Source organism: Streptomyces sp. NPDC004126, from assembly GCF_050275515.1.
Classification (GTDB): domain Bacteria; phylum Actinomycetota; class Actinomycetes; order Streptomycetales; family Streptomycetaceae; genus Streptomyces.
This window is the reverse complement of the sequence record NZ_JBNNPF010000009.1, coordinates 168155-213450: the sequence shown is the minus strand read 5'-3', so window position 1 is coordinate 213450 and position 45296 is coordinate 168155. Positions and strand designations below refer to the sequence as shown.

49 protein-coding genes (1 of these 49 cut by a window edge) are annotated in these 45296 nt (G+C 72.3%); 27 read left to right on the top strand and 22 right to left on the bottom strand.

Features of this window, described 5'->3' with window-relative positions; all coding sequences use genetic code 11:
- Positions 1-116 precede the first annotated feature (116 nt).
- From ACQKM2_RS11870 to ACQKM2_RS11855, 4 genes are all read left to right on the top strand, one after another.
- Positions 117-1976 carry an N-acyl-D-amino-acid deacylase family protein gene (locus tag ACQKM2_RS11870; protein WP_427708669.1) on the top strand — a complete coding sequence of 620 codons (1860 nt, stop codon included), beginning with the start codon at positions 117-119 and terminating at the stop codon, positions 1974-1976.
- Positions 1973-3430 carry an aldehyde dehydrogenase family protein gene (locus tag ACQKM2_RS11865; protein WP_427708654.1) on the top strand — a complete coding sequence of 486 codons (1458 nt, stop codon included), beginning with the start codon at positions 1973-1975 and terminating at the stop codon, positions 3428-3430. The genes ACQKM2_RS11870 and ACQKM2_RS11865 overlap by 4 nt, the downstream gene beginning before the upstream one ends.
- A gap of 346 nt (positions 3431-3776) precedes the next feature.
- Entirely contained in the window at positions 3777-5372 is a 1596-nt protein-coding gene (locus tag ACQKM2_RS11860) for an APC family permease (protein ID WP_427708652.1), read from the top strand.
- 163 nt (positions 5373-5535) lie between these two features.
- A complete protein-coding gene (locus ACQKM2_RS11855; RefSeq protein WP_427708651.1) occupies positions 5536-5841 on the top strand; it encodes a hypothetical protein in 306 nt (101 codons plus the stop codon).
- A gap of 21 nt (positions 5842-5862) precedes the next feature.
- On the opposite strand, the gene ACQKM2_RS11850 is transcribed toward ACQKM2_RS11855, so the two are convergent.
- Complete coding sequence (locus tag ACQKM2_RS11850) at positions 5863-6528, bottom strand: NAD(P)-dependent oxidoreductase (protein WP_427708649.1); 666 nt, start codon at positions 6526-6528, stop codon at positions 5863-5865.
- A 59-nt stretch (positions 6529-6587) separates the two neighbouring features.
- Between ACQKM2_RS11850 and ACQKM2_RS11845 the strand changes: the two genes are divergently transcribed.
- On the top strand, positions 6588-6986 hold the full coding sequence (locus ACQKM2_RS11845; protein WP_427708647.1) for a winged helix-turn-helix transcriptional regulator: 399 nt from the start codon (positions 6588-6590) through the stop codon (positions 6984-6986).
- Here ACQKM2_RS11845 and ACQKM2_RS11840 read toward each other — a convergent pair.
- Complete coding sequence (locus tag ACQKM2_RS11840) at positions 6950-7348, bottom strand: VOC family protein (protein WP_427708646.1); 399 nt, start codon at positions 7346-7348, stop codon at positions 6950-6952. The genes ACQKM2_RS11845 and ACQKM2_RS11840 overlap by 37 nt on opposite strands.
- 32 nt (positions 7349-7380) lie before the next feature.
- Here ACQKM2_RS11840 and ACQKM2_RS11835 point away from each other — a divergent pair, with 32 nt between their 5' ends.
- A complete protein-coding gene (locus ACQKM2_RS11835; protein ID WP_427708645.1) occupies positions 7381-7869 on the top strand; it encodes a GNAT family N-acetyltransferase in 489 nt (162 codons plus the stop codon).
- On the opposite strand, the gene ACQKM2_RS11830 is transcribed toward ACQKM2_RS11835, so the two are convergent.
- The gene (locus tag ACQKM2_RS11830; protein WP_427708643.1) at positions 7866-8612 is read right to left on the bottom strand and encodes a VOC family protein; all 747 of its coding nucleotides are present in this window, start codon (positions 8610-8612) and stop codon (positions 7866-7868) included. The genes ACQKM2_RS11835 and ACQKM2_RS11830 overlap by 4 nt on opposite strands.
- 171 nt (positions 8613-8783) lie before the next feature.
- Between ACQKM2_RS11830 and ACQKM2_RS11825 the strand changes: the two genes are divergently transcribed.
- Positions 8784-9338 carry a hypothetical protein gene (locus tag ACQKM2_RS11825; RefSeq protein ID WP_427708641.1) on the top strand — a complete coding sequence of 185 codons (555 nt, stop codon included), beginning with the start codon at positions 8784-8786 and terminating at the stop codon, positions 9336-9338.
- Between the two features lie 6 nt (positions 9339-9344).
- On the opposite strand, the gene ACQKM2_RS11820 is transcribed toward ACQKM2_RS11825, so the two are convergent.
- The 3 genes from ACQKM2_RS11820 to ACQKM2_RS11810 form a co-directional block, all read right to left on the bottom strand.
- Positions 9345-9722 carry a VOC family protein gene (locus ACQKM2_RS11820; protein ID WP_427708639.1) on the bottom strand — a complete coding sequence of 126 codons (378 nt, stop codon included), beginning with the start codon at positions 9720-9722 and terminating at the stop codon, positions 9345-9347.
- A 54-nt stretch (positions 9723-9776) separates the two neighbouring features.
- Positions 9777-10433, bottom strand: a complete 657-nt coding sequence (locus ACQKM2_RS11815) for a dihydrofolate reductase family protein (protein ID WP_427708637.1) — start codon at positions 10431-10433, stop codon at positions 9777-9779.
- A gap of 84 nt (positions 10434-10517) precedes the next feature.
- Complete coding sequence (locus tag ACQKM2_RS11810; RefSeq protein WP_427708635.1) at positions 10518-11240, bottom strand: helix-turn-helix domain-containing protein; 723 nt, start codon at positions 11238-11240, stop codon at positions 10518-10520.
- A 239-nt stretch (positions 11241-11479) separates the two neighbouring features.
- On the opposite strand from ACQKM2_RS11810, the gene ACQKM2_RS11805 reads away from it, so the two are divergent.
- The 3 genes from ACQKM2_RS11805 to ACQKM2_RS11795 all read left to right on the top strand — a co-directional run bounded on the left by ACQKM2_RS11805 (position 11480) and on the right by ACQKM2_RS11795 (position 13695).
- The gene (locus ACQKM2_RS11805) at positions 11480-12145 is read left to right on the top strand and encodes a DUF4097 family beta strand repeat-containing protein (RefSeq protein WP_427708634.1); all 666 of its coding nucleotides are present in this window, start codon (positions 11480-11482) and stop codon (positions 12143-12145) included.
- A gap of 69 nt (positions 12146-12214) precedes the next feature.
- On the top strand, positions 12215-13303 hold the full coding sequence (locus tag ACQKM2_RS11800) for a serine hydrolase domain-containing protein (protein ID WP_427708632.1): 1089 nt from the start codon (positions 12215-12217) through the stop codon (positions 13301-13303).
- A gap of 53 nt (positions 13304-13356) precedes the next feature.
- Positions 13357-13695: a hypothetical protein gene (locus tag ACQKM2_RS11795; protein WP_427708631.1), complete on the top strand. Its 339-nt coding sequence runs from the start codon at positions 13357-13359 to the stop codon at positions 13693-13695.
- On the opposite strand, the gene ACQKM2_RS11790 is transcribed toward ACQKM2_RS11795, so the two are convergent.
- Entirely contained in the window at positions 13692-13934 is a 243-nt protein-coding gene (locus ACQKM2_RS11790) for a DUF397 domain-containing protein (protein ID WP_427708630.1), read from the bottom strand. The two genes, ACQKM2_RS11795 and ACQKM2_RS11790, sit on opposite strands and share 4 nt — an antisense overlap.
- Positions 13931-14770: a helix-turn-helix domain-containing protein gene (locus ACQKM2_RS11785; protein WP_427708667.1), complete on the bottom strand. Its 840-nt coding sequence runs from the start codon at positions 14768-14770 to the stop codon at positions 13931-13933. The genes ACQKM2_RS11790 and ACQKM2_RS11785 overlap by 4 nt, the downstream gene beginning before the upstream one ends.
- A 128-nt stretch (positions 14771-14898) precedes the next feature.
- Between ACQKM2_RS11785 and ACQKM2_RS11780 the strand changes: the two genes are divergently transcribed.
- The 3 genes from ACQKM2_RS11780 (at position 14899) to ACQKM2_RS11770 (ending at position 17825) form a co-directional block, all read left to right on the top strand.
- Positions 14899-15321 carry an ATP-binding protein gene (locus tag ACQKM2_RS11780; RefSeq protein WP_427708628.1) on the top strand — a complete coding sequence of 141 codons (423 nt, stop codon included), beginning with the start codon at positions 14899-14901 and terminating at the stop codon, positions 15319-15321.
- Positions 15322-15382: 61 nt separating this feature from the next.
- Positions 15383-16654 carry a DUF4241 domain-containing protein gene (locus tag ACQKM2_RS11775; RefSeq protein WP_427708627.1) on the top strand — a complete coding sequence of 424 codons (1272 nt, stop codon included), beginning with the start codon at positions 15383-15385 and terminating at the stop codon, positions 16652-16654.
- Complete coding sequence (locus ACQKM2_RS11770) at positions 16647-17825, top strand: DUF4241 domain-containing protein (RefSeq protein WP_427708625.1); 1179 nt, start codon at positions 16647-16649, stop codon at positions 17823-17825. Before ACQKM2_RS11775 ends, ACQKM2_RS11770 begins: the two co-directional genes overlap by 8 nt.
- On the opposite strand, the gene ACQKM2_RS11765 is transcribed toward ACQKM2_RS11770, so the two are convergent.
- Entirely contained in the window at positions 17756-18613 is an 858-nt protein-coding gene (locus ACQKM2_RS11765) for an AraC family transcriptional regulator (RefSeq protein ID WP_427708623.1), read from the bottom strand. The two genes, ACQKM2_RS11770 and ACQKM2_RS11765, sit on opposite strands and share 70 nt — an antisense overlap.
- A 110-nt stretch (positions 18614-18723) precedes the next feature.
- Here ACQKM2_RS11765 and ACQKM2_RS11760 point away from each other — a divergent pair, with 110 nt between their 5' ends.
- Positions 18724-19095, top strand: coding sequence for a cupin domain-containing protein (locus tag ACQKM2_RS11760; RefSeq protein WP_427708621.1), 372 nt, complete (start codon positions 18724-18726; stop codon positions 19093-19095).
- Between the two features lie 100 nt (positions 19096-19195).
- Here ACQKM2_RS11760 and ACQKM2_RS11755 read toward each other — a convergent pair whose 3' ends face one another.
- The 4 genes from ACQKM2_RS11755 to ACQKM2_RS11740 form a co-directional block, all read right to left on the bottom strand.
- On the bottom strand, positions 19196-19675 hold the full coding sequence (locus ACQKM2_RS11755; protein ID WP_427708619.1) for a hypothetical protein: 480 nt from the start codon (positions 19673-19675) through the stop codon (positions 19196-19198).
- 106 nt (positions 19676-19781) lie between these two features.
- A complete protein-coding gene (locus ACQKM2_RS11750) occupies positions 19782-20642 on the bottom strand; it encodes a TIGR03619 family F420-dependent LLM class oxidoreductase (RefSeq protein WP_427708618.1) in 861 nt (286 codons plus the stop codon).
- A 140-nt stretch (positions 20643-20782) separates the two neighbouring features.
- On the bottom strand, positions 20783-21112 hold the full coding sequence (locus ACQKM2_RS11745) for a DHCW motif cupin fold protein (protein WP_427708616.1): 330 nt from the start codon (positions 21110-21112) through the stop codon (positions 20783-20785).
- Between the two features lie 14 nt (positions 21113-21126).
- The gene (locus tag ACQKM2_RS11740; protein ID WP_427708665.1) at positions 21127-22158 is read right to left on the bottom strand and encodes an ADP-ribosylglycohydrolase family protein; all 1032 of its coding nucleotides are present in this window, start codon (positions 22156-22158) and stop codon (positions 21127-21129) included.
- A 679-nt stretch (positions 22159-22837) separates the two neighbouring features.
- Between ACQKM2_RS11740 and ACQKM2_RS11735 the strand changes: the two genes are divergently transcribed.
- Entirely contained in the window at positions 22838-23914 is a 1077-nt protein-coding gene (locus ACQKM2_RS11735) for a tyrosine-protein phosphatase (RefSeq protein WP_427708614.1), read from the top strand.
- 63 nt (positions 23915-23977) lie between these two features.
- Here the strand turns inward: ACQKM2_RS11735 and ACQKM2_RS11730 are convergent, their stop codons facing one another.
- The 4 genes from ACQKM2_RS11730 to ACQKM2_RS11715 form a co-directional block, all read right to left on the bottom strand.
- Positions 23978-26557 (bottom strand): bifunctional FO biosynthesis protein CofGH, encoded by a 2580-nt coding sequence (locus tag ACQKM2_RS11730; protein ID WP_427708612.1) that lies wholly within the window; start codon positions 26555-26557, stop codon positions 23978-23980.
- A gap of 40 nt (positions 26558-26597) precedes the next feature.
- Positions 26598-27380 carry an SDR family oxidoreductase gene (locus ACQKM2_RS11725; RefSeq protein WP_427708610.1) on the bottom strand — a complete coding sequence of 261 codons (783 nt, stop codon included), beginning with the start codon at positions 27378-27380 and terminating at the stop codon, positions 26598-26600.
- Between the two features lie 126 nt (positions 27381-27506).
- Entirely contained in the window at positions 27507-28202 is a 696-nt protein-coding gene (locus tag ACQKM2_RS11720) for a hypothetical protein (RefSeq protein WP_427708608.1), read from the bottom strand.
- A 207-nt stretch (positions 28203-28409) separates the two neighbouring features.
- Positions 28410-29213, bottom strand: coding sequence for a thioredoxin domain-containing protein (locus tag ACQKM2_RS11715; protein ID WP_427708606.1), 804 nt, complete (start codon positions 29211-29213; stop codon positions 28410-28412).
- 266 nt (positions 29214-29479) lie between these two features.
- Here ACQKM2_RS11715 and ACQKM2_RS11710 point away from each other — a divergent pair, with 266 nt between their 5' ends.
- A complete protein-coding gene (locus tag ACQKM2_RS11710; protein WP_427708604.1) occupies positions 29480-31207 on the top strand; it encodes a lytic transglycosylase domain-containing protein in 1728 nt (575 codons plus the stop codon).
- Positions 31208-31285: 78 nt separating this feature from the next.
- Here the strand turns inward: ACQKM2_RS11710 and ACQKM2_RS11705 are convergent, their stop codons facing one another.
- On the bottom strand, positions 31286-31765 hold the full coding sequence (locus tag ACQKM2_RS11705; protein ID WP_427708602.1) for a hypothetical protein: 480 nt from the start codon (positions 31763-31765) through the stop codon (positions 31286-31288).
- A 217-nt stretch (positions 31766-31982) separates the two neighbouring features.
- Positions 31983-32186 (bottom strand): cold-shock protein, encoded by a 204-nt coding sequence (locus tag ACQKM2_RS11700; RefSeq protein ID WP_007265804.1) that lies wholly within the window; start codon positions 32184-32186, stop codon positions 31983-31985.
- Positions 32187-32422: 236 nt separating this feature from the next.
- Here ACQKM2_RS11700 and ACQKM2_RS11695 point away from each other — a divergent pair, with 236 nt between their 5' ends.
- The 4 genes from ACQKM2_RS11695 (at position 32423) to ACQKM2_RS11680 (ending at position 37301) form a co-directional block, all read left to right on the top strand.
- Positions 32423-33286, top strand: a complete 864-nt coding sequence (locus ACQKM2_RS11695) for a menaquinone biosynthetic enzyme MqnA/MqnD family protein (protein WP_427708599.1) — start codon at positions 32423-32425, stop codon at positions 33284-33286.
- A 222-nt stretch (positions 33287-33508) separates the two neighbouring features.
- The gene (locus ACQKM2_RS11690; protein ID WP_427708597.1) at positions 33509-35365 is read left to right on the top strand and encodes a serine/threonine-protein kinase; all 1857 of its coding nucleotides are present in this window, start codon (positions 33509-33511) and stop codon (positions 35363-35365) included.
- Between the two features lie 85 nt (positions 35366-35450).
- Positions 35451-36650 carry a cyclic dehypoxanthinyl futalosine synthase gene (mqnC, locus tag ACQKM2_RS11685; RefSeq protein ID WP_427708595.1) on the top strand — a complete coding sequence of 400 codons (1200 nt, stop codon included), beginning with the start codon at positions 35451-35453 and terminating at the stop codon, positions 36648-36650.
- 6 nt (positions 36651-36656) lie between these two features.
- On the top strand, positions 36657-37301 hold the full coding sequence (locus ACQKM2_RS11680) for an imidazolonepropionase-like domain-containing protein (RefSeq protein ID WP_427708594.1): 645 nt from the start codon (positions 36657-36659) through the stop codon (positions 37299-37301).
- 46 nt (positions 37302-37347) lie between these two features.
- Here the strand turns inward: ACQKM2_RS11680 and ACQKM2_RS11675 are convergent, their stop codons facing one another.
- The gene (locus ACQKM2_RS11675) at positions 37348-38181 is read right to left on the bottom strand and encodes a DUF3152 domain-containing protein (RefSeq protein WP_427708592.1); all 834 of its coding nucleotides are present in this window, start codon (positions 38179-38181) and stop codon (positions 37348-37350) included.
- Positions 38182-38364: 183 nt separating this feature from the next.
- On the opposite strand from ACQKM2_RS11675, the gene ACQKM2_RS11670 reads away from it, so the two are divergent.
- From ACQKM2_RS11670 to ACQKM2_RS11660, 3 genes are all read left to right on the top strand, one after another.
- Positions 38365-39057, top strand: coding sequence for a demethylmenaquinone methyltransferase (locus ACQKM2_RS11670; RefSeq protein ID WP_427708590.1), 693 nt, complete (start codon positions 38365-38367; stop codon positions 39055-39057).
- A gap of 12 nt (positions 39058-39069) precedes the next feature.
- Positions 39070-39981, top strand: coding sequence for a glutaminase (locus ACQKM2_RS11665; RefSeq protein ID WP_427708663.1), 912 nt, complete (start codon positions 39070-39072; stop codon positions 39979-39981).
- A 169-nt stretch (positions 39982-40150) separates the two neighbouring features.
- Positions 40151-41434 carry a geranylgeranyl reductase family protein gene (locus tag ACQKM2_RS11660; RefSeq protein WP_427708588.1) on the top strand — a complete coding sequence of 428 codons (1284 nt, stop codon included), beginning with the start codon at positions 40151-40153 and terminating at the stop codon, positions 41432-41434.
- A 61-nt stretch (positions 41435-41495) separates the two neighbouring features.
- Here the strand turns inward: ACQKM2_RS11660 and ACQKM2_RS11655 are convergent, their stop codons facing one another.
- Together ACQKM2_RS11655 and ACQKM2_RS11650 are read right to left on the bottom strand one after the other, a co-directional pair.
- Positions 41496-41765, bottom strand: a complete 270-nt coding sequence (locus tag ACQKM2_RS11655) for a hypothetical protein (protein WP_427708586.1) — start codon at positions 41763-41765, stop codon at positions 41496-41498.
- A gap of 135 nt (positions 41766-41900) precedes the next feature.
- On the bottom strand, positions 41901-42767 hold the full coding sequence (locus ACQKM2_RS11650; protein WP_427708584.1) for a C40 family peptidase: 867 nt from the start codon (positions 42765-42767) through the stop codon (positions 41901-41903).
- Positions 42768-43560: 793 nt separating this feature from the next.
- Between ACQKM2_RS11650 and ACQKM2_RS11645 the strand changes: the two genes are divergently transcribed.
- The 4 genes in view from ACQKM2_RS11645 to ACQKM2_RS11630 are tightly spaced (at most 15 nt apart) and all read left to right on the top strand, a layout consistent with a single transcriptional unit that may run on beyond the window.
- Entirely contained in the window at positions 43561-43920 is a 360-nt protein-coding gene (locus ACQKM2_RS11645; RefSeq protein WP_045946775.1) for an NADH-quinone oxidoreductase subunit A, read from the top strand.
- A gap of 15 nt (positions 43921-43935) precedes the next feature.
- Positions 43936-44490 carry a NuoB/complex I 20 kDa subunit family protein gene (locus ACQKM2_RS11640; RefSeq protein WP_007265818.1) on the top strand — a complete coding sequence of 185 codons (555 nt, stop codon included), beginning with the start codon at positions 43936-43938 and terminating at the stop codon, positions 44488-44490.
- Positions 44487-45209, top strand: coding sequence for an NADH-quinone oxidoreductase subunit C (locus ACQKM2_RS11635; protein WP_427708581.1), 723 nt, complete (start codon positions 44487-44489; stop codon positions 45207-45209). The genes ACQKM2_RS11640 and ACQKM2_RS11635 overlap by 4 nt, the downstream gene beginning before the upstream one ends.
- A protein-coding gene (locus tag ACQKM2_RS11630) for an NADH-quinone oxidoreductase subunit D (RefSeq protein ID WP_427708580.1) crosses the window boundary here: on the top strand, positions 45209-45296 show its 5' end (the start). The gene runs 1253 nt beyond the window's last position; 88 of the gene's 1341 nt are visible here — the first part of the coding sequence; the start codon lies at positions 45209-45211; its stop codon lies off the right edge, out of view. Before ACQKM2_RS11635 ends, ACQKM2_RS11630 begins: the two co-directional genes overlap by 1 nt.

The window sequence follows — 45296 nt, the reverse complement described above, 5'->3', positions numbered from 1 at the left end:
GGGCTGTTTATAGCCTCGCCGGCGTTTGAGGCGCGGGGGTCTGGGGGCGGAGCCCCCAGGGGGTCCGGGGCGCAGCCCCGGGGAACGGGCGAAGTGGGGGTCCCCCCGGACGGAGTCTGGGGGAGGGTAGGGGAACAGCCCCGCAGGGCCGGCGCCCCGCCGCGCGGCCACGGCACGGCCCCGCCAGGCAACGGCAGGGGACACGCGACACGGAACCACCCAGGAGGGGAACCGTCATGCTCGACCACCTCATCCGCGGAGCGACCGTCGTCGACGGCACCGGCGCCCCCGGATACGTCGCCGACGTCGGGATCAAGGACGGCCGCATAGCCGTCATCGCCCAGCCGGGCGGCCCGGCGCAGCCGGCCCGTACCACCGAGGACGCCACCGGCCTCGTCCTCACCCCCGGCTTCATCGACCCGCACACCCACTACGACGCCCAGCTCTTCTGGGACCCCTACGCCACCCCCTCCATGAACCACGGCGTCACCACCGTCGCCGGCGGCAACTGCGGGTTCACCCTCGCGCCCCTCAACCCCGACCGCCCCGAGGACGCCGACTACACCCGCCGCATGATGAGCAAGGTCGAGGGCATGGCCCTCGCCGCGCTCGAAGAGGGCGTCGACTGGTCCTGGTCCACCTTCGGCGAGTACCTCGCCGCCCTCGAAGGCCGCATCGCCGTCAACGCCGGCTTCATGGTCGGCCACTGCGCCCTGCGCCGGCACGTCATGGGCGAGGACGCCGTCGGCGGGCAGCCCACCCCCGCCCAGATGGAGCAGATGCTGGCGCTCCTCCACGAGGCCATGGACGCCGGCGCCTGGGGGCTGTCCACCACCCAGTCCTCCACCCACTCCGACGGCGCCGGCGCCCCCGTCGCCTCCCGGCACGCGAAACCGGCCGAGCTCCTCGCGCTGTCCCGCGCCGTCGGCGAACACGAGGGGACCCAGCTCGAAGCCATCGTCGCCGGCTGCCTCGACCAGTTCTCCGACGACGAGATCGACCTCTTCGTCGAGATGAGCGCCGCCGCCGGCCGGCCCCTCAACTGGAACGTCCTCACCATCGACGCCGCCGTCCCCGAACGCGTCCCGCGCCAGCTCGTCGCCAGCGAGCGCGCCCGCAAGTCCGGCGGCCGGATCGTCGCGCTGACCATGCCGATCCTCACCCCCATGAACATGTCCCTCGGCACCTTCTGCGCGCTCAACCTCATCCCCGGCTGGGGCGAGGTCCTCGCCCTCCCCGTCCCCGAGCGGATCGCCAGGCTCCGCGACGCGGACGTCCGCGCCGAGATGCTGCGCCGCGCCGACAGCAAGGAGGCCGGGGTCTTCCGGCGCCTCGCGAACTTCGGGCGGTACGTCATCGGCGACACGTACAGCAAGGAGAACGAGGGGCTCAGCGGGCGCGTCGTCGGCGACATCGCCGCCGAACGCGGCCAGGACGCCTTCCACTGCCTCGTCGAGATCTGCGCGGGCGACGACCTGCGCACGGTCCTGTGGCCGATGCCCACCGACAACGACCCCGCCACCTGGGCCCTGCGCGCCGAGACCTGGCAGCACGAGGACGTCATGCTCGGCGGCTCCGACGCGGGCGCCCACCTGGACCGGATGTGCGGGGCCCCGTACACGACCCGGTTCCTCGGCGACTGCCTGCGCGGCCGCCGGCTCGTCCCGCTGGAGCAGGCGGTACGGATGCTCACCGAGGACCCGGCCCGGCTGTTCGGGCTGCGCGAGCGCGGCCGGATCGCCGAGGGCTTCCACGCCGACCTGGTCCTCTTCGACCCCGAGCGCATCGACGCGGGCCCGGCGACCCTGGTCCACGACCTGCCCGGCGACAGCCCCCGGCTGGACGCGCGGGCGATCGGAGTGGTCTCCGTACGCGTCAACGGCGTCGAGACCATCCGCGACGACGAGGTGACCGGCGCCGTCCCGGGGATCGTGCTCCGGTCCGGCCGCGACACGAGGACGGTGAGCACCCGATGACGCGCCTGTACATCGGCGGCGAGTGGGTCGAGCCCGACGGCGGCCACTACGAGGTCGTCAACCCGGCCGACGAGTCCGTCGTCGGCCTGGCCCCCGAGGCCTCCCGCACCCAGGTCGAGGAGGCGTGCCGGGCCGCCGCCGAGGCCTTCGGGACGTGGTCCCGTACGGCCCCCGAGGAACGCGCGGCCATCCTCGACCGGGCCGCGGACGTCATCCAGCGGGAGTTCGAACCGTGGGCGGCCCTGGCGCAGGCCGAGACCGGCGCGCCGACGGGCATCGCCCGCGGCATGCAGGTCGGCGTCGGCGTGTCCCGCTTCCGGCGGTACGCGAAGGGCGCCCTGGAGCCGGTGGAGAAAGGGCTCCCGCCGCAGGTCACCGAGGCCGGCCCGATGGGGAAGGCGTCCGTCCTGGGCGCGCTGGAGGTCCGCCAGCCGGTCGGCGTGGTCACCTGCGTCACCTCGTACAACAACCCGTGGGCGAATCCGGCCGGCAAGGTCGCCCCGGCGCTCGCCATGGGCAACACGGTGGTGGTGAAGCCCGCCCCGCAGGACCCGCTGTCGGTGTTCAGGATGGCCGAGGCGCTGCACGAGGCGGGCGTCCCGGCCGGGGTGGTGAACGTGGTCTCCGGGGCCTCGGTGGAGGTCGGCGAGGCGGCGGTGGACTCCCCGTACGTGGACATGGTCTCCTTCACCGGCTCCACGGGCGTCGGGCAGCGCATCGCCGAGGTGTGCGGGCGGTCCATGAAGCGGCAGCTGATGGAGCTGGGCGGCAAGGGCGCGGCGGTCGTCTTCGGGGACGCCGACCTGGACGCGGCGGTGATGGGGATCGGCACCACCTTCTCCTTCTACAGCGGCCAGATCTGCACCGCGCCCACCCGGGTGATCGTCCACCGGTCGGTGTACGAGCCGCTGGTGGAGAAGCTGCGCGGCTACCTGGCCTTCATGAAGGTCGGCGATCCGGGCGAGCGGGGCACGGTGGTCGGCCCGGTGATCTCGGCGGCGCACCGCGACCGGGTGGAGTCGTACGTGGAGCTGGGCCGCAAGGAGGGCGCGCGGATCGCCTTCGGCGGCGAGCGCCCGGTGGTCGGGGACGGCCGGGGCTTCTACGTGGCGCCGACGCTGCTGGTGGACTGCACGAACGACATGCGGGTGGTGCGGGAGGAGATCTTCGGCCCGGTGGTGGTCGTGGTCCCGTTCGACGGGGACGAGGAGGAGGCCGTCCGGCTGGCGAACGACAGCGACTTCGGGCTGATCAGCTACGTGTGGTCGGGGGACTCCGCCCGCGCCTTCCGGGTGGCGCGCAGGCTGCGGTCGGGCGGGGTCGGGGTCAACACCGTCGGCCGGAACATGGAGGCCCCGTTCGGCGGGTTCAAGCGGTCGGGGGTCGGGCGGGACGTGGGCTCGTACGCGTTGCACGCGTACAGCGAGGTGCAGTCGGTGGTCTGGACGACGTGATGACGACGTGATTCCGTAGGTCGCGCCGGGAGCCTGCCGGGGCCGGTCACGGGCCGTCCGGCAGGGTTCACGGGGTGCAGTCGTTCGGGGGTCTGGGGTGGGTTCCGGGGGCCCCGAAAATTGGCACGGGAAAGTTTTGAAACGGACAAATGGGGTACTCCTGCGGTTTCCGCATTCCGGAACACCCGTCTCGATGCCTCTCGAACCGTGGATGGGTGCCTGAGTGAACCTTGTATTGCCAGTTCATGAACGGATCTGATCTTCGTAATCCAAGGAATTTAGCCCTGTGAATTACTGGACTTAAGTCTTCCGGATCAGGAAACCGCAGCATCTACCGTCCTGTCCCATGACACAGCTGGACACGCGGCCTCGGGTCGGAGACACGGTAAGCGGCGTCGCCGAGGGCGGCGCCGAGAACGCGGCCGGGACCGGGAACGCGGGCGACGTCCGCGGCAAGGGCCTCGGCAAGGGCTCCGTGGGCCTCATGGGCAGCGCCGTCATCGGCATCTCCACCGTCGCCCCCGTCTACTGCCTGACCTCCACCCTCGGCTCCACCGCCGGCGAGGTCGGGGTCCAGATGCCCGCCGTCTTCCTGGCCGGCTTCCTCCCGATGCTCCTGGTGGCCTTCGCCTACCGCGAGCTCAACAAGGCCGTGCCGGACTGCGGCACCTCCTTCACCTGGACCGTCAAGGCCTTCGGCCCGCGGATCGGCTGGATGTGCGGCTGGGGCCTGGTCATCGCCACGATCATCGTGCTGTCCAACCTGGCGGGCGTGGCCACCTCGTACTTCTGGCTGCTGGCCGGCGAGATCACCGGCAACCCGTCGATCGCCGCCCTCGACGACAACAAGTTCGCCCACATCGCCACCTGCCTGACGCTGATCGCCGTCGCGACCGCCATCAGCTACCGCGGCATGACCGCCACCAAGGGCGTCCAGTACACCCTCGTCGGCCTCCAGCTCGTCGTCCTCGCGGTCTTCGTCGCCATGGCCCTCCAGAAGGCCTCCGCCGGCACCTTCGACACCGGCATGGACTTCTCCTGGGAGTGGATGAACCCCTTCGCGGTCGAGTCCATGGGCGCCTTCACCGCCGGACTCTCCCTCTCGATCTTCATGTACTGGGGCTGGGACGCCTGCCTGGCCACCAACGAGGAGACCACCGGCTCCGCCAAGACCCCCGGCCGCGCCTCCCTCATCGCCATGATCGTCCTCGTCGGCTCCTACCTGGCCACCGGCATCGCCGCCCAGATGGCCGTCGGCTCCGGCGCCGAAGGCCTCGGCCTCGGCAACGCCGAGACCTCCGGCAACGTCTTCGCCGCCCTCGCCGGCCCCGTCATGGGCCCCGTCCTCGGCATCCTGCTCTTCGTCGCGGTCCTGGCCTCCGCCGCCGCCTCCCTGCAGACCACCTTCATCCCGGTGGCGCGCACCGTGCTGGCCATGTCCACCTACGAGGCCCTGCCGCCCTCGTACGCCAAGGTCCACCCCAAGTTCAAGACCCCCGGACGCGCCACCGTCATGGCGGGCATCGCGACCGGCGCCTTCTACACGGTGATGACCCTGGTCAGCGAGAACGTCCTCACCGACACGATCTTCGCGCTCGGCCTGATGATCTGCTTCTACTACTCGCTGACGGCCTTCGCCTGCGCCTGGTACTTCCGCGGCGACCTGCGCCGCTCCGCCCGCGACCTGTTCTTCAAGGGCGTCTTCCCGGTCCTGGGCGGCCTGCTGCTCGCCGCGGTCTTCTTCAAGACCCTGACGGACGCCTGGGACCCCTCCTACGGCTCCGGGTCCGACGTCCTCGGCGTCGGCAGCGTCTTCGTCATCGGCGTCGGTCTGCTCGCCCTCGGCCTGGTCGTCATGTTCGTCACCGAACGCCGCAGCCCCGCCTTCTTCCGCGGCCAGGTCCTGACGAAGTCCACCCCGGCCCTGGTGGTGGAGGACTGACCGCCTGACCGCCTGACCGCCTGTGCCCGTCGTGTCATGGCCCGCGGCCCCGGATCGATCCCCCGATCCGGGGCCGCCGGCGTACGCGGGCCCGGGTCATCCGATGCGCGGAACGGGCGGGCCCGGCGGTGACCCGGGACGCGGGGAGGTCGTTGGGCGGGGCATGAAGGCAATGAAGCGCACCCTCACCGCCCTCGCCCTCACCGGCGGAGCCGCACTCGCACTCACCCCCCTCACCGCCCACGCCGCCGGCGGGGGCGAGGGCGCCACCCTCGGCGGGCAGCCCCCGGTCAAGCGCGTCGTCGGCATCGTCGACCACCCCGGCCAGGCCGTCCAGGACACCCGCACCGCCGTGGCCATCACCGGCGCGGCCGTCGGCAGCGCGACCAACTCCACCAACAGCTCCCTCGCGGGCGCCGGCAGCGCCCTGGACGCCGGCGTCCCCGACGCCCCCAAGGTGAAGGGCTAGGGGGCGCCTCCCGGCGGTCCCTCAGGCGGCCGCCGCCCCTACGACGCCCGCGTGGACCGCGTGCAGGGCCGGGGCCGGGGCCGTGGCCTCGTCGAGCACGGCCTCGGCGAAGGCGGCCGGGCTGATCCGGCCGTCCGCGTCGGCGGGCGCGTACGCGTAGCCGCCGGCGGGGGCGTCATCGTGGGTGCCGTCGTGGGTGCCGTCGTGGTCGAAGTCCCCGGCCGGGGACAGCACCGCCCAGTCCAGGGCCTCCGGGGCGGCGGCCCGCAGCGCCTCGGTGCCGGCGCCGTGGCCGACGTAGAACTCCCGCCACTCCTGCGGGTACCCGGGGGTGTCCATCAGCGGGGTCCCGTCCGCCGTCGGCAGTACGGAGGCCAGCCCGACCGACACCAGCCGCCGCACCCCCGCCCCCGGCAGCCCCGCCGCCATCGCCCGCGCCACGGCCGGGAAGAACTCCCCGGGCACTGCCTGCGCGTCGTACACCGACACCACCGCCGCGTCGTGCCCGGCCGCCAGCCGCGCCACGTCCGCCGCCGAGGTCACCTCCCCGTCGGCCCGCCCCACCGCCGTCACCTCGACCCCGCGCGCCCGCGCCGCCGCGACCACCGCCCGGCCGACGCGGCCGGTGGCGCCGAAGACGATGAGGCGGGTGCTGTCGGTCTTGCCGTTGCTGTTGCTGTTCGTCATGCCGGCGAGCGTAGGGAAGGGGGTGGTTACCGATCGGATACCGGCCTACGGTGGCGATCATGACGCAGCCGCCCCTGGACCCCGACATGTTCGACCCCGTCTGCCCCTCGACGCTGGTGCCGTTCCGCGTCGGGGACAAGTGGGCCCCCCTGCTCCTGCGCTGCCTCGAAGACGGCCCGCGCCGCTTCTCGGAGCTCAAGGTCCCCCTGCGGGGGATCACCGCCAAGTCCCTGACGCAGTCCCTGCGCGGGCTGGAGCGCGACGGCTTCGTGGTGCGCGAGGAGCCGGGCGGCTACGCCCTCACCGTGCTCGGCCGAGGCCTGCTCGGGCCGCTGGACGCGGCGTGCGAGTGGACGCGGGAGCACTGGGACGAGCTCATCGACGCCCGGGAGGCGGGACTCGCCGCCCGGGCGTCGGACGCTCAGCCCCAGGTACGGGAGCAGAGCACGAGCCGGTAGCCGTCGGGGTCCTCGACCGTGACGCCGTACTCGTCCCAGTACGGGTTGTGCGAGGGCACCCGGGTCCCGCCGCACTCGACGAGACGGGCCACGAGCTTCTCGTCGGGGGCCTCGCCGAGGTAGACGACGAACAGGTCGTCCACGGTGGGGGAGGGCTCGACCGGGTTGTCGGGGTCGAGCGTCAGCTCGAAGTGCCACCCGCCCCCGGCGGGCCCGACCATCAGCAGGTCGTGCTCCCCGGGCACGCGCTCGGTGCTCCGCCACACGACGTCGAGCCCGAGCCCGTCGACGTAGAACCGGTGGGCGGCCTCCAGGTCCTTGGAGGGCCGGGCGACACGGATGTGGGTTTGTGTGTTGATCATGCGAGGAGCGTAATCGCCCGCATAATCGGCGGGTGATCAAGGCTGAGAGCGTACGTACCGACCGGCTGGACCTCGTGCCCCTGCGCGTCGGGCACGCCGAGGAGATGGCCGTCGTGCTGGGCGATCCCGCCCTGCACGTGTTCATCGGCGGTGAGCCCGAGGGCGTCGACGAGCTGCGTGCCCGTTACGTGCGGTGGGACGCCGGGTCGCCGGATCCGGCCGTCTCCTGGTGCAACTGGGTGGTGCGGCTGCGGGCGGAGGGGTGCCTGGTCGGCACCGTTCAGGCGACCGTCGGGGGCGGCGGCGCCGAGGTGTCCTGGGTGGTGGGAACGCCCTGGCAGGGCCGGGGCATTGCCGCCGAGGCGGCTCGGGGGCTGGTCGCCTGGCTGCGGGAGCAGGGGCTCGCCAAGGTCGTCGCGCACGTCCACCCCGACCACGCGGCGTCGGCCGCCGTCGCCGCCGCGGCCGGCCTCGCCCCCACCGACCGGCGGCAGGACGGCGAGGTCCGGTGGGAGGGCTAGCGGGGGCCGAGGAGGCAGAACTCGTTGCCCTCGGGGTCGGCCATGACCGTCCAGTGGATCGCTGACGGGTCGAAGCCGGCGCCGGTGGGGTCCTGGGCGCCCAGTTCGCGCAGCCGCGCCGCCTCCGCCTCCAGGTCGTCGCCCTTGTAGGGGGCGACGTCGAGGTGGACGCGGTTCCAGCCGCTCTTGGGGTCGGGGGTGCGGACGAACTCCAGGTAGGGGCCGACTCCCTTGGCGGACCGCAGGGTCGCCTGGGTGTCGGTGACCTCGTGCACCGTCCAGTCCGTGACCCGGCCCCAGAAGTCGGCCATCGCCCGGGGGGCGGCGCAGTCGACGACCACGGCGGCGATCGGGCCGGTGTCCCGGTAGACCTCGCGGGGTTCCAGGACGCAGAACTCGTTGCCCTCCGGGTCGGCCATGACCGTCCAGGGGACGTCGCCCTGGCCGACGTCGGCGAGGGTGGCGCCGAGGCCCTTCAGACGGGCGACCAGCTCCGCCTGGTGGGCGGCCGAGGTGGTGGCCAGGTCGAGGTGCACCCGGTTCTTGACCGTCTTGGGTTCGGGGCGGGCGATGATGTCGACGTAGACGAACGCGGGGTCGGGGTAGGTGTAACCGGCGGGTTCGAGGTTGGTGACCCCGGGCCCCTCGCTGTCGATGCCCCAGCCGAGGGCTTCCGCCCAGAACCGGCCGAGCGCGGCGTCGTCGTGGGCCTTCATGTTGATCTGTACGAGTCTCGTCGTCATGCGGCAGATCCTAAGATCCGCCGCCTTCGCCGAGAGCCTTGGCCCAGCCGGGTGCGCGGCGGCACCCGTAGGTGTCGTCCGGCGCGACACCGGTCGCGGGCGGTGCGCAGGATGGGATTCCCGGCGGGACGGGGGAGGCGAGGCGGTCCGGCCACAGTTGAGGGAGCCTCCATGCCCGGTCGCCCCGCGCGCGCCACCGTACCGATCGGCCTCGTCGCCGCCGCGCTGTGCCTGACCGCACCGGCGACGGCCGCCGCGCCGGCCGCCGCGCCGACGGCCCGGCAGGCCGCCGTCGTCGTCCACAGCCGCACCGTCCAGCTCCCGCTGGACGGGACGTTCGAGGAGAGCGGTGCCGAGCCGATCCACCTCACCGGCAGCATCCGCGTCCGGGTCGTCACCCGGACGACCGCAGGGGCAGGGGGCACCGCGCAGATCACCAGCACCCTCTTCGGCACCACCGGAACCGGCGAGGACACCGGCGCCCGTTACCGCTTCGCCGGTACCGACATCGCCCTGCGCGCCCTTCCTCCCAATCCGGTCACCCCGGTCGAAGTCACGCCGCGCTTCCTCAAGTTCTATCCCCCGGACCCCGTCCTGCCTCCGCACCCGGTCTTGCCTCCGCACCCGGTCCGGCCCGTGCTCGTGCGGGCCGCCATCGCCGCCGACGGCTCGGTCGGGGCGGTCACCGCGGAGGTCGCCGGGGACGGGCCGGATCCCAACCCCTGACCGGCGTCAGGCCCCGGACCGCTCCGCGGCGCTGCGTTCCACGCAGAACTCGTTGCCCTCCGGGTCGGTCATGGTCGCCCAGCCGGTGCCGTCCGGGTTGCGGTGGTCGCCGGAGAGGGTGGCGCCGAGGGCGGTCAGGCGTTCCACCTCCTCGTCGCGGGTGCGGTCCTGCGGCTGGACGTCGAGGTGGACCCGGTTCTTCGCCGCCTTGCCCTCGGGGACCCGGATGAACAGCAGGTCGCCGCCGGTGGTTTCGACCAGTACCTCGGGGTCGCCGGGCTGGTCGCCTTCGCCGAGCTTGCCGTCGAGGGCGGCGATCCAGAACTGCGCCAGGGCGTAGGGGTCGGAGCAGTCGAAGGTCACGTGTCGCACGAGAGATGCCATGGCGGCACTATCGATCAAGCTCCGGCCCCTGTCCATCACTTATGTACGAGGATGTCACTTCCGCCAGAACAGGTGATGGATCACGCTGCCGCCCGGGCTGGGGACGACGTCCAGGTGGAAGCGGTCGAGCAGTTCGTCCGGCGACTTCCACAGCCGCGTCCCGGAGCCGATCTCGATGCCGGGGGAGACCGCCACGTGGAGGCTGTCGACGAGGTCGGCGTCGAGGAACTCGCGGATGGTGGAGGCCCCGCCGCCGAGGCGTACGTCCTTGCCCTGCGCGGCCTCCTTCGCCCGCGCGAGGACGGTGGCCGGGTCGGCGCCGGTGAAGTGGAAGGTGGTGTCGGAGAGGCTGAACGAGGGCCGCTCGTGGTGGGTCATCACGAACACCGGGGTGTGGAAGGGCGGCTCGTCGCCCCACCAGCCCTGCCACTCGTGGTCCTGCCAGGGTCCGCGCTGGGGTCCGAACTTGTTGCGGCCCATGATCTCGGCGCCGATGTTGTTGGCGAAGTCCCGGGTGAGGTAGTCGTCGAGGCCGCGGCTGCCGCCGGGATCGGTGCGGTTCGGCCAGCTCGCGGTGGCCCCGGCCCACGCGAACATGGCCCCGGGGTCGGCGTCGCCGAAGGGCCGTTCCAGGCTCTGGTTCTCGCCCGCGCCGAACCCGTCCCGCGAGACGTTGAAGTTCTGCACTCTCAGCAGCTGCTGCCGCGCCATGGTCTGTCTCCTCCTCCGTGTACGGACGAGGACTGAGACTGCACGGGCCGGCGGAACTCATCGCCCGCCGACACGCGGATTCTCCTACGGGGTCTGCTCGGGCTTGGTGTGCAGGATCTCGCGGGCCTGGTCGGCGGCGCGGACGATGCTCTCGGAGACGAAGTCGACGAAGCGGCCGATGTTCTCCAGACGGGTGGCGGCGGGGGTGTTGCGGCCGAGGACGCCCACGCCCTTGCGCGCGGTCTCTGCGAGCAGGGCGGTGGAGCGGGCGCTGGCCATCATCGACTCGTACCAGACGTCGTCGTCGACGATGTAGCGCTCGCGGCGGCGTTCGTCGCGTTCCCGGCGGATGAGGCCCTGGCCTTCGAGCAGCGCGACCGCCTTGGAGATGGAGCCGGGGCTGACCTGGAGCCGCTGGACGAGTTCGGACGCGGTGAGGGTGCCGGAATCGGCTATGTAGAGGGCGACGAGGACCTTGGCCGTCATCTTGGGCAGGCCCGACTGGATCAGGACGGTCGCGAACATCTCCTCGTACTCGGCCACCGCCTCCGGGTCGCGGCCGTGGGCCTGTGCGGGGGCCTGGGGCCCCCGGGGCGCGGCCTGCTTGCGGCGGTGGGTGCGGTGTTCGGTGGCGCGCTGGGCGAGGTCGGCGCGGTAGCCGGCGGGGCCCCCGTTGCGCATGACCTCGCGGGTGACCGTCGAGGTGGGGCGGTCGAGGCGCCTGGCGATCTCCGCGTAGGCGAGGCCGTCGGCCACTCCCAGTGCGATCTGCTGGCGTTCCTGCGGGGTGAGCCTGCCTCCCGGCATGTGCGGTCTCCTTCGCGCTGCTGTTGCTGCCGGGCCCAGCGTAGCGTTCAAATCCAATCTGTTGCAACGGAAACGGAGCTGTCGTTGCATTAGATTTAGGCACGGTGCAACGATATTGCGGGTCTGACCTGCGCTGATATGGATTCTTCGCAACGAAGTCGTTGCTCGACTGGTGAACGCGACGTAGCGTTCAGGTCATCGGAAACAGCGAGCGACACAAACCCGAAGGAAGAGAAACCATGCAGAACTTCGCCACCACCACCGCCATCGCCACCATCCTCGACGTCCCCGCCGGCGCCGTCCGCTTCATCGCCACCGACCGCGCCGACACCACCGTCGAGATCCTCCCGGCCAACGCCGGCAAGAGCCGCGACGTGAAGGCCGCCGAGGAGACCACCGTCGACCTCCGGGACGGCGTCCTGCGGATCAACACCCCGCAGAAGAACGAGGCGTTCGGTGCCTCCGGCTCCGTCAGCGTCACCGTCCAGCTGCCCGCCGGGTCCAGCGTCCAGGCCAAGACGGCCTCGGCCGAGTTCACCACCACCGGCCGCCTCGGCGACGTCTCCCTGGAGAGCGCCCACGGCACCGTCAAGCTCGACGAGGCCGCCGGTACCCGCATCGCCCTCGCCGCCGGCGACATCACCGTCGGCCGCCTCACCGGCTCCGCCGACATCCACACCCAGAAGGGCGACCTGACGATCGGTGAGGCCACCACCGGCACCGTCACCCTGCGCACCGAGCACGGCGACATCACCGTCGGCGCCGCCCGCGGCGTCTCCGCCACCCTCGACGCCGGCACCTCCTACGGCCGGATCAGCAACGCCCTCCAGAACGCGGGCGGCGGCGACACCCTCACCATCCACGCCACCACCGCCGCCGGCGACATCACCGCCCGCACCGTCTGACCCGCCACCCGCCCCGCACCGCCCCGAACCGCACGCCCCCACGCCCGACACCCCGAGGAGCACACCACCATGTCCGTCACCACGCCGAACGACCGCACGCAGCAGCTCCAGAAGGCCGTGGAGGAGATCGCCGCATCCGGCAGCTGGGCCGGGATCCAGGTGCGCGTCAACGACCCGGACGGCGAACGGGTCGCCTCCGCCGGCGTCGCCGAGCTCGGTGGGAACACCGCCCCGCGGACCGACGGCCACTTCCGGATCGGCAGCAACACCAAGACCTTCACCGCGACCCTCGTCCTCCAGCTGGTCGCCGACGGCCGGATAGCCCTCGACGGCACCGTCGACGACTACCTCCCCGAGTACGGGATCGACCGCCGCATCACCGTCCGGATGCTCCTCCAGCACACCAGCGGCCTCTTCAACTTCACCGGCGAGTACTACGAGGACGGCACCATCGCCCCGGGCATCGACTGGGAGGGCCAGGCGTGGGTGGACAAGCTCTTCCACACCTACGAGCCCGAGGAGCTCGTCCGGTTCTCCCTCTCCAAGCCCGCCCGCTTCGAGCCGGGCACGGACTGGAGCTACGCCAACACCAACTACGTCGTCCTGCGGCTCCTGGTCGAGAAGGTCGCCGGCCGCCCCTTCGCCGAGGAGATGCAGGAGCGGCTCCTGACCCCGCTCGGCCTGACCGGCACCGGCATCCCGGGCGCCTCGCCCGAGATCGCCGAGCCGCACGCCCACGGCTACTACACCTACCAGGACGGCGAGGAGTGGAAGACGGTCGACGTCACCCGCGCCAACCCCTCCTGGATCTCCGCCGCCGGCGACATGATCTCCACCACCAAGGACCTCCACACCTTCTTCTCCGCCCTGATGCGCGGCGACCTCCTGCCCGCCGACCTCCTCGACCAGATGCGCAGCCCGCACACCAAGTTCGCCTACGGCCTCGGCCTGATCGTCCAGGAGACCGAGTACGGGACGCTCTACACCCACAACGGCGGCTTCTGGGGCTGGGGCGCCCTGATGTTCAGCTCCCCCGACGGCCGCACCACCCTCACCGCCTCCCTCACCACGGGCGACGCGCGACTCGACCTCGCCAAGGCGGCGGAGGCCTTCGCGGCGGTCCAGCAGTCCCTGCTCGCCGAGGCGTTCGGCGCCTGAGCGCCGGGAAAAGCAGGTGCGGCGGCCCTCAGGGGCCGCCTAGCTTGATCCGGATGAGCAGCGACTATCCATTCGCGGACGGGTACAACCTCGTCTGGGACCTGACCGGATTCGGTGACGCGGACGAAGAGATAGTCGAGTCCGTGTCCCTCACCCGGGACCAGTTCCTCAAGATCCGGCACCTCTTCGTGCTGGGCGACGACCCCTGGATGGTGAGCGGCGAGTACCGCGTGGCGCCGAGCATCTGGGCACACGTACGCGGCGCCGTGCCGGGTGTCCGGTTCCAGCGCGATGCCGACTACTTCCTCGGCGCCCGTCAGGCCCTGCCTGACGGGCGCTTCTGGCGTCCGGCCCCTGGCGTGGCGGCGCCGGGCCCGATCCCGCCGCCCTAGCGGGTGACCCCGCCGAGGAACGCGGTCCAGGTGGCGGGGCTGACCGCCAGCTCGGGGCTCGCGGAGAGCTTCGAGTCCCGGACGTGGACGGTGTCGGCGCAGGCGGCGACCTCGACGCAGTCGTCGCCCTGGCTTCCGCTGTAGGTGGACTTGTGCCAGGAGAGGGCGACCTCGACGCAGCTGTCGCCCTGGCTGCTGCTGTAGCTGCTCTTGAACCAGTGGAGCTGATGGCTGTTCACAGGGAGCCTCGCAATCGCATCAACAGGCCCGCAGTGTCTGCGGGATTGAGGGCCTGGATGCGAAGTTTCGCATACTGCTGGTGGAGGTCGCTTACGGCCTTTGGGTCGGAGATGACCTGGCCATACTTCTGGCCTTCGCTGTAGCCCAACCACTCGTGCTCGTGCGATTCAAGGAGCTGAAAGGGGCCGTCGGTGCCGGCGTGTTCCGGACTAACCGTCGGCATGAGCTGGATGTCTACGTTGGGCAGCTGAGCGCATTGCAGCATGTGGTCGATGAGGCTGCGCGTCACGTCGGAGCCACCTGTCCGGCGCTCGATGACTGTCTGCTCGATGATGAAGCTGAAAGTGGCGTACGGGACGCGGGTCAGCACCTTCTGACGGTCCAGGCGCAGCGTGATCCGATCTTCCGCCTCGTGTGAAGTCAGCCTGGGCGGGACGTTCTCGATCTGCGCCCGCGCGTAGGCCTCGGTCTGCAACAGCCCCGGAACCGACCTGCACTCGTACGTGTTGAGCGCGACTGCCGTCTCTTCCAGTTCGGCCCACCGCCTGAACCACGAGGCGAGCCCGCGCCTCCGCGTCATCTGTTTCGCTGCGATCTGGATGACTCCGAAGGTGTTCAGCACCTCCTCCGCCTTGTTCACGAACTTCGCGGACGGATGTCGACGCCCCTGCTCCACGGACGCCACGTACTGCACCGAGTAGCCGACCCGCGGCCCGAACTGCTCCTGAGTCAGATCCGCGCGTTTGCGGGACGCCTTGAGCATGTCCCCGAAGTGCTTCAGGTCGGGATCGGGTTCCACCTGGTTGTCACCGTTGCTGCCCTCGCCAGCCGTCATCACGGTCACCTCCCGATTAATCATGCTCACGGTCGGTGACTGCGCTTGTCCAGTCACTGGACTACTACAGTTCAACAGTAGTAGTTGCTTTGCTGGGAACTCCCCTGCCCACACGGGACGTTCTAGCCATGACGACTGCCCCCGGCCACCCCCAGGCCTTCGTACGCGTGTTCACTCAGCGTTTCAGCTGCACCCCCCGCGGCGCCCGCCTCGCCCGGCAGCTGGCCCTCGTTTCGCTGCACGACTGGGGCGTCCCCGAAGGGACGGGGCTCTCCGGCGACGCCGGGCTCCTCGTCGCGGAGCTCGCCTCCAACGCCGTCACCCACGGCCGCGTCATCGGGCGGGACTTCGAGCTGCGCATGACCCTGCTGGAGGGCGTCCTCCGCCTGGAGGTGTCCGACCCCCGGCGGGACCGGCGGCCCGCCGTCCAGCCTCATGCCTACCAGGCGGAGTCCGGGTACGGGCTGCGCATCGTGGACGCCCTCGCGACCGACTGGGGGGTCATGGACCGGATCATCGGCAAGACCGTCTGGGCGGAGCTGGCCCGCTAGGGGCGGTGTCACACGTGGCGGCTACCTTGCACAGGCAACAGGACACGAGCAAGGAGCCGTCATGGTCGTCGAGGTGGGGTACGCGCAGGCGTGGGACCCGGAGGCCCGCGCGGCGTGGCGGCCGCTGACCGTCGGGGAGGCCCGGGAGCGGGACGCGGCCGGGCTGCCGTACGTGGTGGTGTATCGGACGGCGGGCCGGGCGGCGCCGCTGGAGGTCCGGCTCGTCTCCTGGCGGGACCACCACGTCGGGCTGTGGGTCTACGACGACCAGGGCCGACGTAGGTTCGACTGGGACCTGCGGCTGCTTGACGACCCGGCGCGGCTCTTCTACCGGTACTCCACCGCCTGGAGCTATCCGGACCCGGAGATGGCCGAGTTCGACCCGAAGTGCCCGCGCGTCATCCTGGACCTCTTCCCGGACGGGAGGGGCTGTCAGAACGAGGAGCCCCGGGGCTACTCGACCGCCCCCTCCCTCCGCGAGGACCAGCGGTGGATGGACCGGCCCGCCTTCGGGGAGTGGCCGTTGATCTCGGCGCAGCTGCACGGATTTGCGGAGCAGCCGGTGCTGGAGGCGGCCGAGGTCTCCGAGGGCGACGGCGGCGCGGCGCCCGCCACCTGCTGGCGGGCGCCGCGGCCCGCGCAGCCGGGTCGGATCGGCGAGCTGTTCCGGCCCGGGGTGCGGGTCACTGACGGGTACCACCCCGAGCAGACCGTCGTGGAGCCGCGCCGGGTCGGCACGCTGCGCGTGCCCAGCGGGCTGCTGGCCGTGCACGGCCCCGACAACTGCGACAAGCCTCCGGCGATAACCGTTCCCGTCCCGCCCGGGGAGTACGTGCTCGACGAGGCGCGGGTCGAGTACACCTACCACTGCGAGTGGCGGGACGCCCAGGTCGAGACCACCGACCCCACCGCCGTCCGCCTGCGGCTCGGCGAGACCCCCGCCGCGTCCTGGGAGATGGCCCTCGGCGCGGACGACGACCTCCGGATCTTCATCGAGAAGCAGATAGCCGGCTTCGACACCGACGGCGCCACCGGGTGCTTCGCCGACGCCGGGTCCTTCGAGTCGCTCCTCTCGCTCTTCGAGCGGGGGCTGATCAAGGGCGAGCCGGACCTCGACGGGTACGAGGACCTCCCCGCCGGGTCGATGTTCATCCACCGCACCTGGGACACCGCCACCGGCGGCGAGCTGATGGCCTTCGCGACGACCGGGGACGGCACCTACCCGGTCTGGCTGGGCCGTTCCGCGGCCGGCGAGCTGGTCAGCGTGGTGGTGCTGATCGAGGGGATGCCCGAGATCCTTCCGGAGCGGGACGGGGACGCCCTCCATGACTGAGGTGACCTACGAGGAGTCCTGGCACGCCGGGTCCCGTACCGGCGGGCGGGAGCTGTCCGCCGAGGAGGCGCGGGCCCGGGACGCGGCGGGGCTGCCGTACGCGGTGGTCTACCGGGAGCCGGGGCGGGAAGTGCCGGTCGGGGTGCGGATGGTGGCCTGGCGGGCGGGGACCGTTGATGTCTGGGCGTACGACGAGCAGGGCCGCCGGACCGCCGAGACGGAACTGCGGCTGAGGGAGGACGCGGGGCGGCTGCTGGTGCGGCGGCTGTTCGTGCGGCGGTATCCGGACGCGGGCACGGCGGAGTACGCGGTGGACTGCCCCCGGACGGCGGTGGAGCTGTCGGCCGAGGGCACGGCCCGGATCTCGCACCAGCCCGGCGGGATGCGGGGCGACTCCCTGGAGGCCGAGGTGGCGGTGGCGGACGGGGACCTGTGGACGGCCCGGCCGGGGTTCGACGACTGGGCGGGACTGCCCGTCGCGGACGTGCTCCCGGAGTGGGTGGGCGTGCTGCCCGACGCGGAGGCGGCCGGCTGGCGGCGGGAGCCGTCGCGGCTGCGCGGGACGGTCGACTTCGACCGGGTGTTCCGGCCCGGGACGGAGCTCCCGGGGCTGAAGGTCCTCGACCCGGTGCCGTGCGGGAGCGTGCGCGTGCCGAGCGGGGTGCTGGCCGTGGCCTGCCCGGACACGGGGGAGGGGCTGTCCCGGATCACGGTGGAGGTGCCGCCGGGCACGTACCCGGTCGAGGCGGCCTGGGTCGAGGTCGGCGAGGAGTACTGGGGCTCGTACCAGGACGTCGTGGCCGTCCGGCTGCGGATCGGCGACGACCCCGTCGAGGCCTGGGAGATGGCGCTCGGGCCGGGTGACGACACGATCCGGCTGAGGGAAGGCGAGGCCTTCGGCTTCGGCACGGACGCGGCGAGCGGTGCCTTCGGTGACGCCGAGGCCTGGCCGGACCTGTGCGACCTGCTGGCGCGGGCACGGGAGGGCTGGACGAGGTCCCCCGAGTACGACCGGCTCGACAACACCGCCGCCGGCATGAACCTGGACGGCGGGAGCCTCGGCGCGGACCTGGCGCTGTTCTGCACGGGCGGCGACGGGGTCTACCCGGTGTGGGTCGGGCGGTCGGCGTCCGGCGAGGTGGTCCGGGTGACCGTGGAGACTGCCTTGTAGCGCGCGGGAGTCGTACCGACATGGCGTGTGAAGTGCCGGTGCAGATGGGCTTGGTCGTGGAATCCCACGGTCGCGGCGACCTCGGCGGGCCGGTGGCCGTCGAGGAGGAGGCGGCGTGCCCGGTCGATCCGCTTGCCGGTGAGGTAGGCGTGCGGCGGCAGGCCGTAGGTCTGCTTGAAGCAGCGGATCAGGTGTGTGGGGTGGGCGTGCAGGACGGCGGCGGCCGCGTGCAGGGACATGCCGGCGCGTATCCGTGAGTCCAGTAGTTCCCGCAGCTCGGAGGCGAGCCGGTTCGCCTCACGCCCGGGTGCGCGGGGCCGGAGCGCGTCGAGGCGGGAGTGGAGCCGTTCCCGGATGAACGCGAGGCGGGACTCGGCTTCGAACCCGTCGTCGGTATGGACGAGAGCGGCGTGCAGCTGGTGGATCCGGTGGCGCAGCAGCCCGTCGTCGATGACCGGAGCGTCCGCCGCACGGCCGGCCAGGCGCTGCGGGAGTACGGAGACGTCCAGGTAGAGGTTGCGTTTGCGGAAACCGGACGCCGTGACGGTCCGGCCGTCGTGGGGGATGCCGGGCGGCAGCAGGAGGACGCTGGCGGTGCCGGTCGCTCCGTGGCGGTGGCGGTCGAGCGCGAAGTCGACCGAACCGTCGTCAAGGATCATCAGGTCCCACGTGTCGTGGGTGTGGACCGGGTACGCGTGGTCGGTGAAGTGCGCGTGGAAGACCTCGGCGATGCCCGGGACGTGCGGCTTCCAGGCGGCGATGGACGTGGGGGGCCGGTCTCCACTCATGCCAGGAACGTACAAGACCGGCGGAGTGCGAGCGCGGCAGGCTCGTACCGCCGGCCGGAGGGGCCAGAGGAGCCGCTCCCGGTTGACCGGCCCCGAGGAGGAGGTCCCGTATGTCCGACCCTGTTGCTCCCGTCAATCTCGCCGCCAAGCTGTCGCAGTTCAGCGATCTGTGGGCGCAGAAGACGGTGGCCGTTCTCAACGACTACGAGGTCAAGCTGGCCAAGCTGAAGGGGGAGTTCGTCTGGCACACCCACGAGGACACCGATGAGCTGTTCCTGGTCATCAGCGGGCGGCTGACCATCCAGCTCAGGGACGCCGATGTGGTGCTGGAACCCGGTGAGTTGTTCGTGGTTCCGCGCGGGGTCGAACACTGCCCCGTGGCGGACGAGGAGACCGCGATCCTGTTGTTCGAACCGGCGGGAACGCTCAACACCGGCGACGCGGGCGGGTCGATGACGAAAGCGGCCGAGATCCTCGGCTGACGACCGCCACGGACAGGCCCCGGACGCCGACGCCCCGCGACCGCCGCGCGGGGGCGGCGGTGGCGGGGCGTCGGCCGGGCCGTGTGGGACGGCCGGTGGCTTACGACTTCGGGAGCGCCGGGAGGGAGGGCAGCTTGCCCGGCTCGCTCTTCTGGAAGGTGTCCTGGCCGGCGCCCTCCCACGTGACCTTCAGGGTGGTGGCGTCGACCGAGTCGACCTTGCCCTTGGAACGGGTGGCGCCCGCCGGGCACTTCAGGTCCAGGGTCTTGCCGCTCGCGGTGCCCTCGCAGGTGAGGCCGGTGGCGGCCTCGACGACGAACGCCTTCTGCCCCTTGACGGTGAGCACCACGCCCTTGCCCGGGGTCTGCATGGAGATCCAGCCGCCGTCCAGGCTGCCCGCGGCCGGCGCGCCGCCGCCCGCGCTCGGCGTGGCGGCCGGGGTGGCGGCCGGCGGGACGGAGGTGGTGGTGTCCGGCTTCTTGGTGTCGGCCGGCTTGCTGTCGCTGCCGCAGGCGGTCAGGGTGAGCAGGGCCGCGACTCCGGCTGCGGCGGCGACGGAGATACGCAGGTTGCTGTGCACGGGAAGTCCCCCAGGGGCGGTTCGGCGAAAGACGGGCCAAGTTAGCAGCCGTCCGGGCAGGCGGCGGCCACCCGCAGACACGCCGGGGCGGGGTGGTCCGGTTCCGTCAGAGGTATTGGGCGAAGTCGTCCAGGGTGCGCAGGACTTCCGCCTCCTGGGCCGAGGGGAGCTGGAGGACGACCTCCTCGATGCCCAGTTCGGCGTAGTGCCCGAGCTTGCCGGGCGTCGGCTGGACGGCGTACGGGACGACCTGGAGGGTCTTGGGGTCGCGCCCGGCTTCCTCCCAGACGCGGCGGAGTACCGGTACGGACTCGGTGAGGCCGCGGCCGCCGATGGGGAGCCAGCCGTCGGCGTGGTCGGCGATCGCGGCGAACAGCTTCGGGCCGGCCGCCCCGCCGATCATGGTGCGCGGTCCGTACAGGTGTTTCCCGGGGGCGAGTTCGCGCGGGGCCTGGACCGGCTTCGGGTGGGCGGAGCTGGCGCGGACGGAGCCGTACGGGCCCTCGTACGCGGTCGGCTCCGGCGCCCACAGGGCGCGCATCAGGGCCATGTGGTCCCGGACGCGTTCGCGGCGGGTCGGCCAGTCGACGCCGTGGTCGGCGGCCTCCTCGACGTTCCAGCCGTAGCCGATGCCGAGGGTGAGGCGGCCGCCGCTGAGGTGGTCGACGGTGGCGACCTGCTTGGCGAGGCCGATCGGGTCGTGCTGGGCGACCAGGGTGATGCCGGTGCCGAGATGGAGGCGTTCGGTGACGGCGGCGGCCTGGCCGAGGGCGACGAAGGGGTCGAGGGTACGGCCGTACTGGTCGGGGAGTTCGCCGCCCATGGGGGCGTCGGTGTCCCGGCTGACGGGGATGTGGGTGTGCTCGGGGAGGTAGAGGCCGGAGAAGCCGCGCTGCTCCAGGGCGCGGGCGAGGCGGGTGGGGGAGACGGTGCGGTCGGTGAGGAAGATGGTCGTGGCGATCCGCATGGGCGAGGGCACCTCCGAGACGTCGGGAGGGCCAAGGTACGGGCTCGGGCGTGCGGGCGGCAGGGTCTGGAGGGCGGCCCGGTCGGTGTCCGGCCCGTCCGGGCCGGTTCCGGTGGTGCGGCCGTCCCCCGTGCGGCCGGTCAGTCGACCACGAAGAGACGGGCGCCCTCCCGGGTGCTGGAGCGGTGTGCCTCCATGTCGTTTCCGACCTGGTAGCTGGTGCCCGCGGTGAGCGTGACGACCTCACCGTCCGCGAGCTCGGTGGTGAGGGACCCCTCCAGGACCAGCAGGACGTGGCCCCGGCTGCACCAGTGGTCGGCCAGGTACCCGGGGCTGTACTCCACCATCCGGACGCGCACGGAACCGAACTCGCGGGTGCGCCACGTCGCGCTCCCCGATTCGCCCTTGTGCTCCGTCGCGGGGACGGACGACCAGTCGGTGGTGCCGAAATGAATGCCTGTCATGTCCATTTAGGGAGCCTAGATCACTTCGGCCCGCCGCGCGGGTAGCGGGTCAGCCAGGCCGAGGTGGTGAGCCCGGGGCCGTGCAGGGACGGGCCGTGGGTGAGTTCCAGGGCGAAGTCGTCGGCCAGTTGCAGGAGGAGGGCGCGGCCCTCCAGTTCGGCCAGCCCGGCGGCCGGGAGGGCCGTCTCGCCGTGCAGGGCGCCGAGCAGGGCCCCGCACAGGGGGCCGGCGTGGCCGGCGGCGGCCAGGCGCAGCCCGTGCGGGACGTCCTCGGCGACCAGCGCGCAGTAGACGGCGGCGGCGAGGGCGTCCTCGGCGGTGCGGGTCCCGCCGGGGGAGAGGGCCTCGACGGCGTCGGGCCCGGGCGTGCCCCGGGTGACGGCGGTGAGGGCGCGGTGCAGGGCCTCGGTGACGGGTGCGTGGCCGGGGCGGGCGGGGAGCAGGGCGAGGGCGCGCCCGACGGCGGTGTCGAGGGAGTCGCCCCGGGTCAGGCCGTGCACGATCACGGCGAAGGCCCCGGCGGACAGGTACGCGGCGGGGTGGCCGTGGCTCTGGAGCGCGCCCTCGGCGGCCAGCTGGAGGACCAGCGAGGGCTCCCATCCGACCAGCAGCCCGAAGGGGGCCGAGCGTTCGGTGGCGGCCGCGTCCCGGGCGGTGGGGTTCTTCGGCCGGTCGAAGGTGGCGAGGGCGTCGTCGCCGAAGCCGGTCAGGCAGGCCCGGTCGGGGTCGCGGCGGGCGTAGAACCACTCCTCGTCGGCCAGCCAGCCGTTGTCCTCGCGGCGCTCGTCGGGGCCCCAGTCGTGCTGGGTGGCGTACCAGCGGCGGTAGGCGCGGTGGACGTCGGTCGGCGGGTGCCAGGTGCCGGTGTCCCGGCGCACGTGGGCCCGTATCAGGCCGTCGACGGTGAACATGGTCAGCTGCGTGGCGGCGGTGACGGCCCCCGCGCGGCCGTGCGCGTCCCCGAGCGCCCCGCCGAGCAGCACCCCGCGCACCCGGCTCCGAAAGTCCTGCTGCTCCCGCCGCCCCCACAGAACGGCCCCGGCAGCCCGCAGCCCCGCCCCTCCAACGGTCCCTCCGCCCGCGCCCGCGTCCCGGGCGGTGGCTGCCGGGGAGCCGGGCCCGGTGGCCCCGGCGGTCCCAACGGGCCCGGTGCCCGCGCCCGTGGCGGTTCCCGCGAGGCGGGCGCCCGTGCCTGCGGCGGTGGCCTCCGGGGAGCCGGACCCCGCACTCCCGGGGTGTTCCGTGTGCGCGGGTCCGGCGGTCCCGGTGTCTGTGGCCGCGGCCGCCGCCGCGAGGCCCGTGCCTGCGATGGTGGCTCCCGTGTGCCCGGCGCTCACACCCCCGGAGGGTTGGGCCGCCGCCGCGATGCCGGCGGCCGCGCGGGCCGCGCCGGCGGAGGCGGCCCGGGCCGCCCTGGCGGCGACCGGCCCGGCCGTGACGGCCCTCAGCACGGCCGTGTCCCCGGCGGAGCCGTCCGCGGAGCCACCCGTGTTCGTCGTCGTATCCATGCCGTCCCCCCCAGGCTCAGGACGCGCACTGTAGTGGACGGGTTCGGTCCTGTTCGGAAACGCTCTGGCGGGTCGCCCGTAACTGAACGGAGAACGGCCGGATGCGAACGGTTCCGGCCAGCGCCCAGCCAAGTGGCACGTTTTGCCACTCGTCTTCGACCCGGTCGTTTTCGGCCACACCTCGTTCATCCGGCGTTCGCCGCGCGCCCACAGCCTCGGAGGCATGAAGAAGGCCCTCCTCGCCGCGACCGTCGTCGCCTCCGCACTCGCCGCCTCCCTGGTCGCCGTCCCCACCGCCAACGCCTCCGACTGGGAGTGGTTCGGCAGCCACCAGGACCGCTCCGCCGTCCCCTTCACCGAGGCCACCGTCACCGCCGCCGCCGACGGCTCGTACACCCTGAAGTGGAACACCAAGGGCACCAAGCGCGTCGCGATCAAGGCCAACGGCAAGGTCGTCGCCAAGGGCGGCGCCCAGGGCCAGGCCGTCGTCAAGGGGCTGCCCGCCGCCGACCGCCAGTGGTTCGACTTCCAGCCGGACCACGGCCAGGGGCTCCGCCTCGCCGACCGCCTGATCAAGCTGGAGGGCACGGCCAACTTCCGCGACGCCGGCGGCTACCGCACCACCAACGGCCAGTGGGTCAAGATGGGCGAGGTCTACCGCTCCGACGCCCTCAACAAGCTCACCCCGAACGACCTCGCCAAGCTGGAGCGCCTCCGCGTCCGCACCGTCTTCGACCTGCGCATGCAGGACGAGCGCACCAAGGACGCCGACAAGGTCCCGGCCGGCGCGAACTACGTCGTCGCCGACGTCTTCGCGGGCTCGGGCTCCTTCCAGACCATGCCCAAGTCCCCCGACGAGGCCGTCAAGGCCATGGTCGACGCCGAGAAGACCATGGTCAGCGGCGAGGGCGGCAAGAAGGCGTACACGCAGGTCCTCGACGGCATACGCAGCGACCGCGGCCGCGCCGCGCTCTTCCACTGCACCGCCGGCAAGGACCGCACGGGCTGGGCGAACGCCACCCTGCTGACCGCCCTCGGCGTCCCCCAGGAGACGGTGATGGCCGACTACCTGGCCAGCAACGACTACCGCAAGGCCGCCAACGACGCGATCCTCTCGCACCTCCCGGCCCCGCAGGCCGCCGTCTACAAGCCGCTGCTCGACGTCCGCCCCGAGTACCTGAACGCGGGCTACGACGAGGTCAAGGCCAAGTACGGCTCCTTCGACCGCTACCTCAAGGACGGGCTCGGCATCGACGCCCGCGAGCTGCGCGAGCTGAAGAAGGACCTCCTGGTCGGCTGACCGGGAGGGAGGAGCAGGACGGAGCGGGGCCCGCCGCACCGGCGGGCCCCGCTCCCGTACGGACTACGGCTCCAGGACCGGCAGCAGCTCCGGCAGGTGGCCGTCCGAGGCGCGGGCCGCGTCCTGGCGCTCCTGCGGGACCTCCCCGTACAGGGTCGTGCGCGGCTTCGCCGGCCGGCCCGCCGCCTCTGCGACCGCGACCAGGTCCTGGACGGACTTGTACGAGCCGTAACTCGACCCCGCCATCCGGGAGATGGTCTCCTCCATCAGGGTCCCGCCCAGGTCGTTGGCCCCGGAGCGGAGCATCTCCGCCGCGCCCTCCGCGCCCAGCTTCACCCAGCTCGTCTGGATGTTGGGGATGTGCGGGTGCAGCAGCAGCCGCGCCATCGCCGTGACCGCCCGGTTGTCGCGGACCGTCGGGCCGGGCCGGGCGATGCCCGCCAGGTAGACGGGGGCGTTGGTGTGGATGAAGGGCAGCGTCACGAACTCCGTGAAGCCCCCGGTCTGCTGCTGGATGCGGGACAGGGTGCGGAAGTGGCCGAGCCAGTGCCGGGGCTGGTCCACGTGCCCGTACATCATGGTGGACGAGGAGCGGATGCCCAGCTCGTGCGCCGTCGTGACGACCTCGATCCAGTCGGCGGTGGGCAGCTTGCCCTTGGTCAGCACCCAGCGGACCTCGTCGTCCAGGATCTCCGCCGCCGTGCCCGGGATCGAGTCCAGCCCGGCCTCCTTGGCCGCCGTCAGCCAGTCCCGTACGGACATCCCGGTGCGGGTGGCGCCGTTGACGACCTCCATCGGGGAGAAGGCGTGCACGTGCATGCCCGGGACCCGTTCCTTCACGGCCCGCGCGATGTCGAAGTACGCCGTCCCCGGCAGGTCCGGGTGGATGCCGCCCTGCATGCACACCTCGACCGCGCCGACGTCCCAGGCCTGCGCCGCCCGGTCGGCGACCTGCTCCAGGGACAGGGTGTAGGCGTCGGCGTCCGTGCGGCGCTGCGCGAAGGCGCAGAAGCGGCAGCCGGTGTAGCAGACGTTGGTGAAGTTGATGTTGCGCGTGACGATGTACGTGACGTCGTCGCCCACCACCGAGCGGCGCAGGTCGTCCGCGATCCGGCACAGCGCGTCCAGCGCCGGGCCGTCCGCGTGCAGCAGGGCCAGCGCCTGGTCGTCGCCGAGCCCCTCCGGGTCGTCGGCGGCCTGTGCCAGGGCCGCCCGTACGTCGGTGTCGATGCGCTCGGGCACCATGCCCGGCGCCGCGGCCTCGCGCAGGGCCCCCCAGTCGCCGTACACCTCGTCGAAGTCCTCGCGGCGGTCGCCGGTGCGGCCCTCGGAGTCGATCGCCGTGTGCAGGTCGGTGCGCCCGTAGGAGGCGAAGGAGTCGTCCGGCTCCTGCCACGGGTGCCCCTCGACGGCGGCGTCCGGGTCGGCGAGGCCGGTCTCCGGGTCCGCGAGGGCCCGTACGTGGGGCAGCAGGCGGGGGTCCAGCCACGGCTCGCCGCGCTGCACGAACTCCGGGTACACGCAGAGGCGTTCGCGGAGCTCGAAGCCGGCCCCGGCGGACTGCTCGGCGAGCAGGTCGATCTGGGGCCAGGGCCGCTCGGGGTTGACGTGGTCCGGGGTGAGCGGGGAGACGCCGCCCCAGTCGTCGATGCCGGCGCCGATGAGGCGGGCGTACTCGCCGTCGACCAGGTTGGGCGGGGCCTGCAGGCAGGCCGAGGGGCCCATGATGTGGCGGGCGACGGCGATCGTGGCGACGAGGTCGTCCAGCTCGGCGTCCGGCATCCCGCGCATGGCCGTGTCCGGCTTCGCGCGGAAGTTCTGGATGATCAGCTCCTGGATGCCGTGGTAGGCCCGGGAGATCCGGCGCAGCGCGAAGAGCGACTCGGCGCGCTCCTCGTACGTCTCCCCGATGCCGATCAGCAGCCCGGAGGTGAAGGGGACCGAGGACCGCCCGGCGTCCTCCAGCACGCGCAGCCGGACGGCCGGCTCCTTGTCGGGGGAGCCGTGGTGCGGGCCGCCGGGCTCCGACCACAGGCGGGTGGCGGTGGTCTCCAGCATCATCCCCATGGAGGGGGCGACGGGCTTGAGGCGCTGGAAGTCCGACCAGGACATCACCCCCGGGTTGAGGTGGGGCAGCAGCCCGGTCTCCTCCAGGATGCGGATGGAGATGGCCCGCACGTAGGAGATCGTGTCGTCGTAGCCGTGCGCCTCCAGCCACTCGCGGGCCTCCGGCCAGCGGTCCTCGGGCTTGTCCCCGAGGGTGATGAGGGCTTCCTTGCAGCCGAGGGCCGCGCCGCGGCGGGCGATGTCGAGGACCTCGTCCGGGGACATGTACATCCCGTGGCCGGCGCGGCGCAGCTTGCCGGGGACGGTGGCGAAGGTGCAGTAGTGGCACTTGTCGCGGCAGAGACGGGTGAGGGGGATGAACACGCTCTTCGAGTACGTGATCACGCCCGGCCGGCCGGCGGCCGCCAGGCCCGCGTCGCGGACCCGGGCGGCGGAGGCGGTCAGGTCCTCCAGGGCCGCGCCGCGGGCCTGGAGGAGTACGGCCGCCTCGGCCGCGTCGAGCGCGACGCCGTCGCGGGCTCGCCGCAGCGCACGGCGCATCGCGTTGTCGGTCGGGGCGTCACTCGGAGTGGTCATGTGGCGAGCATACGATCCGTCCGGATGCCGGTGGAGGGCGTCATCGCATCAGCTCACCGGCGTTGACCAGCAGGGATTGGCCGGTTATCGCCCGCGCCCGGTCGGAGGCGAGGAAGACGGCGGCGTCGGCGACGTCCCCGTCGGTGGCGAGGTCGGGCAGGGCCATCCGGTCGGCCAGGCGCTGGTGGACCTCGGCCTCCGGCACGCCCTCGGTGTGGGCGGTGAAGGTGACGAAGGCCTGCACGGGCGGGCCCCACATCCAGCCGGGCAGCACGGTGTTGACGCGGATCCGGTGCGGGCCGAGCTCCCGGGCCAGGGAGTACATGGCGGAGGTCAGCGCGCCCTTGGAGGCGGCGTAGGCGGCCTGGCGGACCTCGTTGGGGGCGGCCACGGCGGACTGGGTGCCGATGAAGACGACGGAGCCGCCGCCGGCCTTGAGGGAGGGCAGGCAGGCGCGGGTCATGCGCAGGCTGCCGAGGAGGTTGACGTCGATGATCTGCTGCCAGGTCCCGAAGTCGGCGTCCTCCAGGCCGCCGAAGTACGAGTCCCAGGCGGCGACGTGGACGACGGCGTCGATGCCGCCGAAGCGCTCGGCGGCGAGCGCGGCGAGGGCCTCGCACTGCCGCTCGTCGGAGATGTCGGTGGGCAGGTGGGCGGTGTGGGTGCCGTCGGGGTCGATCTCGGCGGCGGACTTGGCCAGGTTGGCCTCGGTGCGGGCGCCGAGGACGGCGTTGCCGCCGTCGCGGACCACGGCGGCGGCCACCTGGTGGCCGAGTCCGGCCCCCACACCGGAGACGACGACGGTCTTCCCTCGCAGCAGCATCACGCGCCCCCTGGCGGTTCGGCTCGGATCAAAGGATCTGACGGGCCGTCAGGGTAGGGGCGCGGGGCGCCGGTGTGAAGGGGTGCGGGGGCCGGGGCCGGGGCCGGGAGTCGGGCGCCGCGGGGCTCAGCGGCGGCCGCTCACGTCCAGGAAGATGTTCACGGCGACCCAGGTGGCCCAGAGCAGCGGGATGATCGCCACGTAGGCGAGCGGCCGCGCGTGCACCGGCGGGCCCTCCTCCAGCGGCTGCCGGCCCGGCGCGGGCGTGGGCTCCGGGAGCCCCGCGTACTTCATCGCCGCGAACAGGTTCCACAGCAGGGTGAACGGCGTGAAGATCACCAGGGAGATCGGGCTCCACCAGCCCTGGCACAGGGTCTTGGTGGTCATGGTGCGGATCAGCGACCGGGCGCACCGGCGGCAGAACGGGCCGTTGAGGGTGTGGAAGCGCATCAGGATCAGTACGCCGACGTGCGCGCGCACCGCGAAGTTCGCCGTCTCCGCGGCCCCGCACTGGCGGCAGCCCGGCGCCGGGGCGTGCGGGTGCGGGTAGGGGGCGGCGTACTGCGGGTGCTGCGCCTGCTGCGGGTAGCCCGGGGCGGGGTAGCCCGGGGTGGGGTAGCCCGGGGTCGGGTGGCCCTGGCCCGGGTGGCCGCCGGGGCCCGGCTGCTGCCCGTACGGGTTCTGCCCCGCGCCCGGCTGCTGCCCGTACGGGTTCGCGCCCGCCTGGGGCTGCCCGTACGGGTTCGCGCCCGCCGGGGCGCCGGGGTGCGGGCCGGGCGGGACGGGGGCTCCGGAGTAGGGGTTGGGCGGCGGAGTGCTCATGGGAGGGCCTTCGGGATCGGCGGCGGCAGGCAACGGCGACCGGCGGGACCCCCGGACCGGTTCCGCTTCCGGATCCGGATCCGGAACCGATTCCGTTTCCGCTTCCGGGCGTTCTCACGGAAGGGCCCACGGAAGAGGGGTGCCGAACACCAGTGCGCTCGATTGGCCTGAAACGTATCAGGCCCGTGTGACAGCCCCTGTTACGTTTCAGGACCTCCGGTTGGCCGCCACCAGTTGGGCGAAGGCCTCCGGGGAGACCGCCTCGCCCCGGCCCGACAGCACCCCCACCTCCTTGCCGTTGACCTCCACCGACGGGGTGCCCCGCTTGCCGCTCTCGCCGAAGGCCTTCGAGACCTTGTCGACCCACGGCATGTACGAGAGCTCCTCGACGGCCCGGTCGAAGTCCGGCGTCCGCAGCCCCGGCACCTGCCCGGCGAGGTCCAGCAGGGTGTCCGTGGAGCCGAACCTGTCGTCCGTCTCCCTGCTCGGATGGTTCTCGTAGAGCACCCGGAGGTAGTCCATGAACTTCTGGGGGCTCTCGTTCACCGCCGCACCCAGCGCGTTCAGCGCCCGCTTGGAGCCCTTGCCGCCCAGGCCCCCGTCCAGGAAGGTCGCGAAGTGGTACTCGACGCGGTAGGTCCCGGCGTCCGCCTGCTCCTTGAAGGACGGGCCCAGTCCCGTCTCCACGTTCGCGCAGAACGGGCAGCGCGGATCCAGCCACACGGACACGACGTCCTTCGCGTCGGCCCGGCCGTACGGGACCACCACCCCGTCCTCGCCGGTCGTGTGCGCCGGCCGCAGGAAGGGCTTGTCCGCCGCCTCGCTCCTGCCCGGCCCGGCCCGCCCCGCCGCGTACGCCCCCACGCCGACCGCGACCGCCAGCACGGCCGCCAGCGCCCCGCCGACGAGCAGCCGTCCGCGCAGCCGCGCCCGCCGGGCCTCGGCCTCCCGCTCCGCCCGGAGCCGCTCCCGGGCCTCGCGGCGGTGGTCCTTCCTGCTGCTGCTCGCCATGAGAAAAAGGGTAAAGGCCAACGAGCCGTGTCAGTACGGGTCTTTGGGATGTTACGGACAGGGTCGAAGGGCCCACCGGGGTCGGGCCGGAGGGCCGCCGGAGCCGGGCTGGACGTCCTGGGCCACAGCCGGGTGAAGCCGAGACGAATGGTGCGTCACATCTGCGGGGGCGACGGTGAGTCGTGTCGGAATACCTGATAGACAGAACAATCGCGGCCCGACCGGCCGCACGCCTTTGACGGCCGCCTTGGGGGGATCGCCGCACCGTGAAGCCGCTTCACCGCCACGTAGTCAACACCTCGCGCAAGGTTCTGTGCACGGCCGCCCTCGCAGCCAGCCTCACCACGGCCGCCGTCGTGACCAACACCCCGGTCGCCGGTGCCGGAGAGGCCGAGCCCACGCCCGACAGCCCGCAGGCCACCGACCGCGGCGACGCCCGCCTCGACCTGCCCGGCCAGCTCGCCGACCCGGTCGTCCCGCCCGCCGCCGGCACGGGGGGCAACCCGGCCGAGGGCTCCTCCGCCATCCCCGCGACCGCCCTCGACGCCTACAAGCGCTCCGAGGTGGCCGTGGCCGCCGCCCTCCCCAAGTGCAAGCTGCCCTGGACGCTGGTCGCGGCGATAGGCCGCGTCGAGTCCGTGCACGCCTCCGGCTACGGGCTCAAGAGCGACGGCACCACGGAGAAGCCGATCCGCGGCCCGCGCCTGGACGGCAACGGCTTCGCGAAGATCCTCGACACCGACAAGGGCGAGTTCGACGGCGACACCGAGTACGACCGCGCCTTCGGCCCGCTCCAGTTCATCCCCTCCACCTGGGCCACCTGGAAGGCCGACGGCAACGGCGACGGCAAGCGCGACGCCAACAACATCTACGACGCGTCGCTCGGCGCGGGCCTCTACCTCTGCTCCGGCGGCAAGGACCTCTCGCTCCCGGCGGACCTCGACAAGGCGATCCTCGGCTACAACTCGTCGCGCGAGTACGTGAACTCCGTGCTCGGCTACATGCGCCAGTACCAGCAGGACGGCACGGCCGGGATCCCGAACCCGCCCGTCGGCAACTACCCGACGCCGCCCACGCCGACCATCCCCACGCCGCGCGTCCCCACCCCCCAGCCGCCGGCCACGCGGCCGAACAACCCGACGAACCCCTCCAACCCGGGCAACCAGACCCCGAAGCCCACCCCGGAGCCGTCGAAGCCCACGCCCACCCCCGAGCCCTCCAAGCCGACCCCGGCGCCCGCGACCCTGGCCAAGCTGGAGCGGGTCGGCGAGGCGAAGCTGGAGGCCGAGGCCGGCAGCCTCTTCGCGGAGGGCGCCCGCTTCAAGGCGGTCCTCAGCGACGGCAAGCCGGCCGTCGGCCAGGCCGTCGTCGTCGCCGTCGAGCAGGACACCACCGGCGGCACGGGCTTCGTCTTCGGCAGCGAGGCGAGCGTGGTCGTCCGCACCGACGCCCAGGGCATAGCCACCACCCCGCGGCTGAAGGCCGGCCCGAAGGCGGGCACCTTCACCCTGCGGGCCACCGCCTACGACGCCAAGAACCAGCTCACCGTGGCCGTGGACGGCAGGACCACCGAGAAGCCGGCCGAGAAGCCCGTCGAGATCACCGGCACCAAGACGGTGAAGGTCGCCGCGGGCGCCCCGGTCACCGGCCTGCAGTACCTGGTCGCCCGCGGCGGCAAGCCGGTGGAGGGCGCCGAGCTCACCGCCGCGCTCGTCGAGAAGACGGCCGGCGGGGCCTGGACCCCGGTGGACGCCAAGACCGCCAAGGGTCCGTGGTTCCAGGGCGCCACGGCCGAGGAGAAGCTGTTCACGAAGGCGCTCAGGACCGGCGCCGACGGCAAGACGACCCTGCCCGCGCTGCTCACCGCGGACGTCCCCGCGGGCACGTACCACCTGCGGCTGCTCATGGCGGACAAGACCGAGCTGATCGTCACCATCGAGATCACCGCTCCCGCCCCCGCCGCCCCCGCCGCCCCCGCGGCCCCGAAGGCCTGACCCGGGGAAGCGCACCCGGACACGACACGGCACGGCCGGCCGCCCTGCGCGGCCGGCCGTGCCGTGTCGTCAGGGGCCTCAGACCGGGGTGGCCTGGAGGGCCTGGAAGCCGACGCCGCAGGTGCCCGGCAGGTTGGTCGGGCTGAAGGCGGTCGCGCTGGTGGTGCAGCGGGCCTCGTAGATCACGCCGCTCTTGCTGAGCAGGGAGAGGGTGAGGACCCCGAAGGACTCCTCGACGGAGGCCGCGACGTCCACGACGCACTTGGGGGCGTTCGGGACGACCTTGAGGTCGATCCACACGCCCTGGTTGCGGCTGTCGTTGAGGAAGGCGTGCCCGTCCCGGTTGGTCGCCAGACGGAAGACGGTGCCCCTCAGGCTGCCGAAGTCGGGAGCGGCGGAGGCGACGTGCCGCGCCACCGGCCCGCACTTCTTCTTGCCGTGTTCCGGCTCCGGCGTCGGACCGCCGCTGGCCGCCGCGGACGGCACCATCAGGGCTCCGAGGAGCAGCGCTCCCGTAGCGGCGGAGATGCCCCGTGTGGCCCAAGCGAGCTTCCTCATGTGCTGTGCGTCCTTTCCCGTGACGGCCTCGTACCAGGACCGACCATCCCCGGGCCGCGCGAAACGCACACGCAACGTGATGGACGGTCACTCAGGGGAACCAGCGGCACGCCCCGAACGGCGGGAAAAGGCAGGAGCCCCGCCGCCTCCGCTCGCGCGGAGGAGGCAGGGCTCCTTGGGTACTGCAAATCCGACCGCGATCCGGTCGGCCTGGCGACTAGGCCGGGGTGACGTTCTCCGCCTGCGGACCCTTCGGGCCCTGCGTGACGTCGAAGTTGACCTGCTGGTTCTCCTCGAGGGAGCGGAAGCCAGAGGCGTTGATCGCGGAGTAGTGGACGAAGACATCCGGGCCGCCGCCGTCCTGGGCGATGAAGCCGAAGCCCTTTTCAGCGTTGAACCACTTCACGGTTCCGGTAGCCATGAGCCCTCCTATGGGCCAAAGGGTCGCCCTGCTCCAGAACCTGCTAAGAAGTCTGAAAACTACAAAAGCCTGCGGGTTACATGCTCCGCAGGCCTCGTACTGCAAGGGAAACCAAACTGCAACTTGCGTCGAGCCTAGCACGCACCCTCGGGCCGAGACCAGAGGGAAAGATCACGTCACCCGGACGTTTGAGACCCGCTCGATCGCTGACGGAGAACCGCGGCTAGTCTCGCGATGTGGACGTCTATCGCAGCCGGCCCCGCGTCGGCCACATCCAGTTCCTGAACTGCCTGCCCCTCTACTGGGGGCTGGCCCGAACCGGCACGCTGCTGGACATGGAGCTGACCAAGGACACCCCCGAGAAGCTGAGCGAGCGGCTGATCGAGGGCGACCTCGACATCGCTCCCGTCACCCTCGTGGAGTTCCTCCGCAACGCCGACGAGCTCGTCGCCTTCCCCGACCTCGCGGTCGGCTGCGACGGCCCGGTCATGTCCTGCGTGATCGTCTCGCAGGTCCCGCTGGAGCAGCTGGACGGCGCCCGCGTCGCCCTCGGCTCGACCTCCCGCACCTCCGTACGCCTCGCCCAGCTGCTGCTCGCCGAGCAGTACGGAGTCCGCCCCGACTACTACACCTGCCCCCCTGACCTGGGGCTGATGATGCAGGAGGCCGACGCGGCGGTGCTGATCGGCGACGCCGCGCTGCGCGCCTCCCTGCACGACGCCCCCAGGCTCGGGCTGGCCGTGCACGACCTCGGCCGGATGTGGAAGGAATGGACGGGGCTGCCGTTCGTCTTCGCCGTCTGGGCCGCCCGCAAGGAGTACCTGGAGCGCGAGCCCGTCCTCGTGCGGGAGGTCCACGAGGCCTTCCTCGCCTCCCGGGACGTCTCCCTGGAGGAGGTCGTCAAGGTCGCCGAGCAGGCCGCCCGCTGGGAGGCCTTCGACGCCGAGCTGCTCCAGCGCTACTTCACCACGCTCGACTTCCGCTTCGGCCCCGACCAACTGGCCGGCGTACGGGAATTCGCGCGCCGGACCGGAGCGGACACCGGCTACGACGCCGATGTCACCGTCGAACTGCTGAAGGCCGCCGCGCCGGATCAGTGATCGCGATATCCCCGCCGATCTTCCGCTTCTCTCCCCTTCACTCCCGGGAATGTTCCGTTTGCCGGGAATTCGTTCCCCTTTCGTATTCATGTGGCCCCAAGGCGAATGCGAAGGGGAGCGGGGGAAGCGGAAGCTATTCGGCGGGAACGCGCCCCCGTCACCCCCTAAGGTGCTGTCTGTTCGCACGAACGCGAACAAGGATCTCGGGGGACGGGGGACGCGATGCAGCCGCTCGAAGCCGGCGAGCCTCGCACCGTCGGCGCCTACCGGCTGCTCGGCCGGCTGGGCGCGGGCGGCATGGGCCGGGTCTATCTGGGGCGCAGCGCCGGCGGCCGGACCGTCGCCGTCAAGATCGTGCACCCGCACTTCGCCTCCGACACGGAGTTCCGCGCGCGCTTCCGCCGCGAGGTGGAGGCCGCCCGCCGGGTCGGCGGGGAGTGGACCGCGCCCGTGCTGGACGCCGACCCGGAGGCCCCCGTGCCGTGGGTGGCGACCGGGTACGTGGCGGGCCCCTCCCTGGACCGGGCGGTGGCCGGGCACGGGCCGCTGCCCGAGGCCTCGGTACGGGCGGTCGGCGCGGGGCTGGCCCGCGCGCTGGTGGCGGTGCACGGGCTGGGCCTCGTTCACCGGGACGTGAAGCCCTCCAACGTGATGCTCACCCTGGACGGACCGCGGCTGATCGACTTCGGGATCGCCCGGGCCACGGACGGCACCGCCTCGCTGACCTCCACCGGCGTCTCCATCGGCTCGCCCGGCTACATGTCCCCGGAGCAGATCCTCGGCAAGGGCGTCACGGGCGCCTCGGACGTGTTCTCCCTGGGCGCGGTCATGGCCTTCGCGGCGACCGGCCGGCCGCCCTTCAGCGGGGACAACTCCGCGACCCTGCTCTACAAGGTGGTCCACGAGCCGCCGGAGCTCGACGGGATCCCCGCCGGGGAGCTGCGCGAGCTGGTCGGCTCCTGCCTGGCCAAGGCCGCCGCCGACCGCCCGGCCCCGGAGGCCCTCGCGGCGGCCCTGGGCGGCGCCCTGGGCGCCCCGGGCTGGCTCCCGGCCCCGCTGGTCGAGGAGGCGAGCCGCGCGGCGGTGGCCCTGCTGGACCTGGACGCCGACGCCCCCGAGGGCGGCGGCGGATCCGGGGCATCGGCCGGGCCGGCCGCGGCGGGCGGCTCCGCGGCCGGTGCGTGGTCCGGCCACTCCTCCGGGTCCGGGCCGGTGTCGGGCTCCGGGCCGGTGCCGTTCACGGACGGCTCCTTCGGGGGGCCGGCCCGGGTCGGCTTCGGCACGCCCGACCCCTCCTACGGCTCCGCCGCACAGCCGGCCGGTTCCGCCCACCCCGCGACGGCGGGCCCGTACGGCTCCTCCGGCGCGGGCGGGTACCCCGCCGGCGGGGTGTACGGGGCCCCCACCGAGACGGCCGGCCAGGCCATGGGCGCCGCCCCCGGTGACACGGCGGGCCAGGCCGGCGGCGGCCGCGGGGTCACCGTCACCGCCGCCGGGCGCCGCTTCAGCTGCACCCTGGTGCTCGGCGCCGCCGCGGCCGTGCTGGCGCTGACGTCCGGCGGGCTGTACGCGCTGGACCTGCTGCCGGGCCAGGGGAAGACCCGGGACTCCGCCTCCAGCAGCCACGACCAGCAGGTCACCCCGGCCCCGGCCGGCTCCGCACCGGCCTCGGGCGCGCCGTCGCCGTCCGCGTCGTCGTCGGCCCCGCCCAAGGGGACCCGTAACGACGTGCCCAAGGAGCTCGTCGGCACCTGGAAGGGCACCGTCACCACCAACCTCGGCGCGACCGCCGAGTTCGAGATCACCATCAAGGCCGGCAAGGTCGGCGAGGTCGTGGGCCGGGACAAGTCGGTCCTGCCCCTGTTCGGCACCGACTGCAGCGGCGACTGGAAGCTCGCCTCCGCCACCGACCGCTCCCTGGTCCTGGACACGGCGGGCGGGCCCAACCCGCACCCCGGCATCTGCGCCGGCGGCTCCGCCGACGAGCGCTTCACCCTCAACACCGGCGGCTCGCTGCACTACAAGTCGGGCGACAGGGCCGCCGGGAACCCCGAAGGGGACCTCACGCGCAGCCCGTGACCCCCGCCCTGAAGGAGGCGTCCGGGCCCTGGCGTAGGCTGGATCGGTCCGGACCCTTGACACACCGCCGAAAGGTGATCCACCGGTGACCGACCTGGCCGCACTCCAGTCCGTCCTCGACCGCGCCGCAGCAGGGGGCCGGATCACCAAGGAAGAGGCCCTCGACCTCTACCGGCACGCCCCGCTGCACGCGCTCGGCCAGGCCGCCGACGCCGTGCGCCGCCGCCGCTACGCCGGTACGGAGCACATCGCGACGTACATCATCGAGCGCAACATCAACTACACCAACGTGTGCGTCACGGCGTGCAAGTTCTGCGCCTTCTACGCGGCCCCCAAGGACACGAAGAAGGGCTGGTCGCGCGACCTCGACGACATCCTGCGCCGCTGCGCGGAGACCGTCGAGCTGGGCGGCACCCAGATCATGTTCCAGGGCGGGCACCACCCGGACTACGGCGTCGAGTACTACGAGCACCACTTCTCGGCGATCAAGAAGGACTTCCCGCAGCTGGTCATCCACTCCCTCGGCGCGTCCGAGGTCGACCACATGGCCCGCATCTCCGGCGTCTCCGCCGAGGAGGCCATCAAGCGGATCCACGCCGCCGGCCTCGACTCCTTCGCCGGCGCCGGCGCCGAGCTGCTCCCGGAGCGCCCGCGCAAGGCGATCGCCCCGCTGAAGGAGTCCGGCGAGCGCTGGCTGGAGATCATGGAGATCGCCCACAAGCTGGGCGTGGAGTCCACCTCCACCATGCTGATGGGCACCGGCGAGACCAACGCCGAGCGCATCGAGCACATCGCGATGATCCGGGACACGCAGGACCGCACCGGCGGCTTCCGCGCGTTCATCCCGTACACGTACCAGCCCGAGAACAACCACCTCAAGGGCCGCACCCAGGCGACCGTCTTCGAGTACCTGCGCATGATCGCGATCGCGCGGCTCTTCCTCGACAACATCGCCCACATCCAGGGCTCCTGGCTCACCGTCGGCAAGGAGGCGGGCCAGCTCTCCCTGCACTACGGCGCCGACGACCTCGGTTCGATCATGCTGGAGGAGAACGTGGTCTCCTCGGCCGGTGCCAAGCACCGCTCGAACCGCCAGGAGATCATCGACCTGATCCGCAAGGCCGGCCGCGTACCCGCGCAGCGCGCGACCACGTACGAGCACCTCGCGGTGCACGAGGACCCGGCGAACGACCCCGTCGACGACCGCGTGGTCTCGCACATCTCCTCGACCGCCATCGAGGGGGGCACCGCGCACCCCGAGCTGAAGCTCATCTCCACGAACTGACGCCCGATGCTGACGCTGCACACCGCCGACCTCCTCGTCACCGGACCGGGGGCCGCACCGCTGGAAGGCGGCGCGGTCCTGGTCGAGGGCGACCGGATCGTGCGCACGGGCCCGTACGAGGAGCTCGCGGCGGCCGCGCCGCACGCCCGGGTCCGCCGCTGGCCCGGGCTGCTGACGCCGGGGCTGCTGGCGCGCGGGGCGGACGAGCTGCTGGAGCGCACGTACTACCCGGACGACCCGTACGAGGTCACCGAACTCGGCGCCGACCCGATCACCGGGGCCGAGGCCCTGGACGCGCTGAAGATGACCGAGTCCCGCTGGGGCAACAGCGCCCGGCGGGGCACGCAGAAGCTCCTCGCCCGCGGGGTGGTGGCGGTCGCGGGCCGCTTCACGACCGGCTCCGTCCGCACGGCGGTGACCCGCTCGGGCCTGGCCGTGGTGCCGCCCGCCCCGTACGAGGGCGTCCCCGCCCTGGACCCGCTCACGGGGCGGGAGTCGGCAGGGGAGGCCTTCCACGGGGTGCTGGAGGCGGGAGCGGCGGCCCGGTTCGCGGTCTTCGCGGTGGCGGACGAGGCCGAGCTGCTGGAGCGCGGCGCGACGACGTGCGTGGCCACGGTCATCGCGGGACGGCTGCTGCACCGGCGCCGCTAGACCGGGTCCTTCGGATCGGATCGGGCCGGCCGCGCCGCGGTCCCCGCTACGGCACCGGGGGACCGGCCAGGTAGGTTCCGCCGGCGGTGTGCGGCCAGGCGTTCGACGTGCAGCCCTGGAGCCCCTTGATCTGCTGCATCATCGCCGGGGCGGGGGCGCCCGGCCGCGGGCAGGTCTCGTGGCCGCGGCCCAGTTCGTGGCCCACCTCGTGGTTGATGATCAGCGCCCGGTACTCGGCGGCCGAGCCCCGGAACTTCGGTGAGCCCTCCTTCCAGCGCTTCAGGTTCACCACGATGGTGTGGTGGGCCTGGCAGTTGGTCTCCCCGATCAGCTCGGGGGTCACCACCTCGCACAGCCGGTCGGTGGTGGCGGGCGTGGCGATCTTCACGGTGAAGTCCACCGGTTCGCCCGGGCCGGCCAGCCGGAAGCCGTACGAGGGGTCGCGTATCCACCCGCGGCGGTCCCCGAGTATCGCCTCGATGTCCCGGGCGGCGGATTCGGGGTCGACGCCGCTGCTGTTCTCCGTCTCCACCCGCCAGCGCCGCGGACGCCCCTCGCCCTGGGTCCGGCCGGCGGTGGCGGAGGCGGTGAACTCCCCCGGCGCCTTCGTCGGGCTCGGGCTCGGATTCGTACTCGGGCTCGCGGTCGGGCTCGCGGTCGGGCTCGGGGACGGGGGCGGTGCCGCGTGCTCGGCCGGGGCCGCCGCGCGCCCGGTCGCCGGGGACGGGCCGCCCCGCGCGGCGGTGGAGGCGCCCCTCTCGTGCCCGAGCCAGTAGGTGGCGCCGGAGAGCGCGACCAACGCCGTCGAGCCGAGGACCGTGCGGCGCAGTCGCCTGCGCCGTTCGGCCCGTCGTGCCTTGACTGATCGGCGTGTCCCCACTGATAGCCCCCCTATTTGTTCTGATTGCCCGCCCAGTCTGCCCGTTTCCGGTCCTGATCTGCCGGATTTTCTCCCGGGCGCGGGCGGGCCGGGCCGGGGCGGCCGCGGTGGCGGCGGCCTGAGAGGATGACGGGGTACGACCTGTCCGCCGCAGAAACACCGAGCACCGAGGGGCCAACGCCAGTGACAAGGGCTTCCCTGGACAAGCAGCCGCACGAAGTCGCCTCCATGTTCGACGGGGTGGCCGCGAACTACGACCTCACCAACGACGTCCTGTCCCTCGGCCAGGCGCGCCTGTGGCGCAAGGAGGCCGCCCGGGCGGTCGCCGCCCGCCCGGGGCACAAGGTGCTCGACCTGGCCGCGGGCACCGCGACCTCGTCCCTCCCGTACGCGGCGACCGGCGCCTACGTCGTCCCCTGCGACTTCTCCCTCGGCATGCTCCGCGAGGGCAAGAAGCGCCACGCGTGGCTGCCGCTGACCGCGGGCGACGCGACGAAGCTCCCCTTCAAGGACGACACGTTCGACACCGTGACGATCTCCTTCGGGCTCCGCAACGTCCAGGACACCGACGGGGCGCTGCGCGAGATGTACCGGGTGACCAAGCCCGGCGGCCAGGTCGTGATCAGCGAGTTCTCGCAGCCCGTCTGGGCGCCCTTCCGGACGGTCTACACCGAGTACCTGATGCGCGCCCTGCCGCCGGTGGCGCGTGCGGTGTCCTCCAACCCGGACGCGTACGTGTACCTCGCCGAGTCCATCCGCGAGTGGCCCGACCAGCCGGCGCTGGCGGCCCTGCTGCAGAAGGCCGGCTGGTCGAAGGTGGCCTGGCGGAACCTGAGCGGCGGCATCGTGGCGCTGCACCGCGGGGTCAAGGCGTAACCCTGCATGTCCATGGACTACCAGGGCCTGCTGGAGCGGATCGCGGCCGACGTCTCCCCGCTGGTGGGCAGCGGCACGCCCGCCGAGTACATCCCGGCGCTGGCGAAGGTCGATCCGCGGCGGTTCGGCATGGCGGTCGCCGACCTCGACGGCAACGTCTTCGGGGTCGGCGACTGGCGCGTCCCGTTCTCCGCCCAGTCCGTCACGAAGGTCTTCGCGCTGGCGCTGGCCCTCGCGGAGGGCGGCGACAGCCTGTGGGAGCGGGTGGGCCGGGAGCCGTCGGGCAACCCGTTCAACTCCCTGGTGCAGCTGGAGTACGAGAACGGCATCCCGCGGAATCCTTTCATCAACGCGGGCGCGCTCGTCGTCACCGACCGGCTCCAGACCCTGACGGGCGACGCGAGCAGCGAACTCCTGGACTTCCTCCGGCAGGAGAGCGGCAACCCGGACCTCGGCTTCGACCCGGACGTCGCCGCGTCCGAGCAGGAACACGGCGACCGCAACGCGGCGGTGGCCCACTTCATGGCCTCGTACGGCAACATCGACAACCCGGTGCCGGCGCTGCTGGAGCACTACTTCTGGCAGTGCTCGATCGAGATGAGCTGCGCGGACCTGGCTCTGGCGGGCGGTTTCCTGGCCCGGCACGGCCTGCGGGCGGACGGCTCGCGGCTGTTGACGCGCAGCGAGGCGAAGCAGATCAACGCGGTGATGCTGACGTGCGGGACGTACGACGCGGCGGGTGAGTTCGCGTACCGCGTGGGCCTGCCGGGCAAGAGCGGCGTGGGCGGCGGCATCGTCGCGGTGGTCCCGGGCCGCTGCACCCTCGCGGTCTGGAGCCCGGGCCTCGACGCCCAGGGCAACTCGGTAGCGGGCGTGGCCGCCCTCGACCGCTTCACGACTTTGACGGGCCTGAGCATCTTCTGACCCCGCGCCCCGGCGACCCCGCGCAGCGGACGCGGGTACCCGCGCACCGCACCCCCCGGCCAGGGGCAGGGCCTCCACCCGCACCCCAGCGGCAGCGCCCCGGCTGCATAGACTGCGTCATGTCCTGTGCCGCTGGGCACTTTCCACCGAGCCTTCAGGAGACCCCGCAGTGACCGAGCCCCTCACCGAACACTCCGCGGACGTGATCGTCGTCGGGGCCGGGCCCGCCGGTTCCACGACCGCCTACTACCTCGCCAAGGCCGGGCTCGACGTCCTGCTCCTGGAGAAGACGGCGTTCCCGCGCGAGAAGGTCTGCGGCGACGGTCTGACCCCGCGTGCGACCAAGCAGCTGGTCGCCATGGGCATCGACATCTCCGAAGAGGCCGGCTGGCTCCGCAACAAGGGCCTGCGCATCATCGGCGGCGGGCAGCGCCTCCAGCTGGACTGGCCGGAACTCGCCTCCTACCCGGACTACGGACTCGTCCGCAAGCGCGACGACTTCGACGAGACCCTGGCCCGCCAGGCGCAGAAGGCCGGCGCCCGCCTGTACGAGCGCTGCAACGTCGGCGAGCCGGTCCGCGACCCCCGCACCGGGCACATCACCGGCGTGCAGGCCAAGCTCGGCGAGGACAAGACGCCGGTGACCTTCCACGCCCCGCTCGTGGTCGCCGCCGACGGCAACTCCTCGCGCCTCTCCCTGGCGATGGGCCTGCACCGGCGCGAGGACCGCCCGATGGGCGTGGCCGTCCGCACCTACTTCACCTCCCCGCGGCACGACGACGACTACCTGGAGTCCTGGCTGGAGCTGTGGGACCGGCGCGGTCCGCAGGACCGGCTGCTGCCCGGCTACGGCTGGATCTTCGGCATGGGCGACGGCACGTCCAACGTCGGCCTCGGCATCCTCAACTCCTCCTCCGCCTTCAAGGAGCTGGACTGGCGCGAGGTCCTCAAGGCCTGGTGCGCGTCCATGCCGGAGGACTGGGGCTACACCCCGGAGAACATGACGCAGCCGATCCGCGGCGCGGCGCTGCCGATGGCCTTCAACCGGCAGCCGCACTACACCAAGGGCCTGCTGCTGGTCGGTGACGCGGGCGGGCTCGTCAACCCGTTCAACGGCGAGGGCATCGCCTACGCGATGGAGTCGGGGCAGATCGCGGCGGAGGTCATCGTGCAGGCGCACGCCCGCGCGACGCCGGCGCAGCGCGAGCTGGCCCTGCACAACTACCCGAAGGTGCTCAAGGAGACCTACGGCGGCTACTACACGCTGGGCCGCGCCTTCGTGAAGCTGATCGGCAACCCCACGGTCATGAAGATCGCCGCCCAGCGCGGCCTGACGCACCCGGTGCTGATGCGCTTCACGCTGAAGATGCTGGCGAACCTGACCGACCCGACGGGCGGCGACGCGATGGACCGCATCATCAACGGCCTCTCGAAGGTGGCCCCGAAGGCCTGAGCGGAGGCCTGCGCGGAGGCCTGAGGGCCTGTGAGCCGCTCCCGGGTGTTCCGGGGGCGGCTCAGCCGTTCCCGGCCCCCTCGGGGGCGTCGGGCGCGTCGGGGGTGCCGTGGACGGTGCGGACGCAGCGGGCCAGCAGGACGAGCCCGGACAGCAGCAGGGCGCCGGACACGGTCCAGCCGAGGCCCAGGGTGAGGGGGTTGCCCGGTTTGTGCCACGGCCGGGTGGTGGTCAGCAGCCAGCCGCCGACCGACAGGAGGCCCAGCCCGAGGGCGGCCGGGACGGCGGTGGGGTCGGCGGCGCCGTGGTCCTCGTAGGACGGTCTGCTCACGGGACCACCACCTCCAGGGTCTGCTCGAACGGCCGGGCGACACGCACCGGCCATCTTCTCAGCATGCCGAAGGTCCGGTACTCCGCCCCCGAGCAGGGGAGTACCGGACCTTGCGGGCGATCGTGCGACCGTGCGTCAGAGGACGCGGACGGCGCCGGTCGGCATGTCGTAGCTCAGGCTGCGCTCGACGATGCCGGTGCTGGGGTTCTGCGCACCGATGAACTTGCCGTTGCCGGAGTAGATGGCGACGTGGTACGCGCTGCCCTTGGCGCCCCAGTAGACGATGTCGCCGGGCTGCAGGGCGTTCAGCGAGACCGAGCGGCCGGCCAGGGACTGGTCCTGGGAGACGCGGTCCAGCTTGATGCCCGCCTGGCGGTAGGCGGCCTGGACGAGGCCCGAGCAGTCGTACGCGGTGGGACCGGTGGAGCCGAGGACGTACGGCTTGCCGATCTGGGCGCGGGCGAAGGCGATGATGGCGGCCGCCGAGCCGGTGGCCGGCTTCGAGGCGGTGGAGCCGCTGCCGGAGCCGGTGACGGCGGAGGAACCGCCGCCGTTGTCGGCGGCGGAGGCGTTGGTGAGGTCGGTGCGGTCGGTACCGCGGCCCGCGCGCTCGGCCTCGGCCTTGCGGTCGGCCTCCTGCTTCGCCTTGAGCTCGGCGGCCTTGGTGGCGTCTTCCTTCGCCTGCTTCGCCTCGGCGGCGGCACCCGTGCGGGCGCTCTCCTCCTGGGCGTTCAGCTCGCCGGTGACGGCGGCTTCGACGGCGGCGACGCGGGTGTTCTCCGCAGCCGTGTTGACGGCGTTGGAGACCTCGGTGCCGAGGTCCAGGTTGAGGACCGGCATCTCGAGCGTCGTCTCGGCCACGGGCTCGGACGGGGACGCGCTCGCGGTTCCGGCCATGGCCAGGGTGCTGAGGACGCCACCGGCAACTCCGGCGCGGACCGCGAGCTTCGAGGCGCTGCGGCGGGGCTTCCGGTGGCTGGGTATGTGAGCGGTGTGGGACATGGGACAACCGCTATCAGTGGAGCCGGGTTCCCTTCAAGAAACGTGGTCTGCGCCACAGTTGCCCGCGGAGGCCGTTAACCGGGCGCGTCGCGCGTCTTATTGACGCCGTAACGGACGTAACGGACACGCTTTCACAAGCCTGTGATCATGGGGTTTCAGTAATAAGTCCGAATTGATCCACGGCCTACCATCGACCCGGACAGTTGGCCAAGCCCCCTTTTCGCGGCCTCCGTTCGACGTGACGCAGGTCACAGTTACCTGCCGCCGTGAGGCGGTCGTGGCCCGTCCGTGATCCGACCGTGAACTTGCCGCGCGGTTCGTGAACGGATGCACAGGATCTCTCCCCGGATCCGGCCGGCGGCGACTTCCGGCCACCCTGTCCACTCCCGTACGCACGGAGTCCCCCGGGCGGGGGACCCGCGTTCCCTTATCACTTGAGCGGCCGAGCCGCCAATTTGCCTGCACTGCCCATCGTTTGATAGGGCGACACCCCTTTCACCTGCGCCTACGGGCCCGGATGTCACCTTTGGTGATCATGTGGATGCCTTGAGTGCGAAGATCACCACTCATCGCCCTTCATGATCGTTCGTCAGGTGGTGGAGATCACAAACTCGGTGTTGTTACCCGTGTCGCAGATCACAGACCGGCAGGCATAAGATGCGCACCAGTCCGGCTTGTGAACTGCCTCACATGCGATCGGTCCCTGTTCGAAGGGGCGGCCCTCCGAGGGGTGGGGCACTCGGCGCCGGCGCAGCGGTCCAACGGTCAAGGACGACTGGAAGGAGCGAGGAGCGTGAATGCGTACGCACCCATCCTCGTGCTCGGCGCCATCGGCGCAGGGTTTGCGATCTTCTCCGTGGTCATGGCCACGCTGATCGGCCCAAAACGGTACAACCGGGCGAAGCTCGAAGCCTACGAGTGCGGCATCGAGCCCACCCCGATGCCCGCCGGCGGCGGTCGCTTCCCCATCAAGTACTACCTGACGGCGATGCTCTTCATCGTCTTCGACATCGAGATCGTCTTCCTCTACCCCTGGGCGGTCACCTTCGACTCCCTGGGGATCTTCGGGCTCGTCGAGATGCTGCTCTTCGTGCTCACCGTCTTCGTCGCCTACGCGTACGTGTGGCGCCGCGGCGGCCTGGAATGGGACTGAGGGGCTGAATTTCCCATGGGACTGGAAGAGAAGCTGCCGAGCGGCTTTCTGCTCACCACCGTCGAACAGGCCGCGGGCTGGGTGCGCAAGTCATCCGTCTTCCCGGCCACCTTCGGCCTCGCGTGCTGCGCCATCGAGATGATGACCACCGGCGCCGGCCGCTACGACCTGGCCCGCTTCGGCATGGAGGTCTTCCGCGGCTCCCCGCGCCAGGCCGACCTGATGATCGTGGCGGGACGCGTCAGCCAGAAGATGGCGCCGGTGCTGCGCCAGGTCTACGACCAGATGCCCGCCCCCAAGTGGGTCATCTCCATGGGCGTGTGCGCCTCCTCGGGCGGCATGTTCAACAACTACGCGATCGTCCAGGGCGTCGACCACATCGTCCCGGTGGACATCTACCTGCCCGGCTGCCCGCCCCGCCCCGAGATGCTGATGGACGCGATCCTCAAGCTCCACCAGAAGATCCAGGGCTCGAAGCTCGGCGTGAACCGGGAAGAGGCGGCGCGCGAGGCGGAGGAGGCAGCCCTCAAGGCGCTCCCCACCATCGAGATGAAGGGGCTCCTCCGTTGAGCGACGACCCGGCCGTCGAGAACGGCGACAACGTCCCCGCCCCCAGGGCCGCCTCCGGACCCGAGGTCATCGGCGTCCGCAAGGGCATGTTCGGCACCAGGAACGGCGGCGACACCAGCGGCTACGGCGGCCTCGTGCGCACCGTGGCCCTGCCCGGCGCGACCAGCCGCCCGTACGGCTCGTACTTCGACGAGGTCGTCGACGAGCTGGAGGGCGCCCTGGAGGAGCAGGACCTGCTCCCGCAGAACGCGATCGAGAAGACCGTGGTCGACCGGGGGGAGCTGACCCTCCACATCGCCCGCGAGCACCTCGTCCGCGTCGCCGCCACCCTGCGTGACGACCCGGCGCTGCGCTTCGAGCTGTGCACCGGGGTGTCGGGGGTGCACTTCCCCGGCGACAAGGGCCGCGAGCTGCACGCCGTCTACCACCTGCGCTCGCTCACCCACGGCCGGATCCTGCGGCTGGAGGTGTCCGTCCCGGACGGCGACCCGCACCTGCCCTCGCTCGTCGCCGTCTACCCGACGAACGACTGGCACGAGCGCGAGGCCTACGACTTCTTCGGCCTGGTCTTCGACGGCCACCCGGCCCTCACCCGGATCATGATGCCGGACGACTGGCAGGGCTTCCCCCAGCGCAAGGACTACCCGCTCGGCGGCATCCCCGTCGAGTACAAGGGCGCCCAGATCCCGGCTCCCGACCAGCGGAGGTCGTACAGCTGATGTCCCCCACCCGGAACCACGCGGAAAACCACGCGTCCTCCCGCGAGACGACCGAGGGCACCGTCTACACCGTCACCGGCGGCGACT

Coding starts and splice junctions, on each gene's coding strand:
- ACQKM2_RS11865 (WP_427708654.1), top strand. CDS start 1,973: ATGACGCGCCTGTACATCGGCGGCGAGTGGGTCGAGCCCGACGGCGGC.
- ACQKM2_RS11860 (WP_427708652.1), top strand. CDS start 3,777: ATGACACAGCTGGACACGCGGCCTCGGGTCGGAGACACGGTAAGCGGC.
- ACQKM2_RS11855 (WP_427708651.1), top strand. CDS start 5,536: ATGAAGGCAATGAAGCGCACCCTCACCGCCCTCGCCCTCACCGGCGGA.
- ACQKM2_RS11850 (WP_427708649.1), bottom strand. CDS start 6,528: ATGACGAACAGCAACAGCAACGGCAAGACCGACAGCACCCGCCTCATC.
- ACQKM2_RS11845 (WP_427708647.1), top strand. CDS start 6,588: ATGACGCAGCCGCCCCTGGACCCCGACATGTTCGACCCCGTCTGCCCC.
- ACQKM2_RS11840 (WP_427708646.1), bottom strand. CDS start 7,348: ATGATCAACACACAAACCCACATCCGTGTCGCCCGGCCCTCCAAGGAC.
- ACQKM2_RS11830 (WP_427708643.1), bottom strand. CDS start 8,612: ATGACGACGAGACTCGTACAGATCAACATGAAGGCCCACGACGACGCC.
- ACQKM2_RS11825 (WP_427708641.1), top strand. CDS start 8,784: ATGCCCGGTCGCCCCGCGCGCGCCACCGTACCGATCGGCCTCGTCGCC.
- ACQKM2_RS11820 (WP_427708639.1), bottom strand. CDS start 9,722: ATGGCATCTCTCGTGCGACACGTGACCTTCGACTGCTCCGACCCCTAC.
- ACQKM2_RS11815 (WP_427708637.1), bottom strand. CDS start 10,433: ATGGCGCGGCAGCAGCTGCTGAGAGTGCAGAACTTCAACGTCTCGCGG.
- ACQKM2_RS11810 (WP_427708635.1), bottom strand. CDS start 11,240: ATGCCGGGAGGCAGGCTCACCCCGCAGGAACGCCAGCAGATCGCACTG.
- ACQKM2_RS11805 (WP_427708634.1), top strand. CDS start 11,480: ATGCAGAACTTCGCCACCACCACCGCCATCGCCACCATCCTCGACGTC.
- ACQKM2_RS11800 (WP_427708632.1), top strand. CDS start 12,215: ATGTCCGTCACCACGCCGAACGACCGCACGCAGCAGCTCCAGAAGGCC.
- ACQKM2_RS11795 (WP_427708631.1), top strand. CDS start 13,357: ATGAGCAGCGACTATCCATTCGCGGACGGGTACAACCTCGTCTGGGAC.
- ACQKM2_RS11785 (WP_427708667.1), bottom strand. CDS start 14,770: ATGACGGCTGGCGAGGGCAGCAACGGTGACAACCAGGTGGAACCCGAT.
- ACQKM2_RS11780 (WP_427708628.1), top strand. CDS start 14,899: ATGACGACTGCCCCCGGCCACCCCCAGGCCTTCGTACGCGTGTTCACT.
- ACQKM2_RS11775 (WP_427708627.1), top strand. CDS start 15,383: ATGGTCGTCGAGGTGGGGTACGCGCAGGCGTGGGACCCGGAGGCCCGC.
- ACQKM2_RS11770 (WP_427708625.1), top strand. CDS start 16,647: ATGACTGAGGTGACCTACGAGGAGTCCTGGCACGCCGGGTCCCGTACC.
- ACQKM2_RS11765 (WP_427708623.1), bottom strand. CDS start 18,613: ATGAGTGGAGACCGGCCCCCCACGTCCATCGCCGCCTGGAAGCCGCAC.
- ACQKM2_RS11760 (WP_427708621.1), top strand. CDS start 18,724: ATGTCCGACCCTGTTGCTCCCGTCAATCTCGCCGCCAAGCTGTCGCAG.
- ACQKM2_RS11750 (WP_427708618.1), bottom strand. CDS start 20,642: ATGCGGATCGCCACGACCATCTTCCTCACCGACCGCACCGTCTCCCCC.
- ACQKM2_RS11745 (WP_427708616.1), bottom strand. CDS start 21,112: ATGGACATGACAGGCATTCATTTCGGCACCACCGACTGGTCGTCCGTC.
- ACQKM2_RS11735 (WP_427708614.1), top strand. CDS start 22,838: ATGAAGAAGGCCCTCCTCGCCGCGACCGTCGTCGCCTCCGCACTCGCC.
- ACQKM2_RS11730 (WP_427708612.1), bottom strand. CDS start 26,557: ATGACCACTCCGAGTGACGCCCCGACCGACAACGCGATGCGCCGTGCG.
- ACQKM2_RS11725 (WP_427708610.1), bottom strand. CDS start 27,380: ATGCTGCTGCGAGGGAAGACCGTCGTCGTCTCCGGTGTGGGGGCCGGA.
- ACQKM2_RS11720 (WP_427708608.1), bottom strand. CDS start 28,202: ATGAGCACTCCGCCGCCCAACCCCTACTCCGGAGCCCCCGTCCCGCCC.
- ACQKM2_RS11715 (WP_427708606.1), bottom strand. CDS start 29,213: ATGGCGAGCAGCAGCAGGAAGGACCACCGCCGCGAGGCCCGGGAGCGG.
- ACQKM2_RS11705 (WP_427708602.1), bottom strand. CDS start 31,765: ATGAGGAAGCTCGCTTGGGCCACACGGGGCATCTCCGCCGCTACGGGA.
- ACQKM2_RS11700 (WP_007265804.1), bottom strand. CDS start 32,186: ATGGCTACCGGAACCGTGAAGTGGTTCAACGCTGAAAAGGGCTTCGGC.
- ACQKM2_RS11690 (WP_427708597.1), top strand. CDS start 33,509: ATGCAGCCGCTCGAAGCCGGCGAGCCTCGCACCGTCGGCGCCTACCGG.
- ACQKM2_RS11680 (WP_427708594.1), top strand. CDS start 36,657: ATGCTGACGCTGCACACCGCCGACCTCCTCGTCACCGGACCGGGGGCC.
- ACQKM2_RS11665 (WP_427708663.1), top strand. CDS start 39,070: ATGGACTACCAGGGCCTGCTGGAGCGGATCGCGGCCGACGTCTCCCCG.
- ACQKM2_RS11650 (WP_427708584.1), bottom strand. CDS start 42,767: ATGTCCCACACCGCTCACATACCCAGCCACCGGAAGCCCCGCCGCAGC.
- ACQKM2_RS11640 (WP_007265818.1), top strand. CDS start 43,936: ATGGGACTGGAAGAGAAGCTGCCGAGCGGCTTTCTGCTCACCACCGTC.